A 54,980-nucleotide genomic window follows, 5' to 3' on the forward strand; every position below is an offset into this window, starting at 1 on the left:
GCGCTGACGGCGGCCCGTCACAGCCCGGCGTCGGCGACGGCGTCCAAGGCGTGGCGCAGGTCGGCGATCAGGTCGTCGACGGTCTCGAGGCCGATCGACAGCCGGATGAGGCCGTCGTCGATCCCGAGCCGGTCGCGGTGCTCCTGCGAGAAGCTGACGTGCGTCGTGGCAGACACCGGCAGCGCCATCGATCGCGTGTCGCCGATGTTCGTCATCCGGCTGAAGATGCGCAGCGCGTCGTAGAAGACCTCCGCCGCGGCCCGTCCGCCGGCGAGGCTGAACGCGAAGATCGACCCCGGGCGGCCGCGGTACACGCGCTGCGCCAGCTCATGCAGCGGGTTGTCGGCCAGCCCGGCGTAGTCGACGCGGCCGACCTCCGGCTGCTCGCGCAGCCAGTGGGCGATCGCGTGCGCGCTGTCGACATGCCGCGCCATCCGCAGGGACAGGGTCTCGATGCCCTGCTGCAGCAGGAAGGAGTTCAGCGGCGACAGCGCGGGGCCGATGTCGTTGACGATGCCGAGGCGCAGGTAGGCCTCCAGCGCTGACGCGCCGTGGGTCTCGAGCATCGAGGGCTTGCCCGGCGCGACGGGGTCGGTGATGCCGGGGTACGAGCGCGACGAGCCCGCCCAGTCGAACCGCCCGCCGTCGACGATCACGCCCGACAGGCCCGCGCCGTGGCCCGCGAGGAACTTCGTGGACGAGTGGATGACGATGTCGGCGCCGTCCTCGATCGGCCGGGTCAGGTACGGCGACGCGATCGTGTTGTCGACCACCAGCGGGATGCCGTGCCGACGGGCGACGCGCGCCACCGCGGCGATGTCGACGATGTCGTTCTTCGGGTTCGGGATGGTCTCGGTGAAGATCGCCTTGGTCTCCGGGCGGATCAGCGCGTCCCATTCGGCCTCGTCGGTCCAGTCCCACACGTAGCCGACCGTCACGCCGAGGCGGGCGAAGGTGCGGTTGAACAGGATCTGCGTGCCGCTGTAGATGCTGGCGGTCGAGACGATGTGCTCGCCCGCCCCGGCGAGCCCCAGCAGGGACGTCGTGATCGCCGCCTGCCCGGAGCCGACCACGATCGCGCCCGTGCCGCCCTCGAGCGAGGCGATGCGCCGCTCGGCGACCAGGTGCGTCGGGTTGAGGTTGCGCGAGTAGAGCTGGCCGGGCTCCTCGCCCGTGAAGCGATCCCAGCTCTGCTGATACGAGTCGAACCGGTACCCCGCCGTGAGGTAGATCGGCGCCACGCGTGCGCGGTAGCCGTGCTCGTCGGTGTCGCCGACGTGCACCTGGCGGGTCTCGAAGCCCAGGCCGTCCCACTCGTACAGCGGCGGGCTGACGGCGTGCGAGGGCGCGGCGGCGGGCGACGTGGAGGGGAGGTCCGGATCGGACTGCGGGGACGAGCTCACCAGGTCACGTTATTCCCTTCGCGCGGCGAACGCCTCTCCCCAGAGGCGAGCATTCGCGTCGGGACGTCCGTCGAGGCGACGATCGCCCGACGCGATGATTGCCGGGAGCGGGCCCACGCGTTACGGTGGGTGCGTGCAGACCTGTCGTTGTTGTCGCTGAAGCGCGCCGCTCGCGTTCCGAGCGCCCTTCAACCGACCACCGACAGCTCTCCGCGGCGACGTCCCTTCCGCCGCGGTCCCATCCTGAGGACACTCTCTTGCGCTACGCACACACCGTCTCCGACCTCGTCGGATCCACGCCCCTCGTCCGCCTGAACCACGTCACCGACGGCATCGCCGCCACCGTGCTGGCGAAGGTGGAGTACTTCAACCCCGGCGGGTCGTCCAAGGACCGCATCGCCACGCTCATCATCGACGCGGCCGAGCGGGAGGGCAGGCTGCGGCCCGGCGGGGTCATCGTCGAGCCGACGAGCGGCAACACCGGCGTCGGCCTCGCGCTCGTCGCCCAGCAGCGCGGGTACCGCACGGTGTTCGTGGTGCCCGACAAGGTCTCCGAGGACAAGCGCAACGTGCTGAAGGCCTACGGCGCCGAGGTCGTGGTGACGCCCACCAACGTCGAGCCGGACGACCCCCGGTCGTACTACAGCGTCTCCGACCGCCTGGTGCGCGAGATCCCCGGCGCCTACAAGCCCGACCAGTACTCGAACCAGAACGCGCCCCGCAGCCACTTCGGCTCCACGGGGCCCGAGATCTGGCGCGACACCGACGGGCGCGTCACGCACTTCGTCGCCGGCGTCGGCACCGGCGGCACCATCACCGGCTCGGGACGCTTCCTCAAGCAGGCGTCCGAGGGGCGCGTGCGGATCGTCGGGGCCGACCCCGTGGGATCCATCTACTCCGCGGAGCCCGGCCGCCACGATCAGGTGCACGGCTACCTCGTCGAGGGCGTCGGCGAGGACTTCTGGCCCGGCGCGTACGACCCGACGGTGGTCGACGAGATCCACCGTGTCCCCGACGCCGAGGCGTTCGCCATGACCCGCCGTCTCGCCCGCGAGGAGGGGCTGCTCGTGGGCGGATCCAGCGGCATGGCCGTCGTGGCCGCGCTGCGCGCCGCCCGCGACCTGCCCGCCGAGGCCGTCGTCGTGGTGCTGCTGCCCGACCACGGGCGCGGCTACCTCGGCAAGGTGTTCGACGACGACTGGATGCGCGCCCACGGCTTCCCCGTCGACGCCCCCGAGCCCCTCGTCCCCGCCGGCCTGCAGGCAGAGCTCGACCGACCGGAGGCCGCCGTCGCCTCCTCCACCGCGACCCCCACGGAGATCCACGCATGAGCACCGACGCCCGTTCCGACGCCCCCGGCATCGACGGCCCCCGTTTCGACACCGCCGCCGTGCACGCGGGCCAGGCCCCCGACGAGGCGACCGGCGCCGTGATCCCGCCCGTCCACTTCTCGACGACGTACGCGCAGGACGGCATCGGCGGCCTGCGCGGAGGGTACGAGTACGGGCGCGCCGGCAACCCGACCCGCACGGCGCTCGAGACCCAGCTCGCCGCCATCGAGGGCGGAGCGGCCGCGCTGTCGTTCGCGTCCGGCCTGGCGGCGGAGGACGCGCTGCTGCGCGCGCTGCTGCAGCCCGGCGACGAGGTGCTCCTCGGCAACGACGTCTACGGCGGCACCTACCGCCTCATCGCCCGCGTGCTCGGGCCCTGGGGCGTGAAGCTGCGCGTGATCGACCTGAGCGACCCCGAGGCCGTCGACGCCGCCCTCGCCGAGCGCGCCCCGCGGATCGTGTGGGTGGAGACGCCCAGCAACCCGCTGCTGCGCATCACCGACATCCGGGCGCTCGCCGCGAAGGCCCACGCCGCCGGCTCGGTCGTCGTCGTGGACAACACGTTCGCCTCCCCGGCGCTGCAGCGGCCCCTCGACCTCGGCGCCGATGTGGTCGTCCACTCGACGACCAAGTACCTCGGCGGGCACTCCGACGTCGTCGGCGGCGCCCTCGTGTTCGCCGACGACGCGCTGGCGGAGCAGGCGCGGTTCCTGCAGTTCGCCGCGGGCGCCGTCTCGGGTCCGCTCGACGCGTGGCTCACGACGCGCGGCATCAAGACCCTCGCGGTGCGGATGGAGCGCCACAGCGCCAACGGGCAGGCGGTGGCCGACTTCCTCGCGTCGCACGATCGGGTGGCGCGGGTGTACTACCCCGGTCTCGCCTCGCACCCCGGGCACGAGATCGCGGCGGCCCAGATGTCCGGCTTCGGCGGCATCGTCTCGCTGGCGTTGGCCGACGCCGCCTCCGCCCGGCGCTTCGCGGAGTCGACCCGGCTGTTCACGCTGGCCGAGTCGCTCGGCGGGGTCGAGTCGCTCGTCAACTATCCCGACGCGATGACCCACGCCTCCGTGCGGGGCACCGAGCTGGCGGTCCCGGACGACGTGGTGCGCCTCTCGGTGGGCATCGAGCACGCCGACGACCTGCTCGCCGACCTCGACGCCGCCCTGCGCGCGCTCTAGCGACGGGGCCGGGCGGCGGGCCCCGGGCGGTCGCACAGGCGGCGACGCCTAGACTGGACCCGTCCCGCTCGGCCGACCCTGGATCCACCATGCCCGCTGCCTCCGCGCCCCTGCGCGTGACCCCACGTCACATCCAACTGCTGCGTGCCGTGTTCGCGGCGGTCGCGGCGCTGATGATCACGTTCTCGCCCGATCACTCGCACGCGGTGGGGCTGGCGGTGTTCGGCGGCTTCGGCATCGCGACCGGTCTCGTGTTCGCCATCGCGGCGTGGCTCGTCGCTCCGGCCGGCCGTCGCGGCGGCCCCGCCCTGCTCGCCGCGATCCACCTGGTCGCCGGCATGGCGGCGAGCATCGTGACGCTGCGGTCCGACGTGCTGTTCTTCGTGGTCGTGATCGTGTGGGCGCTGCTGACGGGCCTGATCGAGCTGCTCCTCGGCGTCACCGCGCGCCGCCGGGGAGAGGCGACGAGGGCGGCGCGGACCGCGTCGCGCGATGCGATCGTGGTCGGCGCGCTGGGGCTCGTCCTCGGGGTCGCGCTGCTGTTCGTCTCGCCCGAGTACGCGCTGGACTACGTGATCGAGACCAAGGAGGGCGCCCTGCTGCCCTTCACCCTGACGGGCACGACCATCGGCGTCGGCCTGCTGGGCGGGTACGCCGCGATCGTGGCGGTCTACCTCGGCATCGCGGGGCTCTCGCCCGAGCAGCAGGAGACCGACGAGGCCTCCGTCGCCGAGCCCGCCGCGACGGCCCCGCAGGAGGAGCGACCGTGACCGACAAGCCCACCCGCCGCGAGCTGATGCGCCCCGCGCAGCTGCTGGGCATCGCCTTCGCGGCCGCGCTGTTCGGGGGCCTCATCACGGCGATGTCGATGGGCGCCTTCCAGGCGCTTCCCGGCGACGCGATCGTGCGGGCGTGGACGGTCGCGGCGATCGTCGCGGGCGTCTCGTTCATCGCGGTTCTGCTGGGGCTGTCCATGCTGCTGCTCCTGGTCCCGCCCGCCGAGCAGTCCGAGACCATGGACCGTCCCGTCCTGCTGCCGCGCGAGGACGAGCCGGGCGACTCCCCGCGCTGACGCCGGGCCGGAGCGGGCGGATCTGCCCGTCATCCGGGCGCGGGACGCCGGCTCGTGACACTATGTCGCATGAGGGGGTCCAGTCTTGACAGAGGTGAATCCGTCGACGGAGATGTTCGACGAGGTCGAGGTCAACACGATGCCGAGCCGGATCGCGCCGTTGCGCATCGAGTTCGCCGGCGAGTGGCACGAGATGCCGGTCGACCGGGCGTTCGTGATCGGACGCGAGGGCGACCTCGAGATCGATGACAACCAGTATCTGCACCGGCAGTTCCTCGAGGTGCAGTGCCAGGACGGGCTGTGGTGGATCGCGAACGTCGGGTCGCGTCTGGCGGCCACGATCTCGAGCGCCGGCGGCGCCGTGCAGTCGTGGCTCTCGCCCGGCGCGCGGATGCCCGTCGTCTTCGCGCAGAGCGTGATCGTGTTCACGGCGGGACCGACGACGTACGAGCTCACGCTCTACACGGAGGAGGCTCAGTACGCCGTCTCGAGCCAGATCGAGGCGTCCATGAGCGGCGAGACCACGGTCATGCCCGTGAGCTTCACCCCGCTGCAGAAGCTGCTGATCGTCGCGCTCGCCGAGCCGATGCTGCGCCGCGAGGGCGTCAGCGTGAGCGAGCTGCCCTCCTCGAGCGCCGCCGCGTCACGGCTCGGCTGGACGATGAGCAAGTTCAACCGCAAGCTCGACAACGTGTGCGACAAGCTCGACCGCATGGGGGTCCAGGGCCTGCGCGGCGGACCGGGCAAGCTGGCGACCAACCGTCGCGCGCGCCTGGTCGAGTACGCGGTCACGTCGCAGCTCGTGACCCGCGCCGACCTCGCCCTGCTCGACGACGAGGCCCTGCGCAACCAGAACGACGCCGAAGAGGACTGACCGGTCGCGTCGACCCGCGCGCGTCCGCCTGACCGCGGCCTCACCCGCGGCGAGACGGCGATCGCCGTGTCAGACCGCCGACGTCGGCGAGGGTCTCGCCCGGCCGGATCGGCGTCGCGCGGGCGGTGCGGTCTCGCGCGGGCGGTGCGGCGTCAGAGCTTGGAGCGCGTGAGCTGCTCCGCCAGGCCGCTGTAGGTCGCCGGCGTCAGGGCGAGCAGACGCTGCTTCGCCTCGTCGCCGATCTCGAGCCCCTGCACGAACTCCGCGAGGTCCGCGGCGCCGACGCGACGGCCGCGCGTGAGCTCCTTGAGCAGCGCGTACGGGTCCTGGATCGTCGACCGCCCGGCGGTGACCTCGGCGCGCACGACGGTCTGGATGGCCTCGCCCAGCACCTCCCAGTTCTGGTCGAGGTCGGCCAGCAGCACGTCGCGCGACAGCGAGATCTCGCCCAGCCCGCGCGTGAGATTGTCCAGCGCGAGCAGCGAGTGGCCGAACGCCACCCCGATGTTGCGCTGCGTGGTCGAGTCGGTCAGGTCGCGCTGCAGGCGCGACGTCACCAGCGTCTGGGCGAGCGACGCCAGCAGCGCTCCGGACAGCTCGAGGTTCGCCTCGGCGTTCTCGAAGCGGATGGGGTTGATCTTGTGCGGCATGGTCGACGACCCGGTCGCGCCCGCGACCGGGATCTGGGCGAAGTAGCCGAGCGAGATGTACGTCCACACGTCGGTCGCGAGGTTGTGCAGGATGCCGCCCGCGTGGCGCACGCGGTCGTACAGCTCCACCTGCCAGTCGTGCGACTCGATCTGCGTCGTGAGGGGGTTGAAGGTCAGCCCGAGCGACTCGACGAACTCGCGGGCGAGGTTCGGCCAGGCCACCTGCGGCGCGGCCGCGAGGTGCGCCGACCAGGTGCCCGTCGCGCCCGAGAACTTGCCGAGGTACTCGCCGCCCTCGATCTGCTTCAGCACGCGCTCGAGGCGCCACACGAACACCGCGAGCTCCTTGCCCATGGTCGTGGGCGTCGCCGGCTGCCCGTGCGTGCGCGACAGCATGGGGGCGTCGGCGTGCTCGAGCGCGAGCTCGCGCAGCTTCTGGATCACGCGCCGGTACGCGGGCAGCCAGGCGTCGTTCACGGCGCGCTTCACGGTCAGGGCGTACGAGAGCGAGTTGACGTCCTCGCTCGTGCAGCCGAAGTGGGTGAGCTCAGCGACGCGGTCGAGGCCGAGGGCCGACAGACGGTCGCGCACGAGGTACTCCACGGCCTTCACGTCGTGTCGGGTGACGGCCTCGCGCTCGGCGAGCCAGTCGATCTCGTCCTGGCCGAACGTGAGGTACAGCGCGCGCAGCTGCTGCTTCTCGTCCTGGGACAGCGGCGTCGTGCCGAACAGCGCGTGGTTGGTGAGGGTGATGATCCACTCGACCTCCACCTCGACGCGGGCCCGGTTCAGGCCAGCCTCCGACAGGTATTCGCCCAGGGGCGACACCGTGGCCTGGTAGCGGCCGTCGAGGGGGCTGAGGGGCTGGGTGGGAAGAGCGGTCACGCGGGAGCTCCGAATCTCAGGTCAGTGGCCGGATCGCGCCGGGCGGATCGCCGGTTCGAGCTGGCGGAACAGCGCCCGGCTGGCGCTCTCGATCATACCGAGCACGTCGTCGAACATCCGGGCGTCGGCGTAGTACGGGTCGGGGACATCCGGCCCCGGGGCCGCGGGGTCGAACGACAGCAGCAGCGAGATGCGGTCGCGGTGGCCGTCCTCGGGGGCCCACTGACGCAACACCCTCTCATGGCTGCGGTCGAGCGCCACGATGAGGTCGTTGTCGCGGAAGGCGTCGAGGTCGAACTGGCGGGCCCGATGGGCGGAGCCGTCGTAGCCGCGGCGTTCGAGCGCCGCCAGCGTGCGGTGGTCGGCGCGTTCGCCGACGTGCCAGTCGCCGGTGCCCGCGCTGGTGGACACGACGCGATCGGCGAGGCCGGCCTGCGCGGCGAGCTCGCGGAAGACGACCTCGGCCATGGGGGACCGGCAGATGTTGCCGGTGCACACGAAGACGACGCGGAACGCGTCGGGGACAGACATGCGACCATTCTGCCGCGCCCGGAGCCATGCCTCGTCCCCATGCGGGGCGAGGGGACGGGTTGCTCGCCGCCTCGCGACCAGCCCACCGAGGAGCGCGGGCGCCCGGCATCGTCGACGCATGGAAGTGAACGGATCCGGGTTCCCCGCCGATGCCGCGGCCCGCCTCGAGGCGGCCCGCGCCGAGCTGGAGGCCGCCCGGGCGGAGCTCGCCGCGCTCGTCGACGCGGTCTCGTGGGCGGCGCCGGTCGCCGTCGCGTTCCGCGAGGCGGCGGGCGCGCGGATGTGCGACACGGCCGCCATCGCCGCGACGGCGGACGAGGTCCTTTCTGCTCTGCACCGCCAGGGCGGCCTGCTCGCCGTCGACGGGCGATGAGCATGCCCTCGCCGCCCGACGACGACTTCCTGATCGGCGCGGGCTCGGTGATCCAGGTCTCGACGCCCGAGCTGCGCGACACGGCCGCGAGGTTCGCGCGCGTCTCCGTGCGCCTGAGCACCGCCGGCGACGGCGCGATGAGCGCCTATCTCGGCATCCATGCCCCGTACGACGCCGACGGGGCATGGCAGGTCGCCGCGCGCGCCGGCCAGGCGTCCATCGCGGTGGCGGCGGTCGCGGAGGACCTGCGTCGCACCGCCGACGTCTACGACATCGCCGAGGCGCGGGCGCAGCTGGGGTTCCTCTCCGCCGCGACGGACGTCGGCGCCCGCGAGCGGGACGCGCGCCTGCTCGAGAGCCGCATCGACACCCTCGCCGCGCGCCGTCCCGGAGCGCTCGACGAGGCGACCGAGCTGCTCGAGCGCGCGGGCGACGCCTGGAAGCCCGGCGTGCTGACCGCGTCTCCGCTGCTGCACGGCGCCGTCGACGCGGCGATCGGGGCGGTCGTCGGCACGCTGGAGCGGGCGCGCGACGCGCGAGCCACGGGAGCGGCGCCGAGACCGGGCGACGCGGCGGTCGCGCTCACGCGGCAGCCGGTGTCGCCGGCGCGGGCCCCGGCGACCCTCGCCGAGCGCGCCGCGCGCATTCCGCGGGGAGCGCAGCGGGTGCGCGTCGAGAAGACGCGGATGCCCGACGGCACGTTCCGCTACGGGGTCTACATCGCCGGCACGCGCGACATGACGGGGCAGGATCCGGGTGAGCCCTTCGACATGCGCAGCAACCTCGAGCTCTTCTCCGGCGCCGAGAGCGCGTCCTCCGCCGCGGTCGAGGCCGCGCTCCGGGACGCCGGGGCGCGCCCGGGCGACGTGATCGACATCACGGCCCACTCGCAGGGGGCGATGGTCGGCAACGTCCTCGCGCTCAAGGGCGAGTACGTCGTCGCGACCTTCGTCGCGCTGGGACCGCCGGCAGTCGTGCCGCTCGGCGACGGCACCCTCAGCGTGCACGTCGCGTTCGACGACGACCCCGTCGCGGTCCTGAGCGCGGGCGGGCTTCCGGGCCCCGCCGGGTCGGACGCGAGCATCGTCGTGCACGGCGACGTCGGCGGCGACGGGACGACGGCGATGGTGCCGGATCAGCGGACGCACGCCCTCGACCGCTACGCGGGTCTGCTGGGGCAGGCGGAGAGGAGCGGAGACCCCCGGATGCGCGCGTTCCACGAGGCGCTCGCGGAGGTCGCCGCGGGGCACCCGGTGGCCGCCTCCGACTACGGCGCCCGCAGGGCGGACGGCGTCGTCAGCGCTTCTTCGCCTGAGGACGCAGGATGATGCCGAAGAACCAGTTGATGACGCTGATCAGGAAGGCGGCGACGACCCCCCACCAGAAGTCGCCGACGCTGAGCCCCCAGCCCCAGGACCCGGTGATGGCCGCCGTCAGCCACAGCAGGAAGCCGTTGACGATGAGCGAGATCAGGCCCAGCGTCAGCAGGTACAGCGGGAACGCGACGATGCGGATCACGGTGCCGATGATCGTGTTGCACAGCGCGAAGACCGCGCTCACCGCGAGCAGGGTCAGCACGAGCTGCAGATCGCCGCCGGGCGAGAACGGCGTGACGGTCACCTGCAGCGCGGGGACCAGCGTCACGACCCAGATGGCGAACGCGTTCACGACGACGCGGACGAGGAAGCGCATGGTCCCAGTGTGTCAGGCGCCGACCGCGTCGCGCAGGCGCCGCGGCGTCTCGCCGTACTCGCGCCGGAAGGCCTCGATGAACCCCGTCGGGCTCGCGTACCCGACCCGGGCGGCGATGCCGTGCACGCTGGCGTCGGACGCGAGCAGCCGCCGCGCCGCGCGCAGTCGCAGGCGCGTGCGCCACTCGGGGAAGCGCAGTCCCGTCTCGGTCGCGAAGCAGCGCTGCAGCGTCTTGGCGCTCACGTGGGCGACGCGTCCCCACTCCTCCAGCGTCTCCTGGCGTCCGGGGTCGGCGACGAGGGCGGCCGCGACCTCCCGCGCCCGCGGGTCCGTCGGCATCGGCAGGTCGGCGGGCGCCGGGTCCGCCACCAGGGCGCGAAGCCGGCGCCGCGCCGCGGCGAGCGTGCTCGGGGTCACGAGCCCCGGCTGCGCGATCGTGCGTGCGAGGTGGTCGATCTCGGCGGTGCGCAGCACGGGGCGCGGCGCGCTGTCGGATCCCGGGTCGGTGGCGCCCTCACCGGGGAAGAACACCGGGATCGCGAGCGCGTCCCGGCTCGGCAGCACCACGTGGGGGACACCCGCGGGGATCCACAGCGACCGGGCCGCGTCGACCGTCCACTCCCGCCCGTCGACCCGCATCCGCAGGCTGCCCGCGACCGTCCACGTCAGCTCCGGGACGTCGTGACAGTGGGTCACCGATTCGACGAGCGCGCGTGGGGTCATGGATGTCCGGTATCCGATATCAGGTGTCCCGCTCGAGCGACGGGAGTGGGGTAAGGCGAACCTAAGCTAGCCCGGTCCCCCTCGTTCGGCAAGCCGCCTCGGCGGTGCCGCCCGTCCCGTCGTGCCGCCGAAACGGGGAAGCCGGCATCGCGCGCCCTGCGCGACATCAGGAGGAAGCGCATGATCCGCAGCACCCTTTCCCACCGCTCGCCCGCCCGTCGTCTCGCAGGCGGCGCGCTCGTCGCCGCGCTGGCGCTGACCGCGGTGGGCTGCTCCGCGCCGTCCGAGGCCGAGCCGGCCGGCTCCGCGTCGACCGGCTCCGACACCGGCTCGGAGGGCGCCTGGCCGCGGACGATCCAGCACGAGCTCGGCGAGACCGTGATCGACGCGCAGCCCGAGGACATCGTCGCCACGTCGGTGACGCTCGCGGGCACGCTGCTCGCGATCGACGCGCCCCTCACCGCGACCGCGGCCACCACGCCCTCGTCGATCACCGACGACAAGGGGCTCTTCGCGCAGTGGGCCGACGTGGCCGACGAGCGCGGCGTCGAGGTGCTCTACGACGCGCTCGAGCTCGACCTGGAGTCGGTCATCGCCGCCGATCCCGATCTCATCGTGATCTCGACCACCGGCGCCGACGCGACCGCCGACGCCTACGACCAGCTGAGCGAGATCGCGCCGACGATCGCGATCAACTACGCCGACAAGTCGTGGCAGGACGTCGCCGCCCTGCTCGGCGAGGCCACCGGTCTGGAGGACCAGGCCGCCGCGACCGTCACGGGGTACGACGAGCAGGTGGCCGATGCGGCGGCCGCGATCACGGTGCCGGACGGCGACGTCAACGCGGTCGTCTACAACGGCACCGAGAACGACACGGCGTTCGCCAAGGTGGGCGGGGCGCACGCCGATGTGCTCGAGGCGCTCGGGTTCACCGTCGCCGAGGCGCCGGCCGACCTGGACACGTCGGAGACCGCGCGCGCCGACTTCGCCTTCCTCTCCATCGAGAACGCGGTGGCGGCGCTGACGGCGGACACCGTCTTCCTCGTCAGCGGCGACGAGGAGACGGCGGAGAGCCTCCTGTCGGAGCCGCTGTTCGCCAACGCCCCCGCCGTCGCGGCGGAGGCCGTGTACCCGCTGGGGCAGACGTCGTTCCGCGTCGACTACTACAGCGCCCTGGAGATCGTGGACGCCGTCGTCGCCGACTTCGGCGAGTGACGGCCATCGTCCCCGAGACGGCCCGCTGGCTTCCCCTCTTCCTGCTCGCGCTCGTCCTGCTCGCGGTGCTGAGCGTCGTCGTCGGCTCGCGGGCCATCGACCCCGCTGTCGTCTGGCAGGCGATCGTCGCGCCGGACCTCGCCGACGACCGGCACGTCACGGTGCAGGCGCTGCGCCTGCCGCGCACGGCCCTCGTGGTCGTGGTCGGAGCGGCGCTCGGCGTCGCCGGCGCGGTGATGCAGGCCATGACGCGCAACCCGCTCGCCGAGCCGGGGCTGCTCGGGGTCAACGCCGGGGCCGCGGCGGCGGTCGTCACCGGCGTGCTCGTCACCCGCGTCGTCGACGTCGAGGTCTACCTGTGGTTCGCGTTCGCCGGTGCCGCGCTCGCGGCGGCAGCGGTCTACGCCCTCGGCGGCGCCCTCCAGCACGCCTCGAACCCCGTTCGGCTGGTGCTCGCCGGTGCGGCCCTGAGCGTGGTGCTCGGCGCCTACACGTCGGCGGTGCTCGTGAACTTCCCGTCCGTCTTCGACACCTTCCGGTTCTGGGACACCGGCTCGTTCCAGGGCCGCGGAGGCGACGCCCTGGTGCCGGTCGGCATCGCGGTGGGCGTGGGCCTGCTGATCGCGTTCTCGCTCGCCCGGCCCCTCAACGCCCTCGCGCTCGGCGCCGAGTTCGGTCGCGCGCTCGGCGCCTCGCCGCGCCGCACCTGGCTGCTGGCCGGCGTCGCGGTCGTCCTGCTCGCGGGCGGTGCGACCGCTGCCGCCGGGCCCATCGGCTTCATCGGCCTCACCGCCCCGCTGATCGGTCGCGCGATCGTCGGCCCCGACTACTCGCGGCTGCTGCCGTTCTCCGCTCTCGTCGCCGCGATCGTGCTGCTCGCCGCCGACATCCTGGGCCGTGTCGTCGTCCTGCCGAGCGAGCTGCAGGCATCCATCGTGACGGCCGTGATCGGCGGCCCGGTGTTCATCGCGCTCGTGCGCCGTCGTCGGGTGCCGACGCTGTGAGCGGCGCCGATCCGCGCCCGGCGGCGCCCGCGCTGGTGCCGCGTGCGGAGCGCATCTGGCGGGCGGGCGGGCTGTCCGTCCGCTGGCGGCCGCGCGCCGTCGCGGTCTCGCTCGCGCTCGTCGTCCTCGTCGCCGCCTGCGCCGTCGCCGGGCTGCTCGTCGGCACCCTGCCGATCGGCCTCGCGGATCTCGCGGGCGTGGCGGCGGGCTCGGCGGACGAGCGCATCTCCCGGATCGTGTCCGGCGTGCGCGTCCCGCGCGTCGTCACGGGGATCTTCGTCGGCGCGGCGCTGGGAGCCTCCGGGGCCGCCTTCCAGTCGATCTCGCGCAACGCGCTCGGGTCGCCGGACATCATCGGCTTCGTCACCGGCGCGGCCACCGGCGCCGTCGTCGCGATCACGGTGTTCGGCGCGAGCGGCATCGTCGTCGCGGGCGCCGCCGTGGCCGGCGGCGTGATCACGGCGCTCGCCGTCGTGCTGCTGTCGGGCGGTTCGCGCGGCGACGCCGGGCATCGCCTCATCCTCGTCGGCATCGGCGCCGGAGCGCTGCTCGCCGCGGTGAACGCGGTCATGCTCACCCGCACGGACGCCAACGTCGCGATCGCTGCGCAGATCTGGCTGACGGGCACCCTCAACGCCCGGACCGCGGAGCAGGCGCTGACCGCCGTCGTCGCCGTCGCCGTGCTCCTGCCGCCGCTGGTCGCGCTGTCGCGTCGCCTCGAGGTGATGGAGATGGGCGACGAGTTCGCGGCGGGCGTCGGGGTGCCGATCGCGGCGGTGCGGCGCGCGACGGTGATCGTGGCCGTCGCCCTCGCGGCCGTGGCGACGGCGCTGTGCGGACCCATCAGCTTCGTCGCGCTCGCGGCGCCGCACCTCGCGCGCCGGCTGCTGGGCGGCGCGGGCGTCCCTGTGCTGGGCGCCGCCCTGACGGGATCGGTGCTGCTGGTCGGGGCCGACCTCGCGACCCAGCTGCTGCCCTTCGGGCTGCGGGTTCCCGTGGCGCTGATGACCGGTGTGCTCGGCGGCGTCTATCTCATCTGGCTCCTCACCCGAAGCAGGCGACTATGACCGCAGGACCCTCCTCCGCCACGGACGCCGTGGCCGCCGCGTCCCTCGCCGGATCCCGGCTCGACATCGGATACGACGGGCATCCCGTCGTGACCGGACTGGACATCCGCATCGAGCCGGGCGCGTTCACGGCCATCATCGGCCCGAACGCCTGTGGCAAGTCGACCCTGCTGCGCGCGCTGAGCAGGGTGATCGCCCCCGCCGCGGGCGTGGTGACCCTCGACGACGTGCCGATCGGCGAGCTGGCCGGCAAGCAGGTGGCGCGGCGTCTCGCGCTGCTGCCGCAGTCGGCCTCGGCACCCGACGGCATCACCGTGACCGACCTCGTCGCGCGAGGCCGTTACCCGCACCAGAGCTTCTTCCGGCAGTGGTCGCCGGACGACGAGCGCGCGGTGCACGACGCGATGGCCGCGACGGGCGTGCTCGAGCTGGCCGACCGCGTGGTGGGCGAGCTGTCCGGCGGTCAGCGTCAACGGGTGTGGATCGCGACGGTGCTCGCCCAGCAGACGCCGATCCTGCTGCTGGACGAGCCGACGACGTTCCTCGACATCGCTCACCAGATCGAGGTCCTCGAGCTCTGCCGTCGTCTGAACCGCGAGCGAGGGGTGACGATCGTCGCGGTCCTGCACGAGCTGAACCATGCCGCCCGCTACGCCGACCGGCTCGTGGTCATGCGCGACGGCGCGATCCTCGCGGAGGGGCCGCCGGCGGCGGTCCTCACCGAGGAGGGGGTGGAGGCGGCGTTCGGGCTGCGGTGCCGCGTCGTCGAGGACCCGGTCGCGGGCACGCCGCTGGTGCTGCCGCTCGGCTCGGCGGCGCGGTGAGCGCGCGGCGCGGTCGCCGGCTCGCGGGCCGCGCTCGTCGCCCCGTCCGCCGGGGACGCCGGCCGTGACGCTGCGGATCGGCCTGTCGCTGTCCCCGACGTGGCTCCGCGGCGACGGCTGGCGTCGCGCCGACAGCCGCGTCGAGCAGCTCTACTCCGGTGGATTCTTCGTCGAGGCCGCGCGGATCGCCGAGGCGGCGCACGTCGACTTCCTGCTCAAGCCCGACGCGCTCGTGCTGGACCGGGAGGCGCTGTCCAGCTGGCCGGGCTTCGGCAGCCCCGACCCCACGGTGCTGATGGCGGCGCTCGCGGCGGAGACCGAGCGGATCGGGCTCGTCACGACGGTGTCGACGACGTTCGTCCCGCCCTTCCAGATCGCCCGCCAGGTGCAGTCGCTCCACCAGCTCAGCGCGGGGCGGGCCGGCTGGAACGTCGTCACCTCGCTGGACGGCGACGCGCTGCACGGGACCGCCCCGGACGACGGCGTCCCCGGCGCGGGCGCCGCCGGGTCGGACTCGGCGGCGCGGTACGCCCGCGCGCACGAGGCGATCGACCTCGTCCGTCGGCTGTGGCGCTCGTACCCGGCCGAGGCCGTCCTGGCCGACCGGACGACGGGCCGCTACGTGGACGCCGCGCTGCTGCGGCCGGTGGCCCACCGAGGCGGTCAGCTCGCGGTGGCGGGCATGAACACGCTGCCGCAGCATCCCGCCGGGCCGCCGCCGATCCTGCAGGCGGGCGGCTCCGAGGCGGGCCGTGAGCTCGCCGCCCGCACGGCCGACGCGGTGTTCGCGATGGCCCCCGACGTGGCGTCGGCGGTCTCGCAGCGCGCGGATCTGCACGCGCGTGCCGTGCGAGCGGGACGGCGGCCCGGCGACCTGCGGGTGCTGCCCGGGGTCAGCCTGTTCCTGGCGCGCACCGCCGCCGCCGCGCGGGAGCTGGCCGCGGGGTCGCGCTCCACGGCGGGCGGCGGGCGAGGGGCGTCGCACTGGTCGATCGTCGGCACGCCGGCCGAGGCGGCCCGGGAGATCGCCGACTGGGCCGGCGCGGGCGCCCTCGACGGCTTCATCGCGCTGCCCGGCGGATCGTGGGGGTCGCTGCGGCTGTTCGGCGAGGACCTCATGCCGCGGCTGGTCGACCTCGGCCTGGCTCGCGCCTCCTACACCGGCAGCACCCTCGCGGCCCATCTCGGCCTCCCCGGCCGATGAGCGCCCGGTTTGTCTCGGGAAGGGACCGGCGACGTCCGTAGACTGACGGCCATGACGTCCGCCGAGCCGGTCCTGCCGCGCATCCGTCCCGAGATCGCCGCCCTTCCGCCGTATCGGCAGGGGCGCCCCGCCGATCCGGACGGCTACAAGCTCTCGAGCAACGAGAACCCGTTCGAGCCGCTGCCGGGCGTCGTCGAGGCGGCGCGGGCCGCGGTCGACTTCAACCGCTATCCGGACGCGACCGCCGCGAGCCTGCGCGAGGCGCTGGGCGCGAGGCACGGCGTCTCGCCCGAGGCCGTGCTCATCGGTGCGGGCAGCGTGTCCCTGCTGCAGGCGTTCATCCAGGCGGCCGCCACGGTCGGCGACGAGGTCGTGTACTCGTGGCGCTCCTTCGAGGCCTACCCGAGCCTGGTGCTCGTCGCCGGCGCGAGCGGGGTGCAGGTTCCCGGCCTCCCGGACGGACGCCACGACCTCGACGCGATGGCCGCGGCGGTCACGCCCCGCACCCGGGTCGTCCTGCTGTGCACGCCCAACAACCCCACCGGTCCCGTCATCACGAGGGCGGAGTTCGCCGACTTCGTCGCGAAGGTGCCGGCGGACGTGCTGATCCTGCTCGACGAGGCGTACGCCGAGTTCGTCCGCAGCACCGCGACGGGCACGGCGGCCCCCGTGAACGGTCTCGCCGACCGGGTGTACGAGGCCCACCCCAACGTGGTGGTCCTCCGCACGTTCTCGAAGGCGTACGGCCTCGCGGCGCTCCGCGTCGGCTACGCGATCGGCCACCCGCGCGTGCTCGACGGCGGCCGCAGCACGGTGACCCCGCTGTCGGTCACCGCGTCGGCGGTGGCGGCCGCGGTGGCGAGCCTCGCCCACCAGGCCGAGCTCGACGAGCGCGTGGACGAGATCGTCGCCCGGCGCACCACGCTCGTCGCGGGACTGCGCGAGATCGGCTGGGACGTGCCGGACGCGCAGGGCAACTTCGTCTGGCTGCCGGCGTCGCCGCACGTCGACTCGACGTCGGTGGCGGAGGCCTTCGACGCCGCCGGGATCATCGTGCGACCGTTCCCCGAAGGCGTGCGCATATCGATCGGCGAGCATGAGTCTGTGGAGAAGGTCCTAGGGATCGCTCGATCCGTTGTCCCGAGTCTTCCGTCGGTGTGAGGCCGAGACGCGGATAGCGTGGGACGGTGACTTCCCCAGGCGCTTCTCCCCAAGAACCTGAGATCGACCGCACCGTCCGTATCCTGTCGGCCGACGGTGCCATCTCCCCCTCGGCGTCGGCCGAGCGGTACCTGCCGCTCGTCGAGGCGCTGGGCGATGCCGAGCTCGAGCAGTTCTATCGCGACATGGCGGTGATCCGCGCGTTCGACCGGCAGGCGACGCTGCTGCAGCGCCAGGGACAGCTCGCGCTGTGGCCGCCGTCCCAGGGGCAGGAGGCCGCGCAGGTCGGCTCGGCCCGCGCCGCGCGTGCGCAGGACCACCTGTTCCCGTCGTATCGCGAGCACGTGGTCGCGACCATCCGCGGCGTCGACCCGGTCGACATCATCAAGCTGATGCGCGGCACCAGCCACGGCGGGTGGGACCCGACCGACCCGAAGAACGGCAACACGCACCTCTACACGCTGGTGCTCGGATCGCAGACGCTGCACGCCACCGGCTACGCGATGGGCATCGCGTTCGACGGGCGGCACGCGACGGGCGACGCCGACAGCGACGAGGCCGTCATCGTCTACTACGGGGACGGGGCCTCGAGCCAGGGTGACGTGCACGAGGCGATGGTGTTCGCCGCGAGCTACCGCACGCCCCAGGTGTTCTTCCTGCAGAACAACCACTGGGCCATCTCGGTGCCGGTGGCGACCCAGTCGCGCGTGCCGCTCGCGGGCCGCGCGCCGGGCTACGGCATGGAGGCGATCCGGGTGGACGGCAACGACGTCCTCGCCAGCTACGCCGTGACGAGGCTCGCGCTCGACGAGGCGCGCGCCGGTCATGGTCCCCGCGCGATCGAGGCGGTGACGTACCGCATGGGGGCGCACACCACCAGCGACGACCCGACGAAGTACCGCACGAGCGACGAGGAGCAGTCGTGGATCGCGCGCGACCCGATCGCCCGCATGCGCGCGTACCTCGAGGCCCGCGGCGCATCGAGCGCGTTCTTCGCCGACGTCGAGGCCGAGGCCGCGGACGTGGCGGCCGACGCGCGCACCCGCACGACCCAGCTCGAGGCGCCCTCGCGCGACTCGATGTTCGCGAACGTGTACTCCGAGCCGCATCCGCTCCTCGACGAGCAGCGGCAGTGGCTGGCCGACTACGAGGCCTCGTTCGAGGAGGGCGGCGCATGAGCGACCTGCAGACGATGACGTTCGGCAAGGCGCTCAACGCGGGGCTGCGCAAGGCGATGGCCGACAGCGACCGCGTGCTGCTGATGGGCGAGGACATCGGCCGTCTCGGCGGGGTGTTCCGCGTGACCGAGGGACTGCAGGCCGAGTTCGGCGAGCGTCGGGTGCTCGACACGCCGCTCGCCGAGTCGGGCATCGTCGGCACCGCGATCGGCCTGGCGATGACCGGCTTCCGGCCCGTGGTCGAGATCCAGTTCGACGGCTTCGTCTTCCCGGCCTTCGACCAGATCACCACGCAGCTGGCGAAGCTGACGAACCGGCACGAGGGTGCGCTGTCGCTGCCCGTCGTGATCCGGATCCCCTACGGCGGGCACATCGGCGCCGTCGAGCACCACCAGGAGAGCCCGGAGGCGTACTTCGCGCACACCCCCGGCCTGCGCGTGGTCAGCCCGTCGACGCCGAACGACGCGTACTGGATGATCCAGGACGCGATCGCGTCGAAAGACCCCGTGATCTTCATGGAGCCGAAGTCGCGCTACTGGCCGAAGGGCGAGGTCGACCTGTCCGACCGGGCGCTGCCGCTGCATGCCAGCCGCGTCGTCCGCCGGGGCACGGACGTGACGCTCGTCGGCCACGGCGCCATGGTCACCACGCTGCTGCAGGCGGCCGTGCTCGCCGAGGCCGAGGGGACCAGCTGCGAGGTCGTCGACCTGCGGTCGCTGTCGCCCGTCGACTACGGCCCCATCCTCGACTCGGCACGCTCCACGGGGCGCGTCGTCGTCGCCCAGGAGGCGCCGGGGCACGCGAGCGTCGGCAGCGAGATCGCCGCCACGGTCGCCGAGCGGGCGTTCTACTCGCTCGAGGCGCCGGTGCTGCGCGTGTCGGGCTTCGACGTCCCCTTCCCGCCCGCGAAGCTCGAGGGCGTGTACCTGCCCGACGCCGACCGGGTGCTCGAGGCCGTGGACAGGGCTCTCGCCTACTGAGCGAGGGCAGGACTTTCCGGCAGAAGACGACAGACGTAAGGATCTTCCGATGCAGACCTTCCATCTCCCCGACGTCGGCGAGGGGCTCACCGAGGCCGAGCTCGTGTCGTGGCACGTGGCGCCCGGTGACACGATCGCCGTCGACGACGTGATCGCCGAGATCGAGACCGCCAAGTCGCTCGTCGAGCTGCCCTCGCCGTTCGCGGGCACGGTCGGCGAGCTGCTCGTCGCCGAGGGCGACACGGTCGACGTCGGCGCGCCGATCATCACCGTGGCCGCGGCCGACGCCGACGCCGCCGCGGCGAAGGACGCGCACGAGCCGACGGGTCCGGGCCAGCACGCCGAGGGCGAGGGCGGCGGATCCGTGCTGGTGGGATACGGCTCGGTGGGGGAGGCGCAGACGCGTCGGCGCAAGAAGCCGGAGAAGCCCGTCGCCTCGGCGGTGGGCGTGATCGCCAAGCCGCCGATCCGCAAGCTCGCGCGCGACCTGGGCGTCGAGCTGTCCGAGGTGCGGCCGTCCGGACCCGCGGGCGAGGTGACCCGCGAGGACGTCGTCAAGCAGGCCGAGCAGGCCAGCGTCTTCCGCAACATCTCGACGCCCGAGCGGCCGGCGGTCCGCGAGGAGGAGATCCCCGTGAGCCCCGCGCCCGCGGCGCCGCCTGCGGCCGATTCGCGGGTCGAGGCGATCCCGGTCAAGGGCGTGCGCAAGGCGACCGCGCGCGCGATGGTCGGCTCGGCGCAGACCGCTCCGCACGTGTCGGTGTGGACCGACGTCGACGCGACCCGGACCATGGAGTTCGTGAAGCGGCTCAAGGCGTCGCCCGACTTCGCCGACGTGAAGATCTCGCCGCTGCTCATCGTCGCCCGCGCCGTCCTCTGGGCCGTGCGTCGCACCCCGATGATCAACTCCGCGTGGATCGACGGCGAGGACGGCGCGAAGATCCACGTGCGCCACTACGTCAACCTGGGCATCGCCGCCGCCACCCCGCGCGGGCTGCTCGTGCCGAACATCAAGGACGCGCAGGACCTCAGCATGCGCGACCTCGCGCGGGCGCTCGAGAAGCTCACGCTCACGGCCCGCGAGGGCAAGACCACGCCGGCGGACCAGCAGGGCGGAACGATCACGATCACGAACATCGGCGTGTTCGGCATGGACGCGGGCACGCCGATCATCAATCCGGGCGAGTCGGCGATCGTCGCGATGGGCGCGATCCGGCAGAAGCCGTGGGTCGTCGACGGAGAGGTGCGCCCGCGCTGGGTCACGACGGTCTCCGGGTCCTTCGACCACCGGGTGATCGACGGCGACGGCATCAGCCGCTTCCTCGCGGACGTCGCCTCGGTCCTCGAGGAGCCCGCGCTGCTGCTGGACTGACCGGCGGGCCCGTCGGACGCAGACGGGGTCGTTTCGACCAGGCGATAACGATTCTCATTTGCGGGTATGCTGTCCGCATGATGTCTCGCCGCGCGCTTCCCGTGTCCGTCCTCGCCCTGTCGGCCGTCGTCCTGGCCGGCTGCGCGTCGCCCGCCGAGAGCTCGGGTGACGCGACCTCGGACGGGGCCGCTCCGATCGTCGCCTCGACCAACGTCTACGCCTCGCTCGCCCAGGCGCTCGTCGGGGACGACGTCGAGGTCGCCGCGGTGATCGACGACGCGACGCAGGACCCGCACGCGTACGAGGCCAGCGCCCGCGACCGGCTGACGGTCGAGGGCGCGACCCTCGTGCTGCAGAACGGCGGGGGGTACGACCCCTTCATGGAGGAGCTGACCGGCGACGACGCGGTCGTCCTCAGCGCCGTCGAGTACTCGCACGACTTCCCCGGCGCCGAGGAGCACGCGGACGAGCACGCGGACGACGAGCACGCAGACGAGGACGCCGAGGCGGAGGAGGAGCACGACCACGAGCACTCCGACGAGGAGGGCCACGAGGGGCACGACCACATCGAGGGCTTCAACGAGCACGTCTGGTACGACGTGCACGCCATGACGCACTTCGTCGAGGCGATCGCGGAGGAGATCGAGCACGAGCTGCCCGACCTCGTCGACGCGGCGACGCTCGAGGCGAACCGTGACGCGCTGATCGCCGAGCTGGGCGAGCTCGAGAGCCGTCTCGAGGCCGTGGGCGGGTCGCACGGCGGCGAGGGCGTGTTCCTCACCGAGCCCATCGGCGGCTACCTGGCGTCGTCTGCCGGCCTCGAGGACGTCACGCCCGACGGGTTCGCGGAGTCGGTCGAGGAGGGTCAGGACGTCGCACCCGCGACGCTGCTCGCCGCGATCGAGGTCGTGGAGTCCGGCGACGTCGCCGTGGTGCTCGCCAACTCGCAGACCGGCGGCGCGGAGACCGACCGCATCGTCGAGACGGCCGAGGCCCAGGGGGTGCCGGTCGTCGAGCTCGGCGAGCTGCTCGCGGGCGACGAGACCTACGTCGACTGGATGACCGCGAACGTCGACGCGCTCGAGTCCGCGCTCGCCGGCTGAGCGCGCGGCGCTTCCGCCGCCGCGTCGGAGATGTCCGCGCCGTAGGACGGAATCGGACGAGCCGGTCCGAATCCGTGCAGATCTCCGATTCGGTGGCTGGACCGGGCTCTCAGCCGCCCGAGAATGATTATCACTAGACTGGATGCCATGACGACCGCCGCGCCCGTGCTCGAGATCTCGGGCGCCGCGCTCCGCCTGCGGGGCCGCGAGCTCTGGTCCGGCCTCGACCTCACCGTCCGCCCGGGCGAGTTCATCGCCGTGCTCGGACCGAGCGGCTCGGGCAAGACCACGCTGATGCGGGCGATCCTCGGCCTGCAGGACCTGAGCGCGGGGAGCATCCGCGTGGGCGGCGCGCCGGCGCGTCGAGGGGACCGCCGCATCGGGTACATCCCGCAGCAGCGTCCGCTGCCCGCCGGCACGAGCCTGCGGGCCCGCGACCTGGTGGCGCTCGGCATCCAGGGCCCCCGCTTCGGGCTCCCCGTGCCGCGCCGCGGCGACCGTGCGCGCGTCGACGCGCTGCTCGACGGAGTCGGGGCGGCCGGCTACGCCGACCGGCCCGTCGGGCTGCTCAGCGGCGGCGAGCAGCAGCGGCTGCGCGTCGCGCAGGCGCTGGCGGACGCGCCCGCCCTGCTGCTGTGCGACGAGCCGCTGTCGAGCCTCGACCTGGCCAACCAGCAGGCGGTGACGTCGATCATCGACCGGGAGCGACGCGAGCGCTCGGCGGCCGTGCTGTTCGTCACGCACGACGTGAACCCGATCCTGGACCGCGTGGATCGCATCCTCTACATCGCGGGCGGGCGCTTCACGCTCGGCACCGCCGACGAGGTGCTGCGATCGGACGTGCTGACGGATCTCTACGGTGCCCCGGTCCACGTGCTGCGCGCGGGCGGACGCCTCGTGGTGGTCGGCATCCCGGACGCGGACGACCACTGCGACGTGCCGGCGGTCGAGACCGAGGCGGGCGTCGCGTGAGCGTCCCCGCCCTCTCCGTGCCCGGGATGGCCGTCCCCGCGCTCGACTGGGGCGACGTCTTCTCGTTCGAGGACTACGGCGCGCTGCTGCAGCTGGTCGCCAACTCGGTGATCGCGGGCGCGGTGCTCGGCATCGTCGGCGGGCTCATCGGCGTGTTCATCATGCAGCGCGACATGGCGTTCGCCGTGCACGGCGTGAGCGAGCTGTCGTTCGCCGGCGCCGCCGCAGCGCTCCTCTTCGGCGGCAGCGTGGTGATGGGATCGCTCGTCGGCGCCGTCGCGGCGGCCGCGCTCATCGGGGTGCTGGGATCGCGCGCTCGCGACCGCAACTCGATCGTGGGCGTGCTGATGCCGTTCGGCCTGGGCCTCGGCATCCTGTTCCTGTCGCTGTACGAGGGGCGCAGCGCCAACCGGTTCAGCCTGCTGACCGGGCAGATCGTGTCGGTCTCGAGCCCCGACCTCGGTTGGCTGATCGGGATCTCGGTGGTCGTCCTGATCGGGCTGCTGGTGGTCTGGAACCCCCTGCGGTTCGACTCGCTGGACGGGCAGTCCGCCGCCGCGCGAGGGGTGCCGACCGCGGCCGTGAGCCTGGTGTTCATGCTGCTGATGGGCCTGATCGTCGCCGTCGCGGTGCACATCATCGGAGCCCTGCTGGTGTTGGCGCTGCTCGTCACGCCCGCGGCGGCGGCCATGCGCGTCAGCCACGGGCCGCTCGCCGTGCCGCTGCTGGCAGCGGCGTTCGGCTTCGTGTCGGCGGTGGGCGGCATCCTGCTCGCGATCGCCGGGACGCTGCCGGTCAGCCCGTACATCACGACGATCTCGTTCGGCATCTACGTCGTCTGCCGCCTCGTGGCGTGGCGTCGCGATCGCGCGCTGCGTCTCGCCGTCGCCACCCAGGAATCCCGCGCGGTGGCGGCCTAGACTCGGTGCCATGGTGACCCAGCGGAACACGTGGCAGCGCGAGCGGGTGCGCGACGCGCTCGCCGGCGCACGCGGCTTCGTGAGCGCGCAGAGCCTGCACGCGGCGCTGCGCGACGACAACACGGGCATCGGCCTGGCGACGGTCTACCGCGCGCTCGCCGGCCTGGCGGCGTCGGGCGAGGCCGACTCCCTGCAGAGCCCCGAGGGCGAGGCGCTCTACCGGGCGTGCTCGATGACGGGTCATCACCACCACCTGATCTGCCGCTCGTGCGGCCTCACGATCGAGATCGAGGCGACGGCCGTCGAGCAGTGGGCGCGAGAGACCGCCGCACGGCACGGCTTCCGCGACGCCGAGCACGTGGTGGACATCTTCGGCCTGTGCGAGTCGTGTGCGGCGAAGCAGTCCTGACGCCCGCGCGATGAGCGCCGCCCCGCCTCGGGACGCCGCGTCCCCGGTCGCCTCGGCCGTGGGCGGCGGCTCGCCGACGCCGCAGCGCGGACGGGGTCGTCTCGTCGCCGCACTCGTGATCGGCCTCGTCGCGGTGGGTGTGCTGGCGCTCCTCGACGCGTTCGCCCCGGCGCTGTTCCCGCAGGCGCTCCCGACGCGGCTGCAGGACGGTCTGACGCTGTCGCTCAGCGTGCTCATCGAGTCGCTGCCGTTCGTGATGCTCGGCGTGCTGCTCTCGATCGCGGTCCAGGTCTGGCTGCCGGCGGGTGTGATCGAGCGGTTCATGCCGCGCCGGGCATGGGCGCGGCGGGCGGTCCTGTCTCTGCTCGGCATGCTGATCCCCGTCTGCGAGTGCGGCAACGTGCCCTTCGCGCGCGGACTGCTGATGCGCGGCATCTCGCCCGCCGAGACGCTGACCTTCCTGATCGCCGCGCCGATCGTCAACCCGATCGTGATCATCACGACGCACGCCGCGTTCGGGTGGGACGGCGGCATCCTCGTCGCCCGGATCGTGGGCGGATGGGTGATCGCGAACCTGATCGGCTGGATCTACAGCCGCCACCCCGACCCCGTCTCCCTGCTGACCGGGCGGTTCCTCGACACGTGCGAGGTCGTCGCCCACGAGACCGGCGGGCGCGGGCGCCGCAGCCTCGCGCAGTTCGTGGTCGAGCTGCGCGCCGTGATGCCCGCCCTGGTGCTCGGTTCGGCGGTGGCGGGCGCCGTGCAGGTGGTGATCCCGCGCGACGCCCTGCTGGCGATCGGCTCCAACCCGGTGCTGTCGATCGTCGCGATGACGGCGCTCGCCATCACCGTGGCGATCTGCTCGAACGTGGACGCGTTCTTCGCGCTGTCGTTCGCGTCGACGTTCTCGCCCGGGTCGATCGTCGTGTTCCTGCTGGTCGGCCCGCTGATCGACGTGAAGATGCTGGCGCTGATGCGCACCACGTTCACGACCCGCACGCTGGCCGGCATCGTCGCGATCGTCCTGCTGGCCGCCTTCGCGATCGGGATCGGGGTGAACCTCGTTGCGTAGCGCATGGGAGTCCGCCGGCACCCGCTGGCTCGGCGCGGGCCTGGCGGCCGTGCTCGCCGTGGTGACGCTCGGGCTGGCCGTGACGGATCGGCTCGCGCTCTACATCAATCCCGATCAGACCTGGTTCGCGGTCGGGATGGCCGTGCTCGCGCTGGTCGGCGCGGTGCTGTCGTTCGTGCTGCCGGCGGGCGCCGAGTCGGACCACGGCCACGACCACGGCGCGGACGGGGAAGCCGCCGTGCCGTCCCGCGCGCCCCGTGAGGCGGGCGGCGCGTCGGACGGAGCCTCGCGGCCCCGCCCCGCTGCGGTCCGCGGTGTGACCCTCGGCGCGGTCGCGACGGCGACCGGCGGCGTCGCGGCGTCGGCGGTCGCCGTGGCCGCGCTCCTGCTGCCGCCGGCATCGCTGTCGGTCGACCTTGCGATGTCCCGCGACACCGGATCGCCGCCGCTGTTCGCGGGCGCCGACGAGGTGATGCTCGCCGCCGCCGACACGAGCGAGTTCGGCGTGGGGGACTGGGCCTCGGTGTTCCACACCGCCACCAGCCCGGACGCGTTCGAGGGCACCCACGTCAGCCTGACCGGCTTCGTGACGCCCGACGAGGCGAACGCCGAGCTGCTGCGCCTGGGGCGCCTGGTGATCACGCACTGCGTGATCGACGCCCAGCCCGCATCGGTCCCCGTGGTCTCGCCCGCCTGGCAGGACGACCTCGAGGTGGGCGGCTGGATCCGCGTCGACGGCGTGGTCACGACGGACGCGTCGGGGGCCCTGGTCGTGGAGCCGCGGGACATCTCCTCCATCCCCGCCCCGGACGACCCGTATGAGTACTGAGACCCGCGGCCGCGATCGGCGTGCGCGCCGCCGCGCCGCCGCCCGGCGCTTCGCGCTGACTCTGGCGACGGTGCTCGGCGCCCTCGCGGTGCTGGGCGGCGCGGGGGCCGCGGTGAGCCTGGCGCAAGGGCCCCGCCTGTCGGGCGTGCAGGCCGACCCGTCGTCGGCGACCGAGGTGTCGGGTTCGCGGGTGATCCTCACCGCCAACCAGGCGCTCGCCGGCATCGACCCGTCCCAGGTCACCGTCAGCCCGTCGGCCCCCTTCACCGTCGACGCCTCCGGGCGCAGCGTCGGCGTGCGCTTCACCGTCCCCCTCGACGACGACACCGAGTACACCGTGACGGTCGCGGGGGCGCAGGCCGTGGGCGGCGGCCCGGTCACCGACCTGCAGACCACGTTCCGCACGCCGGCGGCCGAGGTCTTCGTGCTGCAGCGCGACCCCGACGGCGACGACACGATCTTCCGCACCGCGCTGCACGGCCGGGAGGCGGTGCCGGTGTACACGCACCCGTCGATCGACGACTTCCGGGCGACCTCGACCCGGCTGGTCGTCGCGACCGTCGACGACGGCGTCTCCTCGCTGCACGTGATGGACCGGGCCGGCGGCGGCGAGTCGGAGGTCCGTCTGCCGGGCGACGGCATCGTGCAGGGGCTGCAGGTGTCGCAACGCGGCGACCTCGCCGGCTTCACCTACTCCGACCCGCAGGGCGACGGCTACGCGAGCGTGCTGTTCACGGCGGAGCTCGCCGATCCGTCCGCCGACCCCCGGCCCATCGAGGTGGGCGGCGAGACGGTGAGCGTCGATCGCTGGCGGTTCGTGCCCGACGCGTCCTCGCTGCTGCTGATCGACTTCGAGGGGCGGCTCGTGCTCACCGATCCCGAGAGCGACGCCGACCCGACCATGCTCGGCACGGCGCTCACGATCGACGCGATCAACCGTGGGGACTACACCGCGACCGTGGAGCGCATCTCCGAGGGCACGGAGACGGACATCGTGCAGCTCGACCTGACCACGGGCGAGGAGACGGCGCTGGTCGAGCCCGACGAGGACTTCGGGCTGCTGGGCGCCGTGTCGCCGGTCCCGCCCGAGCGCGGCGGGACCGTCCGCGTGTATCAGCGGATGCTCGACGAGAGCCGGCCCGAGTCGCAGCTGCTGGTGCACGTCGCCGACGACGGATCGTCGCGGACGCTGTTCCAGGTGGGGTCGGAGGACGCGATGCTGCAGGCGTGCGTGTCGCCCAGTGGGCGGTACGTGGCGGCGCTGGTCGCCCCCGACATCATCTCCAACGCGTACGACGTCGGCACGCAGCCGCTGCCGGGCCGCCTCGAGACCCACATCGTCGACCTCGACACCGCCGAGACCGTCTCCGTGCTCAGCGGGTTCGACATCAGCTGGTGCACGACGGGCCCGTGGTGACCTCGGGCCCGTTCGGCGCAGCCGGTCGGGCCGGTCGGAGCGCCTCCCGCCCTGCGCGACGCGACGACCTCGCGGGGCTCGCCGTGGAGGTCGCGCCCCGGCTGCTCGGCGGTCTGCTCGAGACCGCCCTGCCGGACGGCATGGTCTCGGTGCGGATCACCGAGGTCGAGGCCTATCACGGCCGCGGATCGGGGGACGTGCCCGATCCGGGCTCGCACGCCCGCATGGGACCGACCATGCGCAACGCCACGATGTGGGGCGAGGCGGGACACCTGTACGTGTACCTCAGTCACGGCATCCACTCGTGCGTGAACGTGGTGTGCGGCCCGGTCGGCCGCGGCGACGGCATCCTGCTGCGCGCGGGAGAGATCGTGGACGGCGCCGACGTCGCGCGCCGGAGACGTGAGGCCAGGGGCGTCGCCCGCACCGACCGCGACCTCGCGCGAGGGCCGGGCCGGCTCGGCGATGCCGTCGGGCTGCGGCACCCGGTGCACGACGGCATCGACGCGATCGACGGCGCTCCGCGCGCGGGCGCGACCGCGCGCCTCAGCCTGCTCGACGTGCCGCTGGCCGAGATCTCCACCGGGCCGAGGGTCGGCGTCGCGGGGATCGCGGGGACGTCCGCGTACCCCTGGCGCTTCTGGATCCCCGGCGACCCGACGGTCTCGCCGTTCCGTCCCGGACGCGGAGCGTGATCCTGGGGTCACCTGACCGCGATCCGGGCTCCGTGCCCGTTCGGTAGGTCCCCTTGGGTGTGCTAGTCTGGGCGATTGTCTGCGTGCACTCCTGTGCGCAGTTCGTACATCCTCTCCCGAACACAGCCCGCAAGGGTCGGGTGGGGCGTGTGCAGACAAGAGACCTTGGGTGGGGCCGTCCGGCTCCACGGTATTGAAGGAGAATCATCATGGCTGCTGTGTGCCAGGTGACCGGTGCCGTTCCCGGCTTCGGTCACAACATCTCGCACTCGCACCGTCGGACGAAGCGTCGCTTCGACCCGAACGTGCAGAAGAAGACCTACTACGTTCCCTCGCTCGGTCGGAAGATCACGCTGAACGTGTCGGCCAAGGGCATCAAGGTCATCGACGCCCGTGGCATCGAGTCGGTCGTCAAGGACCTGATCGCGAAGGGTGTGAAGCTCTAATGGCCAAGAAGGCACAGGACATCCGTCCGATCATCAAGCTGCGCTCGACGGCGGGCACCGGTTACACCTACGTGACCAAGAAGAACCGCCGCAACACCCCCGACCGCCTCGTGCTGAAGAAGTACGACCCGGTGGTCCGCAAGCACGTCGACTTCCGCGAGGAGCGTTAATCATGGCCAAGAAGAGCAAGATCGCTCGCAACGAGCAGCGCAAGGAGATCGTCGCCCGCTACGCCGAGAAGCGCGCGACCCTCAAGAAGCAGCTCATCGACCCGAACTCGACCGACGAGCAGCGCGAGGAGGCCCGGGTGGGCCTGCAGAAGCTGCCGCGCAACGCGTCGCCGATCCGCGTCCGCTCGCGCGACGTCATCGACGGCCGCCCGCGCGGTGTCCTCACGAAGTTCGGCATCTCGCGTGTCCGTTTCCGTGACATGGCGCACCGCGGCGAGCTGCCCGGCGTGACCAAGTCGAGCTGGTGACAGCGAGACGTCGAGAGGCATCGTCCGGCTGCTGAGCCGAGACATCGCACCGAGAGGGGCGGGGATCTTCGGATCCCCGCCCCTCTCGTCATGCCACGCCGGGCTGGTACCTATGACAAGAGGCTATGTACATAGGTATATGCTGACGCTCTGCGCGATGACGCGCTCCTCCGAGTGACCGATGAAGGCTGCAACGATGACGAAGACCGACTCCACGGCTCCCGCGCTCGACCTGCGCGACCACCTCGAACAGGCCCCGATGTCCCCGTACCAATGGGCGATCGTGGCCGCGGCGGTGCTGCTCAACGCGCTCGACGGCTTCGACGTCGCCGCGATGTCCTTCGTCTCGGCGCGCGTCGAGCAGGAGTTCGGGCTCTCGGGCACGGTGCTCGGCGTGGTCATCAGCGCCACGCTGGTCGGCATGGCGCTCGGGTCCGTGCTGATCGGGCGCGTGGCCGACGTCATCGGTCGGCGGATCACGGTGCTCGGCTCGGTCGCCCTCGCCACCGCCGGCATGTACCTGGCGGCGACGGCGCAGGACGTCGTGCAGCTCGGCGTCTGGCGCGTGCTCACCGGCCTCGGCGTGGGCGGCATCCTCACCAGCATCACGGTGATCACGGCCGAGTTCTCCTCACGGCGCTGGCGCGGCCTCGCGATCGGCATCTACACGGCCGGCTACGGCGTGGGCGCCACCCTCGGCGGCATCGCCGCTGTCGGCCTGCAGGAGGGGCTCGGCTGGCGGGGCGTCTTCCTCGCCGGCGCGGTCGCGAGCACGGTGCTGCTCGCCGCGCTCCTGTTCGTGCTGCCCGAGTCCGTGCACTTCCTCCGGCTGCGCGGCGGGCGCCGGGCCGGTGCCGCGCTGCGTCGCATCGCCCGGCTGGTCGGGTTCGACCCCGAGCGCGCCGAGCCGGCGGCCGCCGTCGCCGGCGAGAAGCCCGCGTCCGCCCGCCCCGGTCTCGGCGGCCTGCTGAGCCGCGAGGTGCTGGCGTCCACGCTGCTGCTGTGGGCGTCGTTCTTCACGGTGATGTTCGCGTTCTACTTCGTCAACTCCTGGACGCCGCGGCTCATGGTCGAGGCGGGGATGACCGTCGATCAGGGCGTCGTGGTCGGCATGGCGCTCGCGATCGGCGGGGCCGTGGGGTCGGTTCTCTACGGCGCCCTGGCAGCGCGTCTCCCGCGCGAGCGCCTGCTGCTCGTCTTCCTGCTGCTGAGCGCCGCCGCCATCGTCGTGTTCGTGCTGTCCACGGCGGTGCTGGCGCTGGCGTTCGGGCTCGGTGTGGTCGTCGGCCTGCTGGTCAACGGCTGCATCGCGGGCCTCTACACCGTCGCCCCCACCCGCTACGGCACCGACGTGCGGGCGACCGGCGTGGGCGCCGCCCTCGGCGTGGGCCGTGCGGGCGCCATCCTCGCTCCGATCGCCGCGGGGGCGCTGCTCGAGGCGGGCTGGACGAACGTCGCCCTGTACTCGTCCACGGCCGCGCTGCTCGTGGTCGGCGCGGCGGCGATCCTGCTGCTCGCGCGGCGCCCCGCGCCGGAGGCGCGCTGACGGCAGCGGGCCGCCGGCAGTGGAGGTGCCGAGGCGCGTCCCACGGCAACACGGCATCCCACCGGTGTCCACCGTTCCGGAGATCTGCACGGATCAGGGGCCTTTCTCGTGATCGGCTCCTGATCGCTGCAGATCTCCGGGGGCCGACGGGGCCGGGCGGATGCGCGACGCGCCCGGGCGGCGCCCCGGGCGTCCCTAGGATCGGGACCATGCCGCTCGACCCGTTCTTCGCCGACCGCCTGCAGCGCCAGCGCAGGCACATGATCGCCCAGGCGCTGGAGGGGCTGAAGCGTCGCTTCGGCTGGCCGTGGTTCATGCGCCCCGCCGAGGAGGCGGCCGTCAGGTCCGCGCCGGCCGCCGAGAAGGGACGTGCCCGCGCCGCCGCGCGGGTGGAGGTCCGCAGCAAGGCGGAGGCCGACCGTCCGCGACCGAGCACCAGGCGGGCCGAGCATCGCCGGATCGCCCTGTCGTGGGACCGCGCCGAACTGGGGAAGGTCGGCACTCCGGGCCCGGACGTCCACACGATCGAGCGCGTCGTCCCGGTCCCCGGGCACCCGGACGTGCGCGTGCGCGTCTACTACCCGACGGTCGGCGGGCGGCCGGAAGCCCCCGTCCCCGCGACCCTGACCTTCTTCGGCGGCGCGTTCCGGATCGGCGGGATCGACTACCCGACGACCGACGCCGCCAACCGTCGACGAGCGGCGGACGCGGGGGTGGCGATGGTCGCGGTCGACTATGCGCTCGCGCCCGAGCACCGCTTCCCGACACCCGTCGAGCAGGGGCACGCGGCGCTCGAGTGGCTGTTCGCCCACGCCGACGAGCTCGGTCTCGATGCCGCGCGGGTGGGGGTCGCGGGCATGTCGGCTGGTGGCAACATCGCGGCCGCGGTGGCGCTGATGAACCGCGACCGCGGGCGGCTGCCCCTTCGGCTGCAGCTGCTCGAGGTGCCCGTCGTCGACCTCACCGGCCGCCACATCGATCTCGGCGCGACGCGGGGGCTGGGGATCCCGAGCCTGATCATGGTGCGAGAGCTGCGCTCCGTCGCGAGCACCTACCTGGGGCGCCGAGCCGACGCCCGCCACGCCTATGCGTCGCCGGTGCGGGCGGAGTCGCTCGCGGAGCTGCCGCCCGCCGTCATCCTGACGGCGCAGTACGACCCGCTGCGCGGCGACGGGGCCGCGTACGCCGCGGCGCTGCACGAGGCGGGGGTCGACGCGACCGCGGTGCAGTACCTCGGCGTGACGCATGACACGGCCATCTTCACCGGTGTCCTGGCCTCCGCGCGCCGCTGGCACGCCGACGTGGTCGCCGCTCTCCGCACCCTCCATGACGCCTGAAATCGCGTCACATCCGTCACATTCGTCACATCCGGGGGCGACACGCCGGGCGAATCGCCCGAAGAACCGCGAGAATCCGCGGATTTCCGGGCCTCGTTGATACATTCGAGGCGCGGTCGAACGACCGCCCGGTGACAATCCGTCGCCGGTCCATTGATCACGTTGCGGCGTCCCCGGACGCCGCTGGAGGATGACATGGCCGACAAGTCCATCACCAAGACCGAGCTCGTCGCGAGCATCGCCAGCGCCACCGGTCAGAGCCAGGCCGCCGTCTCCGGCGTTCTCGACGCCCTGTTCACCACGGTTTCCGAGTCCGTCGCCAAGGGCGCGAAGGTCTCGATCCCCGGCTGGATCGCCTTCGAGCAGGTCGAGACGGCCGCTCGCACGGGCCGCAACCCGCAGACCGGCGCCGAGATCAAGATCCCGGCCGGCAAGCGCGTCAAGGTGACCGCGGGCTCGAAGCTCAAGGCCGCCGCCAAGTAAGCAGCGCAGCTGACACGAAGGGGCTGCCTCCCCAGCGGGAGGCAGCCCCTTCGTCGTTCCCGACGGCCGGCGCCGCGGACGCGGGGTCAGTACGGGTCGACGTCGGTGCGGCGCTCGGTCACCTGCTCGCCCGCCACGCCGCGCTCGTCGACCGTGCGCGTGCGCTCCACGGCCGAGCGACGCCGCGTGAGCAGCACCAGCCCGATGACGAAGACGACGGCGCCCGTGCCCATCAGCAGGTAGCCGATGAAGTCGTCGTCCACGCCGGGGATGTCGACCTCCAGGCCGAACGCCAGCACGGCGCCGATCACGAACAGCACTACTCCGGTTCCGATGCTCATGCCGACAAGGTAGGGGCCGGCCCCCTCCCGGTCACCGGGGTTGACAACGGGCCCGAGGGCGTCCCGCTCCCAGGCGGCACGGTGGTCGCGGCGCATAGGCTGGGCGGGTGAATCCGCGCGCGCTGCGGGCCGCAGGGCCCGCCATCCTCCTGGTCGCGGCGACGCTCACGGTGTTCGCCGCCCTGGCCTACGGCGGCGCCGCCGATCCCCTCGCCACCGGCGACCCCGGCCCCTTCGTGCGTTGGGGGCTGCCGGTCGCCAAGCTCGTCGTCAACCTGTCGGCCGCCGTGATGGTCGGCTCTCTGGTGCTCGCGCTGTTCGCCCTGAGGGCGGGGGAGAAGGAGTTCGACGCCGCGCTCGACGTCGCCTCGATCGGCGCCGCGGTGTTCACGGTGTCCGCCGGCACGGTGGGCTTCCTCACGTTCCTCGAGGCCTTCAACCCGCAGCTCTCGGCGGGTCCCGAGTTCGGCGCCCAGCTCGGCTCCTTCCTCACGTCGGTCGAGCTCGGGCGCACCTGGCTGATCACGACGATCGCCGCCGCGGTCGTGACCATCCTGGCGTTCGCGATCAGGTCATGGACCGCCTCGCTGTTCACCGCGATCCTCGCGATCGTCTCGGTGATCCCCATGGCGACGCAGGGCCACTCGGGCGACCTCGCCAGCCATGACGCGACCGTGACGGCGCTCAGCCTGCACGTCGTCGGCGCCGCGGCCTGGCTGGGAGGCCTGGTGCTGCTCGTCGTGCTGCGCCCCGTGCTCACCGATCGCGCGCTGCCCGCCGTGCTGGCGCGCTACTCGTCGATCGCCCTCGTCTCGTTCGTGGTCGTCACGCTGTCGGGGTTCGCGCGCACGCTGTCCTCGATCGGCGCGTGGGATCAGCTCGGCACGCCCTACGGCGGCATTCTCGCGATCAAGGTCGCGGCGCTCGTGTCCATGGGGCTGCTCGGCGCCTGGTACCGCCAGCGCCTGATCGGCAGGGTCGCGACCGCGGCGCGGGCGGCGCGGTCGTTCTGGACGCTGATCGCCGTCGAGCTCGGCTTCATGGGCATCGCGTCCGGCGCCGCCGCCGCGCTCGCGCGCACGTCGCCGCCGTTCACCGAGACGCCGTACTCGACCACCCCGGCCGAGATCCTGACGGAGGAGCCGCTGCCGCCCGAGCTGACGCTCGACCGGTGGCTGACGTCGTGGAACGTCGACCTGCTGTGGGCGTTCGTGGCGGGCTTCGGCATCTTCTTCTACGTGGCGGCCGTCGTGCGCCTGCGTCGTCGCGGCGACCGCTGGCCCGTCTATCGCACGGTGTTCTGGGTGCTCGGGATGCTCCTGCTCGTGTGGGTGACCTCCGGTCCGATCAACGCGTACCAGGAGTACCTCTTCAGCGTGCACATGCTCGGGCACATGCTGCTGACCATGGCGATCCCGCTGCTCCTCGTGCCCGGAGCGCCGATCACCCTGGCGTTGCGCGCGATCGCGAAGCGCGACGACGGCAGTCGCGGCGGGCGCGAGTGGATCATGTGGGCCGTGCACAGCCCCTTCGCCCGCGTCGTCACGCATCCGCTCGTCGCGGCGGCGATCTTCGTGGGGTCGCTCTGGGTCTTCTACTACACCGACCTCTTCCGCTGGTCGATGTACGACCACCTCGGGCACGTGTGGATGGTCACGCACTTCCTCCTCTCCGGTTTCCTGTTCGTGATGTCGATGATCGGGATCGACCCCGTGCCGTACCGCATGCCGTACCCGGGGCGCCTGGTCACGCTCATCGCCGCGGCCGCCATCCACGCCTTCTTCGGCGTCTCGCTGATGATGCAGTCGGGGCTGATGATGGCGGAGTGGTTCGGCGCGATGGGCCGCACATGGGGCCCCACGCCGCTCGAGGATCAGTACATCGGCGCCGGCATCGCGTGGTCGATCGGAGAGATCCCGACGCTCATCACCGCGATCACCGTGGCGATCCAGTGGAGTCGCAGCGACGAGCGGCAGCAGAAACGGGCCGACCGTCACGCCGACCGCACCGACGACGCCGAGCTGCACGCGTACAACGCCCGCCTCGCCCGCATCGCCGAGCGCGACGCCGCCGGCCGCTGACCCCGCAGGCGGACGCGTCCCTCGGCGGGAGTCAGCGCAGCGCGGGGCTGCCGACGAGGATCGAGGCGGTGCCGTCGGGCAGGATCTCGACGGTGCCGTCGATCACGAACGGCACGTCCTCGCTCAGGTGGTAGATCGACCCGTCGAAGATCGACTGCACGTCGACCTCGACGTGCGCTGCGCCGGTGGCCGGCGAGATGGCCCAGTAAGCGCCGTCGGGCACGATCTCGACCTGGGGGTCCGACGGGATGGACCAGGACAGCGTGTCGGGCAGCACCCGGTCGCCGCCGAGCGACTCGGGCTGGATGCCGAAGGGACACCCGGTCGGCTGCAGCACCTGCTGCGTCGCGCAGTCGCCCAGGAACGTGGTGACCTGCTCCTGCACGACCTTCGTGAACGCCTCGGTCGGCTGGGCCTGGATGTCGAGCTCCACGCTGTGCAGCGCGGCGTCGGCGAGCACCCTCGTCGGCTCGGCCTCGGCCGTGGCGGTGTCGACCGAGACCGCGTACAGGCCGGGCGAGAGCACCAGCAGCGGCACCGGGTCGAGCGGGTCGGCCTCGGCGCCGTCGGCCGACACCTGGCGCTTGTCGATCTCGAAGCCGTTCACGGAGAACTGCATGGACCCGCGCACGGCCACCTCGATCACCGCGAGCGGGCTGGTCTCGAAGCCCCACCTCGGCACGAGCCCGTCCATGCCCGTCTGATGCACGCGGAACGTGGTCTCGCCCTTCGTGCCGTCGAGCGTGTACGCGGCGGTGACCTCGACGATGTCGTCGACGACGCGCTCCTCGACGATCTCGACCTCTTCGACGTCGAAGGTGAGGGCGGCGCTGCGCAGCAGCGCCTCGGACGCCGTGGCGGGCAGGCCGGCCGCCTCGAGGTCGCTCGTGTCGAGGGCGACGCCCGGGATGGCGAGGGCATCGGCAGCGCTGCCGGAGGCGAGGGTGCCCACGTAGCGCTCCACGAACGCGCTCGGTCCCCAGAACTGGCGGTGCAGAGAGGAGAAGCCGGCCCAGATCGCCGCTGCCAGGAGCGCCCCGACCAGCCCCATCAGCACCAGGTCTCGCGCGAGCTGCCCGCCTGCGGCGCGTGCCGGCGGCGTCGCGTCCGCGGCCGCGCCGCGGGGGTCGGCCGCGGTGGGCGCCCCGCTCGCCGTGGCCTGATCCATTGCGCCAGTCTACGAAAGGGGCGCCCCGATCATCCTGTGCGCGGGTCCGCGGGTCGCGTCTGCCGGGCCGAGGGCCGGTGCGTGGGAGGATGGATCCCATGCCCGCACTGTCCGATGAGCAGGAGGCCCTGTTCCGCCTCATCGAGGACACCAGGGAGCACGTCTTCGTCACCGGGCGGGCCGGCACCGGCAAGTCGACCCTGCTGAACCACCTCGCCTGGCACACACGGAAGCAGATCGCGGTCTGCGCGCCGACCGGCGTCGCGGCTCTCAACGTCGAGGGCCAGACCATCCACTCCCTCTTCAAGCTGCCGATCGGCCTGATCGCCGACGGCGACATCGAGCAGAACGACGCGACGCGCAAGCTGCTCAACGCCATCGACACGCTCGTGATCGACGAGATCTCGATGGTCAACGCCGACCTGATGGACGCGATCGACCGCTCGCTCCGCCAGGCCAGGGGGCGCCGTGGCGAGGCGTTCGGCGGTGTGCAGGTCGTGATGTTCGGCGACCCGTATCAGCTCGCGCCCGTGCCGCCGCGCGGCGACGAGGCCCGGTACATCGCCGACCACTACCGCTCGTTCTGGTTCTTCGACGCGCACGTGTGGGCCGGTCGCGAGCCCGAGGGCGACGGGCTGATCGAGCTCGGTCGGCACGGCGCCGAGCTGCACATCCGCGAACTGACCCACATCCACCGGCAGGACGACGACGCGTTCAAGGCGATGCTGAACGCCGTGCGCTACGGACGCGTCACGAAGGACATCGCCGACGTGCTCAACGCCACCGGCGCCCGCACCCCGCCGGAGGATCCCGAGCATCCGCTCATCACGCTCGCCACCCGGAACGACCGCGTGAACGCGATCAACGCCCGGCACCTGGCGCAGCTGCCGGGACGCGAGCAGACGGCGAAGGCAGAGGTGAGCGGCGACTTCGGCCGCGGCGACGTGTACCCCGCCGACGAGGACCTGAAGCTGAAGGTGGGGGCGCAGGTGATGTTTCTGCGCAACGACATCGGGTCGGGCGGAGAGCCGCCGCGGTGGGTGAACGGCACGATCGGCACCGTCACGCGCATCGTGGGAGAGACCGTGCGCGTCGAGGTCGACGACGAGGAGTTCGAGGTCGAGCCCGCCGTGTGGGAGAAGTACCGGTACGCGTACGACCCGATCGGGCGCAAGCTCACGCGCGAGGTCGTCGCGGAGTTCACCCAGTTCCCGCTGCGCCTGGCGTGGGCGGTGACGATCCACAAGTCGCAGGGCAAGACCTACGACCGTGCGATCGTCGACCTCGGCGCGGGAGCGTTCGCGCCCGGGCAGACCTACGTCGCGCTCAGCCGGCTCACCTCGCTCGAGGGGCTGTACCTGTCGCGGCCCCTGCGCCCGAGCGACATCCGGGTCGACCAGGACGTGCGCCGCTTCATGAAGGCCGTCTGGGAGCAGCGGCAGGCGGGCGCGCCCGCGGGCGCCTCCTGAGGGATCCCGCGCACCGGCGGGGCGCGGGCGGCGCCCGCGACGCAACGTAGACTGCTGGGAAGTGCCGTCGGGAGGCGGCGATCCGGGGGAGTCATGCGGATGTTCAGTCGTTGGCGTCGCACAGCCACGGCGGTCGCGGGGGCGGCGGCCGTCATCTTGGCCTTGAGCGGGTGCACGGGCGGCTCCTCGCCGCAGGCGCGCACGCCGCAGCAGGTCTCGGGAGACCTGCCCGCCGAGACGGTCGACGAGCTGCAGGCGGCTGTCGAGCACGCGATGGCGGCGACCGGGTCGTCCGGCGCGATCGTCGGCGTCTGGGTGCCATGGGCGGGTGCCTGGGTGACGGGCCTTGGCACGACGTCGCCCGACTCCGACGAGGCCGTGACGACCGACATGGCGTTCCGGATCTCGAACATGACGCGTCCGATGACGTGCGACGTGCTGTACGGACTCGCCGAGGACGGCGTGGTCGGCCTCGACGACCCCGTGTCCGAGCACGTCGCGAGCTCTCCCGACCTCGACGACGTCACGCTGCGCCAGCTCTGCGACAACACGTCGGGGCTCGCCGGCTCCCGAGACACCACCCTCCCGGAGGCCCTGCGCACGCCCGAGCGCGAGTGGCATCCCCGCGAGGTCGCCGCAGCGGGGCTGGGCCAGGACCGCACCGAGGCGGGCGTCGCCTTCACGGACTCCGACACCGGCTACCTGATGCTCGGCACGGCGCTGCAGAACGCCTCCACCGAGACGGCGGCGGCGCTGTTCCGCGAGTACGTGACGGGCCCCCTGGGGCTGCGGGCGACGACGCTGCCCGGCCGCCAGGCCGCCGAGCCCGGCGACCCCGCGCTGCCGGGGTTCTTCTCCGACGGCGCGGACCGCAACGAGGGCTGCGTCGACCCGCGCGAGTACACGGAGCTGTCGGCGAGCTACGGCTTCACCGACTCGGGCGCCGTGTCGACGATCGAGGAGCTCGGGGTGTACACCGAGGCGCTCGCGGCCCGCGTGAAGGACGGCGACAAGCCCTCCGAGCGCTGGAGCTCGCCGAAGCCGATCAGCACCACCAGCGACTCCTGGTACCAGTACGCGGGCGGCACGTACATCGCCGGCTCGATGGTCGGTCAGCAGGGATCGATCCCCGGCTACCTCACGAGCGCCTACTCCGACACCGACAACGGCCTGACGGTCGCCGTCGTGCTGAACAACTCGGCGGCGTCCGACGCCGTCGTCGGCTACCTGGCGAAGGAGCTCGCGGCGATCGTGTCGAAGGTGCCGGCCCGCGAGGGCGAGACGGCTCCCGAGTTCGGGCTGCCGTGGACCGCGGAGGACTACCACCAGCGCATCGCCGACGGCGCCGTGTGCCCCCTGCCGGAGGGCGACGGCGAATGAGCGCCCGCGGGTGACGGGGCGCACGGCCCCGCTGTCCGCGCCGGGCGTCGCGGTCGGGCTCGTCGCGCTCGGGCTGGCTTGCCAGGAGGTGGGCGCGGCGATCGCCGTGATGCTGTTCCCGCATACGGGACCGCTCGGCATGGTGATGCTGCGGCTGGTCTTCTCGGCGGTCATCCTGATGGCCATCGCCCGGCCGCGACTGCGCGGGCGCACTCGCGGCGCGTGGTGGTCGGTCGCCCGGCTGGGGATCGCGCTGGCGGTGATGAACGGGTTCTTCTACCTCGCGCTCGAGCGCCTCGCGCTCGGGGTGACCGTGACCATCGAGGTGCTGGGGCCGCTGACCCTGTCGATCCTGATCGCCCGCACCCGCGCGTCCTGGGTGTGGGCGGGGACGGCCCTGCTGGGCGTGGTCGCGCTCGGCGGCGGCGGGTGGGAACGGCTCGACCCGGTCGGCGTCGCGTGCGCGCTCGGGGCCGCCGTCAGCTGGGCGTTCTACATCCGCGGGCAGGCGCGTGTCGGGCGAGACTTCCCGAAGCTGGAGGGCCTCGCGCTGGCCATGGCGATCGGCGCGCTCCTCTCCCTTCCGTTCGGGGTGGTCGCGGCGGGACCGGTGCTGCTGCGCCCCGACTTCCTGGCGCTGGGCGCCGCCGTCGCGATCCTGTCGTCGACGATCCCCTACGCCCTCGAGCTGGTGGCCCTGCGCCGGCTGACCGAGGCGACGTTCGGCGTGCTGATGAGCCTGGCGCCGGCGACCGCCGCCCTCGCCGGCCTCGTGCTGCTGGGCCAGGCGCTGTCCTGGCTCGAGGTGGTGGGCCTCGCCCTCGTGATGGTCGCCAGCGCCGGAGCGGTCTGGACCTCTCGCGGACGGCCCGACCGCGATCCGGTCGCCGAGCCGGTGGCCTGAGACCGCGGCACGGGCCGCGGGCGTGGCGCCCCGTCAGCCGGGATGCCGCGCGAGCGGGCGCAGCAGGCGCGCCAGGGTGGCCTGGTCCGCCCTGCTGAGCGCGCCGAGCTCCTCGGCCTCCCGCCACGCGAGCGTCGTCATCGCGGCGTCCGCCCGCTCGATCCCCTCGGCGCGCAGCCGCACCAGCACCGCACGGCCGTCGCGCGGATGCGGTCGGCGGTCGACGAGCTCGCGTGCAACGAGCTTATCGATGCGGTTCGTCATGGCGGCGCTGCCGATCATCGTCGCGCTGACCAGCTGGGCGGGGCTGAGCTCGTGCGGTGGCTCCTCGCGTCGCAGCGCGGCGAGCACGTCGAACTCCCAGGCCTCCAGGCCGGCGCTGCGGAACGCGGCCGACCGGAGCCGTGCGAGCCGGCCGGCGGCGCGCCGCAGCCGGGACATCACGTCCAGCGGGGTCAGATCCACGTCCGGGAGGCGGCGCGACCACGCATCGATCAGCAGGTCCACCTCGTCGTCGCGCTCGCCGAGCGTCATCCCTCCACCGTAGCGGTCGGGCGAGGGGTCGAGGGGCGCGGCAGGGCGCTGCCGGCCCGATCCCGCGGCGTCCTGCGGCCCGACGGAGCGGGCACAGCTGTCAACCCCCTCGGCTGGGCGGCGGCGCTCCCGCAGGCTCGATGGACGAGACACGAGAGGGAGGCCCGGATGAAGGCGCTCACATGGCAGGGCAAGCGCAGGATCGCGGCATCGGAGGTGCCGGACCCGCGGATCGACCAGCCCACGGACGCGATCGTCCGCATCACCTCGACCGCGATCTGCGGATCGGACCTGCACCTCTACGAGCTGCTCGGACCGTTCCTCGACCGCGGGGACGTCCTCGGGCACGAGGCGATGGGGGTGGTGGTCGAGGTGGGGTCCGCCGTCGAGCGGTTGCGCGTCGGGCAGCGGGTCGTCGTCCCCTTCAACATCGCGTGCGGCGAGTGCTTCATGTGCCGCCGCGGGCTGCAGTCGCAGTGCGAGACCACCCAGGTCCGCGAGCACGGCTCGGGGGCCGCCCTGTTCGGCTACACGAAGCTGTACGGGCAGGTGCCGGGCGGGCAGGCCGAGCTTCTTCGGGTGCCGTTCGCCGAGTACAACACGATCCCCGTCGGCGAAGAGCTCGACGACGAGCGCTACCTGTTCCTCAGCGACATCCTTCCCACCGCCTGGCAGGGGGTGAAGTACGCGGACCTCCCCGACGACGGCACGCTGGTCGTGCTGGGGCTCGGCCCGGTGGGGCAGTTCGCCGCCCGCGTCGGACGCCACCTCGGGCACCGCGTGATCGGCATCGACCCGGTCGCCGAGCGGCGCGCGCTCGCCGCGGAGCACGGCATCGAGGCGTGGGACGTGCCGGAGGTCGTCGACCGTGTGCGCGACGAGACGTCGGGTCGCGGTGCCGACGGGGTGGTGGACGCCGTCGGCATGGAGGCGCACGGCAACCCCATCGCGCAGGCGGCGCAGACGGCGGTCGGGCTGCTGCCGGGAGCGGTGGCGCGGCCGATGATGGAGACGGCGGGGCTCGACCGCCTCGCGGCCGTGTACTCGGCGATCGACCTCGTGCGCCGGGGCGGCACGGTGTCGCTGTCGGGCGTCTACGCCGGCGACGCGGACATCCTGCCGATGAAGACGCTCTTCGACAAGCAGATCTCGCTGCGGATGGGGCAGTGCAATGTGAAGCGGTGGATCGACGACCTGATGCCGCTGGTCGAGGACCCGAACGACCCGCTCGGCACGCAGAACCTGGTGACCCACCGGGGCGGTCTGGACGAGGGCCCGGACCTCTACTCGACGTTCCAGCGCAAGGCCGACGGCTGCGTCAAGGTCGTCCTGAAGCCGTAACCCCACCCCGCCCGTCCGCCGACACGAGAATCGGTGCCGTTCGGCCCCGACGAGACGTCAGAAGGGCCGAACGGCACCGATTCGCCGTGCGGGTGGGTCAGTCGTCCGTGACGGTGACCTTCACGTCGACGTTTCCGCGGGTCGCGTTCGAGTAGGGGCACACCTGGTGCGCCGCGTCGGCCAGAGCCTGTGCCTGGTCGTGCGGGAGCGACGGGATGACGACCTCCAGCTCGACGGCGAGCTCGAAGCCGCCCTGACCGTTGGGACCGATGTGCACCCGCGCGCCGACGCTCGAGTCGGTGAGCGAGACCTTCTGCTGACGCGCGACGCCGTGCAGCGCGGAGTGGAAGCAGGCCGCGTATCCGGCGGCGAACAGCTGCTCGGGGTTGGCGCCCTCGCCCGAGCCGCCCATCTGCTTGGGCGGGCGCATGTCGAGGTCGAGCGCTCCCTCGGACGTACGGACGTGGCCGTCCCTGCCGCCCCCGGTGGAGAGGGCCTCAGCGGTGTATCCGATCGATTCGAGCATGTCGATTCCTTTCTCGTGGGTCTTGCCTCCGCCCAGAGGTGGGCGGGGAGGTCAGCCGCGTGCGGTCGCGATCGCGTCGCTCACCGCGCGCAGGCGGCCGAGCAGGTCGGCGACGTCCGCGGGGTCTGCCGGGATGCGCTCGCAGAGCAGCTGCTGCACATCGCCGACCTTCGCCTCCAGCTCGGCGCCGTCGTCGGTGAGGGCGACACGCACGATCCGCTCGTCGCCCCCGCCTCCGCGCGCACGTCGGATGAGCCCGCGCGACTCGAGGCGCGCGAGCAGGGGGGAGAGCGTTCCGGAGTCGAGGTCGAGGACCTCGCCGAGCTCGCTCACCGTCAGCGGCATGCCGTCGTTGCCCCAGAGCGCTCGCAGCACGATGTACTGCGTGTAGCTGAGGTTGACGGGCGCGAGCAGGTCTCGGTAGATGCGACCGATCCGGCGATCGAGCGAGTACACCGCGAAGCACAGCATCGGATCGAGGGCGGCGGACGCTCCGGTGTTCGGCATGCCATAAGCATTGCGCACAATTCAATTGTGCGCAACTAGACTGGCGCGGCTAGGCGGGCGGCGCCGGCTGCTCCTCCTCGAGGTCTTCCAGCACCTCGAAAGGCGACTCCACGTCGCCCCGCCAGGCCTCGACGCCCTCGCGGACGGCCAGCGCCGCGACGACGAGGGCGGCCGCCGAGTCGGCCCACTGCCAGCCCAGCAGGCTGTTGAAGAGCAGGCCGACGAGCACGGTCGCCGAGAGATACACGCACAGCAGCAGCTGCTTGGCGTCGGCCTGCACGCTGCGCGAGCCGAGCTCGCGACCCGTGCGATGCTCCACCCAGGCCAGGGCGGGCATCACGATCAGGCTCGTCAGCGCGATGCCGATGCCGAGGGGGCTGTGGTCGGCGTCGCGCAGACCGGTGAGCGCGAGGACGGCGTCGACCGTGACGTATGCCGCGAGGGCGAAGAAGGCGACGCCGATCGCGCGCACCGTCGGCCTCTCCCAGCGCTCGGGGTCTCGGCGCGTGAACTGCCAGGCGACGGCCGCGGCCGACGCGACCTCCACCACCGAGTCCAGGCCGAATCCGATCAGCGCCGCCGACGAGGCGATCGTGCCGGCGGAGAGCGCGACGATCGCCTCGACGACGTTCCAGGCGATCGTGGCGAACACGATGAGCCTCACCCGGCGGTGGAGCGCGGCGCGCCGGGCGTCGGTGATGGCGCTCATCGGGCCGTGCCGTCGCCGATGGATGTCACGTCCGTCGCGTCGCAGCAGCCGGCGACCGCGCATCCCGGATCGAGGCACGGCGCGTTCTCGTCGACCGCGAGCGTCACGTCGACCAGGGCGGTGAGGGCCGCGGCCAGGTGCGGGTCTGCGATCTCGTAGCGGGTCTGGCGGCCCTCCGGCTCTGCCACGACGATGCCGCAGCCGCGCAGGCACGAGAGGTGGTTGGAGACGTTCGTGCGCGTCAGGTCGAGCTCGCGCGCCAGCTTCGCCGGATAGCCGGGACCCTGCAGCAGGGCGAGCAGGATGCGCGAGCGGGTGGCGTCCGCCATCGCCCGGCCCAGGCGGTTCATGACGTCGACACGTGAGGAAATGGTCAGCACACAGTGACCATACAGTGTTGGCTGACCAATCGGAAGGAGGGGCGTCCCCTGCTCTCGGGCGGGAGCCCGCGTCGGCGCCGCCCCGCGGGCCGGTTACCGAGTGTTGCCGATCCCTTGCCCGGCCCGGGCGACGTGCGGTCGGATCGGGGCATGACCTCCATCGCCGTCGTCGTCGGCAACCCGCAGCCCTCGTCCCGCACGCGTCTCGTCGCCGAGGAGGTCGCCGCGCAGCTCGCCGCCCGCTCCGGTGCGACGGTGCTGCCCACGGTCGACCTCGCGGACGTCGCCGGGCGTCTGTTCGTCTTCCCCGAGCCCGCGGTCGACGCGATCCGGGACGAGGTGGCCGACGCCGACGTGCTGGTCGTCGCCAGCCCGACCTACAAGGGCGCCTACACGGGTCTGCTGAAGGCGTTCCTCGATCGCTACGGCAGCGGCGGCCTGCAGCGCGTCGCCGCCGTGCCGATCCTGACGATCGGCTCGCCGGCGCACGCTCTGGCCGTCGAGCACACGCTGCGCCCGCTGCTCGTGGAGCTCGGCGCGAGCGTGCCGACCCGCGGCATCGCCTTCCCCGCCGCGGAGGTCGACGACCGCTTTCGCCTCGTCGGCGAGTGGCTCGAGGGGGAGTGGCCCCGGATCGCACCGGCCCTCACCGCCTGAGTCGTCCGGCCCGAGCCGTCGGCGCCGAGAACGCCGGAGCCCCGCCGAGGGCGGGGCTCCGGCCGGTTCGGTCAGGCGTGCGCGCGCGAGTGCTCGCCGAGGCGGTGCCACGTGCGGTCGACGTAGACCAGGCCCTGGCGGTCGGTGTCCGCGGCGTCGCTCGACTCGAGCGCCTGCCCGACGATGAGCGTCGAGGTGCCGGTCGGGAAGCGGTTCACCACGCGGCAGCGCAGCCATCGCGTGCCGTGGAATGTCGGCTCGCCCGTCTCCAGCGGTGCCCAGATCGACGTGTCGGCGAAGCGGTCGATGCCGCTCGTCGCGCCGAGCTTCGCCAGCTCCAGGTCCTCCGACCCCAGCAGGTGCACCACGACCGTGTCGGCCTCGCGCAGCACGGGCGCGCTGGACGACAGGTCGGACACCGAGAAGACGACGAGGGGCGGCTCGGCGCTGATCGACGCCAGCGAGGTCGCGGTCAGCGCGACGGGCCCGGCGTCGCCGACGGCCGTGATGAGCGAGACGCCGCCGGGGTGGTGGCGGAAGAACGCCTTGAAGTCGTCGGCGGGCAGCCCGGCGTCGAACGCCGCCTGGCTGGAGGCGGCGGACGAGAGGGGGCGGGGCGGCGCGTCCTGAGTGGCCTGTGCGCGTGCGATGCTCATGTGCTGCTCTCCTTCGTTCCTGTCACCGAGCGTCGCGCCCGGCGCCGGGTCGCGGCAAGCGTGGCGACACATGCCGCAACATCGCGGCGGGCGCCGCCGGTGCCCCACGGGCCTGTCGCGCCGAATGTACCTCTTGGTACATTCGGCGCATGCGTACTTCCATCGCCACCGTCTGCCTGTCGGGCGGCCTCGTCGAGAAGCTCCACGCCTGTGCCGCGGCCGGGTTCGACGGAGTCGAGATCATGGACGCCGACCTGGTCGGCGCCTACGAGTCGCCCGAGGAGATCCGGGAGCTCTGCCGCAGGCTCGGCCTGACGGTGGAGATGTTCCAGCCCTTCCGCGACGTCGAGGGCGTCGACGACGCGACGTTCGCGCAGAGCCTCCGGCGCGCCGAGGCCAAGTTCGAGGTCATGGAACGGGTCGGCGCCGACCTCCTGCTGGTGTGCAGCAACGTCGCGACGGCCACCGTCGACGACGACGCGGTCGCCGCGGCGCAGCTCGGGGCGCTCGCGGACGCGGCGGCAGCGCACGGCATCCGGATCGCGTACGAGGCGTTGGCCTGGGGTCGCTACGTCGACGACTACCGCCGCGCCTGGCGGATCGTCGAGCAGGCCGATCGGCCCAATCTCGGCGTATGCCTCGACAGCTTCCACATCCTGTCGCGGGGGCACGACCCGTCCGGCATCGAGGAGATACCCGGCGACCGGATCTTCTTCCTCCAGCTCGCCGACGCGCCGGAGCTCGACATGGACCTCCTCTCGTGGAGCCGCCACCACCGCCTCTTCCCGGGGGAGGGGGCGTTCGACCTCACCGGGTTCCTGTCCCACGTGCTGCGGGCCGGGTACGCGGGCCCCCTCTCCCTCGAGGTCTTCAACGACACGTTCCGGCAGACGGACGTGACCCGGACGGCGGCGCACGCGCGTCGGTCGCTGACCTGGCTGGCCGATCGCACCGCGCACGCCCGGGGCTGGGACGACGGGCGCCTCGGCGACGCCCAGGAGGCGCGTCGCATCGACTTCGTCGAGGTGGGCGGGGCGGACCTGCGAGAGCTCGACGAGCTCCTCGACCAGCTGGGGTTCTCGTTCCGCGGCCGCCACCGCAGCAAGGCGGTCCGGCTCTGGGCCGCCGGAGACGCGCGCGTGATCCTGAACGAGGAGGTGCGCGATGCGACCCCCGTGCTCACCGCGTTCGGCCTCGGCGTGGACGACGCGCGCGCCGCCGCCGACCGCGCGGCGGCGCTGGGCGCGCCCAAGGTCTTCCGGCGCACGTACGCCGGCGAGCGGGAGCTGCCGGCGGTCGCGGCGCCGGATGGCACGCAGGTGTACTGGGACGACGTCGCCGCCGCCGCGTCGTGGGCGGGGGAGTTCGAGGGCGGCGGGCCCGCGGCACCGCTCGTCGCGTCGGTGGACCACATCAACGTCGCGTACGCGTGGCAGGACTTCGACGAGGCCGTGCTCTTCATGTCGAGCGTCGCCGCGCTGCACACGGACTCGACGGCCGAGGTGCCCGGGCCCCACGGGCTGGTGCGCAGCCAGGTGATGCGCTCTCTCGACGGGGTCGTCCGGGTGCCGATGAACCTGGCGCCGCCGACCGCCCCGCTGCCGACGCGGCACGTGGCGTTCCGCGTCGACGACGTGGTGGCCGTGGCGCGCGCGGCGCGCGCACGAGGCCTGCGCTTCCTGCCTGTGCCGGGCAACTACTACGACGACCTCGCCGCGCGGTTCGATCCCGACCCCGGGTGGCTCGAGACGCTCCGCGGGCTCGACCTTCTCTACGATCGCGACGAGGCGGGCGAGTTCGTGCACTTCTACACGCACACGTTCGGGGGCGTCTTCCTCGAGGTCGTCGAGCGTCGCGCGGGGTACGAGGGGTACGGCGCCGCCAACGCGCCGGTCCGCCTGTCGGCGCAGAGGGAGCTCGACCGCCGCGGATGACGCGGCCGGACGGCGCTGTGGAGCAGGGCTTGCGCGCTTAATGTAATAACCAGTACGTTACATACCGCGGCGACGACGACGTGGCCGATGAGCGGACGAGGGAGTCTGGTGAGCGACAGCGACGCAGCACGCGCAGGGCGCGGCGGATGGCGGAGATTCGTCACCGTCATCACGGGCATAGAGATCGGGATCGGCGTGGTCGCCCTCGTGGTGATCCTCGGGGCGGTCTTCCTCCAGGCGGTTCAGCGATACCTGCCCGTCGAGAGCGCGGCGTGGACGGGGGAGATCGCCCGGTTCGCCCTCATCTGGCTCACCTTCGCGACGATGGGCGTGCTCGTCACCACGCGCGGCCACATCGCCCTCGAGATCGTCGACTCCATCCCTCGACGGCAGGTCGTGCGGTGGGTGCAGGTGTTCGCCCTCGTCGTCGTCGCGGCGACCGGCGCCGGGCTGGTGTACGAGGCCGTCGCGCTGCTGCAGAGCCAGCAGATCGTCAAGTCCCCCGTGCTGCGGATGCCGATGTCGCTCGTCTACGTGCCGGTGCTCGTGGGGGTCGTCAGCACGACGGTCCGCTCGACCGTCGCGGCCGTGCTGATCGCCCGGAACGGCCCGCTGATGCCGGACTACGACAACGACGCGGACGCTGCGGGGGTGACGGCAGCATGATGCTCGCGCTCCTCGGCCTGGCGATCGCCGTCCTGCTCGTCCTGCGTGTCCCGGTGGCCTTCGCGTTCCTCGGTCCTTCCCTCGCGTACATGGCCGTGAACGGGCGGTCGCCCGGCAGCGCGCTGCGCGAGGTCGCCAACGCGGCGGACAGCTTCCCCCTGCTCGCCGTGCCGCTGTTCATCTTCGTCGGCGCGCTCGCGAACCACGCCGGGATCGCCGATCGGCTCTTCCGGTTCGCGATGGCCGCGCTCGCCGGCGTCCGCGGCAACCTCGGGTACGTCGCGGTCGGCGTGAGCGTCGGGTTCTCCTGGATGAGCGGCTCCGCCGTCGCCGACGCGGCCGCGACCGGCAAGGTGTCGATCACCGCCATGCTCCGCAACGGCTACAGCCGCCGCTTCGCCACCGGCGTGGTGGCGTCGTCCTCTCTCATCGCTCCGGTGATGCCCCCGAGCATCCCCGCCGTGATCTACGCCGGCCTCGCCGCGGTGTCCACCGGCGCGCTGTTCGCGGCGTCGGTGGTGCCGGCTCTCCTCATGGCGCTCGGGCTGTGCATCGTCGTCTTCTTCCTGGTGCGCAGGCAGCCGAACCTCACCCGGGGCAGACTCGACCGCCGCGAGCTGCTCGATTCCTTGAAGCAGGTCGTGTTCCCGCTGTTCGCCCCGGTGGTCATCCTCGGCGGCATCCTCGGCGGGATCTTCACGCCGACGGAGGCGGCCGCCGTGGGCGTGGTCTACATGCTGCTGCTCGGGCTCGGCCAGCGGTCGCTGTCCTGGGCGGGACTGCTGGCGGCCGTGAAGGAGACGGCGCTCACCACGGCCAGCATCATGCTCATCGTCGCCAGCGCCTCCCTGCTGGGGTACATCCTCGCCCGCGAGCGGCTGCCGCAGATGCTCACCGAGGCGCTGTTCTCGTTCACCGACAGCCCCACCGTGTTCCTGATCGTGTGCGTGCTGCTCTGCCTCGTGCTCGGCACGGTGATCGACGCCACCGCCATCCTCGTGCTGGTCGTGCCCATCCTCATGCCGATCGCGCTGCAGTTCGGCGTCGACCCCATCGCGCTGGGCGTGACGCTGATCATCTCCCTGATGATCGGGCTGCTGACACCACCCGTCGGCACGGTGCTGTTCGTGATCGCCGCCGTCTCGAAGACCCGCATCGGCGAGGTGTTCCGCGGGTGCCTGCCGTTCCTCATCCCGTCGGTCGTCATCGTGATCCTCACGATCGCGTTCCCGGACGCGGTCCTCGCGATCCCGCGAGCGCTGGGGCTGTGATGCCGGACATCGCGAGCGGGTCGCGGGGTCGTGCGACCCTGATCGGCCTGATCGGGCGGGGGATCGCGCCGTCGCTGTCGCCGGCGATGCACGAGCGCGAGGGCGCTCGCCACGGCATGCCCTACGTCTACCGCACCATCGAGATCGGGCAGCGCGAGGCGACGGCGGATCGGCTCGGCGAGCTGCTCGCGTCGACGCGTCGGCTCGGGTTCGACGGGCTGAACATCACGCATCCGGTCAAGCAGCTGGTCGTGCCCCTGCTCGACGAGCTCGCGCCGAGCGCTGCGCTCGTCGGAGCGGTCAACACGATCGTGTTCGAGGGGCGCCGCACGATCGGGCACAACACCGACGTCACCGGATTCGGCGCCGCGTTCGACGAGACCTTCGGCACCGGGGCGCACGGCCGTGTCGTGCTCGTCGGAGCCGGCGGCGCGGGAGCGGCGGTCGCGACGGCCCTCGCGGGGCGGCCGATCGCGGAGCTCGTCATCGTCGACGCCGACCCCGGGCGGGCCGAGCAGCTCGCGAACGAGATCGCGACGGACGTGTGGGACAGCGTGCGCGCCATCGAGCCGGCCGCGTTGCCCGACGCGTTGGCCGAGGCGGCCGGCGTCGTCAACGCGACGCCGTACGGCATGGCCGACCACCCCGGCACGGCCTTCGACCCCGCGCTGCTCACCGACCGGATGTGGGTGGCCGACATCGTCTACCGGCCCGCCGAGACCGCGCTGCTCGTCGCAGCGCGCGAGCGGGGCTGCCGCGTCATGTCCGGGCTGCGGATGGCGATGGGGCAGGCGGCTGACGCATTCGAGATCTTCACCGGCGAGCCCGCCGATCGGCGGGCGATGCTGGCCGACCTTGAGGAACTGGTCGCCGCGGAGGCCGCGGCGACACCCTCCCCGGCGAGTCCGGGGGACCGCCACGGCGACGATGCCGCGGCGGATACCACTGATGAGAGGAAGAAGCGATGAAGGCACGACGAGGCGGACCCGTCGCATGGGTCGCGGCGGCAGCGGTGCCGGCGATGATGCTGACCGGCTGCGCGAACGGCGACGGCGGCTCGGGCGGCACGGGCTCCGGCGGCGAGATCGAGCTCACGCTCGCCCACAGCTACAACGAGAGCCAGCCGCAGCACCGCTGCGGCGCGCAGGTGATCGCCGACGAGGTCGAGGCGGCGGACGTCGGCCTCTCCGTCGAGATCTTCCCGTCGAGCCAGCTCGGCGGGGACGCGGACAGGATCTCCGCCGTCGCCTCCGGCGACATCGATCTCGACATCCAGGGCGCCTCGGCGCTCGGAGCGGTGTACGAGCCCATCAGCGTGCTCGACGCGGCCTACGTGTTCGACGACGCCGACCACCTCGCCGCCTTCATGGCGAGCGACGAGTCGCGCACCGTGATCGACGGGTTCGCCGAGTCGGCCGGGGTGCAGACGCTCGGCGCGTGGTCGGCCGGCGCGCGCCACTTCACCGCCAACGAGCCGATCAGGGAGCCCGACGACCTGCAGGGCCTGCGGATCCGCTTCCCCGGCTCGCCGCAGTTCCTGCTGAACGCCCAGGCTCTCGGTGCCTCCGCGACCGAGGTGGCGTACGAGGAGCTCTACCTGGCGCTGCAGCAGGGCACCGTGGACGGGCAGGAGAACCCGATCACGAACATCGAGGCGCAGAACCTCGCCGAGGTGCAGGACTACCTCAGCCTGACCGCCCACCAGCTGAACACGAACCTCGTGATCGCCGGCCCTGTGTGGAACGACCTCTCGGACGAGCAGCAGGCCGCGCTGACGGCGGCCGTGGAGTCCGCTGTCGCCCAGGTCACCGAGTGCGTGACCGAGGACGAGGAGGCGACGATCGAGGAGTGGCGCGCCGGCGGGGACTGGGAGGTCGTCGACGACGTCGACATCGACGCGTTCCGTGAGGCCGCGCTGGCGTACCTGGAAGGCGCGTACACCGACGACTCGCTCGCGGTGTTCGAGGCGATCCGCGCGACGGCCGGCTGACCGGGGTGGCGCGCCCTCCCGTCGGCGCGGCGCGCGCCGTGCCGACGTTCACCGGCGACGTGCCGGGCGGTGAGCTCGGCACGACGCTGATCCACGAGCACGTGTTCGTCGGGCACCCCGAGCTCGACCTCAACTTCCCTCACCCGGAGTGGGACGAGGAGGAGGCGGTCGAGCGGGCCGTGGCAGGGCTCGAGCGGCTGCACGGCCTCGGCGTGCGCACCGTGGTCGACCTGACGGTGCCCGGCCTCGGCCGGGACGTCGGGCGGGTGCGCCGCGTCGCCGAGCGCAGCCCCGTGCGCCTGGTGGCCTCGACCGGCTACTACACCGCCGACGCCCTGCCGCAGTTCTTCGTCACCCACCGCCCGGGCGGACTCGTCGGAGGCGACGACCCGCTGGTCGAGTTCTTCCTGCGCGACATCCAGGAGGGGATCGCCGGCACCGGCGTGCGCGCCGGGATGCTCAAGGTGTTCTCGGACGCGCGCGGCATCACGCCGGACGCGCGTCGCGTGTTCGAGGCCGCCGCGGTCGCGCACGCCGAGACCGGCGTGCCGATCACGACCCACTCCGACGCGTCGGTGCGCGGCGGCGCGGATCAGCAGCGCCTGCTGTCCGAGCTCGGCGTGCCCGCAGACCGGATCGTGATCGGCCACGCCGGCGACTCGTCCGACCTCGACCACCTGTCGGCGCTCGCGGACGAGGGCTCCTACCTCGGCTTCGATCGCTTCGGCATGGCGCATGTCGGCTCGGACGAGCAGCGGATCGCCACCCTCCTGTCGATGCTCGATCGGGGCTATGCCGACAGCATCCTGCTGTCGCACGACGCCGCGTTCTTCAGCCGGATCACGCCGCCGTCCTGGAGGGCCGCTTCGGCCCCCGAGTGGGAGATGACCCACCTGCACACGCGCGTCCTGCCGGGGCTGCGCGCCCGAGGGGTCGACGATGCGACGATCGACACGCTCATGATCGACAACCCGAGACGGGTGCTCGCGGGTGAGAGGATCGGATGAGCCGACAGTCGGATGAGCCGGCAGAGGGTGGAGATGTGACGGACGCGGCAGCGGCGCGACGGGACACGTCGCGCCAGCGGGACCCGGAGCGGACGCGAGCGGAGCTGCTCGCGGTCGCGACCGAGGTGTTCGCCGAGCACGGCTACTCCGGCGCGCGCGTGGACGAGATCGCCGACCGCACCCGCACCACCAAGCGGATGATCTACTACTACTTCGGCGGCAAGGAACAGCTCTATCTCGCCGTCCTCGAGCAGGCCTATCGCGGCATCCGCGAGGCCGAGAAGGTCATCCACGTCGGAGACCTCGACCCGGCGGAGGCGATCCGGCGGCTCGCCGAGCTCACCTACGACCATCACGTGCGCCACAGCGACTTCATCCGGCTGGTGATGATCGAGAACGTGCACCGCGGCGTCTTCATCCGGCAGATCGAGGCGATCCGCGAGCTCGGCCAGCCGGCCGTCGGACTGCTCGACGAGATCCTCGCCCAGGGGCGTGCGGACGGCGTCTTCCGTTCCGACGTCGACGCGCTGGACGTGCACATGCTGATCAGCTCGTATTGCGTCTTCCAGGTGGCGAACCAGTACACGTTCGGCTACCTCTTCGACCGCGACCTGCACTCGCCGGCGCTGAGCGGGCATCTGCGCGCGATGATCGGCGACGTCGTGGTCTCGTGGCTGACGGCGCCGGCGGCCTGACGCCCTGACACCCGTGGGAGACTGCGGGGGTGACAGAGGCGCAGCATGCCCTCGACCTGCTGGTCGCGGGCATCGAGGAGGAGCGGCTCGGCGCGCACGGCGCCCACGTCCGCATCGGTGACGAGACGGCGCAGCATCGCTGGGTGGCCGATGTGCGGGAGGACATCCACTCGGTGTCGAAGGGGGTATGCGTCCTCGCGGCGGGCATCGCCGCGGACGAGGGTCTGTTCGACGTCGATGCACCGGTCGCCCGGTACCTGCCGGACCTCGTGCGGGGTGCGGGGGCCGGCGACGTGACGGTGCGGCGTCTTCTCACCATGACGAGCGGCATCGACCTGCCGTGGTCGCCGACGATGTTCGACGACTGGCCCGACCTCGCCCGCGAGTTCCTGCGGCGTCCCTCGCGCGGGCACGTGTTCCAGTACTCCAACGCGAGCACCTACACCGCGATGCGTGCGCTGGACGCCGTCGTCGGCGACGTGCGCGACTGGCTGGTGCCGCGCCTGTTCGATCCTCTCGGCATCGACGACCCGACGTGGGAGCGGTGTCCCCGGGGCTGGATCGTCGCGGGCGGCGGGCTCGCGCTGCGCACCGAGGAGCTCGCTCGGATCGGGCGTCTCGTCCGCGACCGGGGCGAGTGGGAGGGGCGACGCCTGGTCTCGGCCTCCTGGATCGACGGCATGCACTCCGACTGGGTCGTGGCGGGCGCGAGCCCGGGATACGACCGGTACGCGCTGGCGGGATGGGGCGGCCCCGGCGACGGCTGGCGGCTGCACGGCGCGTACGGGCAGCTGCTCGTGTTCGCGGGCGACGCGGTGGTGACGATCACGGCCGACGAGCTGCACGGCGGCGACCGCCTGGCACAGCTCGCCTACGACGCGGTCGCGGGCGGGGCCTGACCGACGTCGCCGGGGTCAGCTGCTGAGCGCGGCGTCCTGGGCCTGCGCGTCGGGCCCAGGAGTCGGGGAGGGCGTGGCCGGCGCCGCGGGAACGAGGATGCGCCGCGGGTGGGCCGACGTGCCGCCGATGATGTAGCGGGGCGCCGGCTCGGCGGCAGGCGGAGCGGGATCGGCCGACGGCGGAGCGGGATCGGACGGCGAGCCGGCCTCCGGCCGGCCTGGATCGGTCGCGTCGGCAGCGGACGCCGGCGGTACCGCTCCGCCGCGTTCCTGCGCGAGCGCCTCCTGGATGATGCGGCGCGGGTCGTACCGGCGGGGGTCGAGCTCGCGCCATTCCTCGGCGCTGAGCGGGAGACCGGCCTCCGACTCGGCGCGTGCCCGCGCCGTCTCGGTGAACGACCGGACGGCACGGGCGAACTCGCCGAGGCGCTGCGCGTAGGCGGGCAGGCGAGCCGGGCCGATGATCACCGCCGCGAGGATCGCGACGACGAACAGCTTTTCGACGGTGAGACCGAGCATGGCTCTCCTCAGGTTCGGGCGAGGGCGCGGGCGGCGGCGCGATCGTGGAGGTGGGCGATGAGCAGGGCGGTGAGGAACAGGGCCGTCATCGGGACGGCGATGAGGACCATCGACAGCACGTCGGCGGCCGGCGTCGCCATGGCGCTGAACAGCACGATGCCGACGACGCTGAAGCGCCAGGTCCGGGCGATCGTGCGCGCCGGCAGCACGCCGAGGAAGTTCAGGGCCACGAGGAAGACGGGGAGGACGAAGGCGATGCCGGTGGCGAGCACGATCTTCAGCACGAAGTCGACGTAGTACGAGGCCTGCAGCAGGGTGCTGTCCTCTTCGGACGCGAAGCCGGCGAGCAGCTCGACCATGTGCGGGAACATCGTGAAGCCGACCGCGCAGCCGGCCGCGAAGAGCGGCAGAGCCGCTGCGAGGAAGCCGAAGGTGTAGCGCCTCTCGCGTCGCGTGAGGCCGGGGACGAGGAACGCGAACAGCTGGTACAGCCATACGGGGCTCGAGACGACGACGCCCGCGAAGAGCGCGATCTTCATCCGCAGGTCGAACGCCCCGGTGACGCTGTCGTAGTTGAGGCTCGCGTCGCGCGACTCCGCGAGCGTCGTGATCGGCGTGCGCAGCACGTCGAGGATCGGGTCGGCGAGCAGGAAGCCCGCCACCACCCCGACGATCAGGGCCACCGCCGCGCGCGTCGCGCGCTTGCGGGCCTCCGTGAGATGCGCGCCGAGCGGCATCGTCGACGGCGCGGCGGTGGCGGTGGTCATGGCGTCGCCCGCTGCGGCGCGCCGTCGGCGGCGACGCGGACCGCGGTGGTCTCGGGGGCCGCCACGGCGGGAGCCGCGGCCGGGGCCTGCTCGTCGGACGAGGCTGGCGCGACCTCGTCCTTCAGGATCCGCATCGACTGCCCGAGGCTCTTCGC

General features: G+C 72.8%; 61 protein-coding genes (2 of these 61 only partly in view). 45 read left to right on the plus strand and 16 right to left on the minus strand.

Going from position 1 to position 54,980, the window contains the following annotated elements; translation table 11 throughout:
• Positions 1 to 7 carry the 3' portion of a citryl-CoA lyase gene (locus K5S26_RS11460; RefSeq protein WP_221858121.1) on the plus strand. It extends 827 nt beyond the left edge of the window, so 7 of the gene's 834 nt are visible here — the last part of the coding sequence; its start codon lies beyond the left edge, outside the window; the stop codon is at positions 5 to 7.
• A 10-nt stretch (positions 8 to 17) separates the two neighbouring features.
• Here the strand turns inward: K5S26_RS11460 and K5S26_RS11465 are convergent, their stop codons facing one another.
• Positions 18 to 1,403, minus strand: a complete 1,386-nt coding sequence (locus K5S26_RS11465; RefSeq protein ID WP_308122926.1) for an O-acetylhomoserine aminocarboxypropyltransferase/cysteine synthase family protein — start codon at positions 1,401 to 1,403, stop codon at positions 18 to 20.
• Positions 1,404 to 1,660: 257 nt separating this feature from the next.
• Here K5S26_RS11465 and K5S26_RS11470 point away from each other — a divergent pair, with 257 nt between their 5' ends.
• From K5S26_RS11470 to K5S26_RS11490, 5 genes are all read left to right on the plus strand, one after another.
• A complete protein-coding gene (locus K5S26_RS11470) occupies positions 1,661 to 2,734 on the plus strand; it encodes a pyridoxal-phosphate dependent enzyme (RefSeq protein ID WP_221858122.1) in 1,074 nt (357 codons plus the stop codon).
• Positions 2,731 to 3,912, plus strand: a complete 1,182-nt coding sequence (locus tag K5S26_RS11475) for a cystathionine gamma-synthase (protein WP_221858123.1) — start codon at positions 2,731 to 2,733, stop codon at positions 3,910 to 3,912. Before K5S26_RS11470 ends, K5S26_RS11475 begins: the two co-directional genes overlap by 4 nt.
• An 89-nt stretch (positions 3,913 to 4,001) precedes the next feature.
• Positions 4,002 to 4,682 carry an acyl-CoA synthetase gene (locus K5S26_RS11480; protein WP_221858124.1) on the plus strand — a complete coding sequence of 227 codons (681 nt, stop codon included), beginning with the start codon at positions 4,002 to 4,004 and terminating at the stop codon, positions 4,680 to 4,682.
• Entirely contained in the window at positions 4,679 to 4,984 is a 306-nt protein-coding gene (locus tag K5S26_RS11485; RefSeq protein WP_221858125.1) for an amino acid transporter, read from the plus strand. The genes K5S26_RS11480 and K5S26_RS11485 overlap by 4 nt, the downstream gene beginning before the upstream one ends.
• 151 nt (positions 4,985 to 5,135) lie before the next feature.
• Entirely contained in the window at positions 5,136 to 5,858 is a 723-nt protein-coding gene (locus K5S26_RS11490; protein WP_221858460.1) for an FHA domain-containing protein, read from the plus strand.
• A gap of 152 nt (positions 5,859 to 6,010) precedes the next feature.
• Here the strand turns inward: K5S26_RS11490 and purB are convergent, their stop codons facing one another.
• Complete coding sequence (gene purB / locus K5S26_RS11495) at positions 6,011 to 7,393, minus strand: adenylosuccinate lyase (protein ID WP_221858126.1); 1,383 nt, start codon at positions 7,391 to 7,393, stop codon at positions 6,011 to 6,013.
• A 21-nt stretch (positions 7,394 to 7,414) separates the two neighbouring features.
• Positions 7,415 to 7,924, minus strand: a complete 510-nt coding sequence (locus K5S26_RS11500; RefSeq protein WP_221858127.1) for a low molecular weight protein-tyrosine-phosphatase — start codon at positions 7,922 to 7,924, stop codon at positions 7,415 to 7,417.
• A gap of 118 nt (positions 7,925 to 8,042) precedes the next feature.
• Here K5S26_RS11500 and K5S26_RS11505 point away from each other — a divergent pair, with 118 nt between their 5' ends.
• Together K5S26_RS11505 and K5S26_RS11510 are read left to right on the plus strand one after the other, a co-directional pair.
• On the plus strand, positions 8,043 to 8,297 hold the full coding sequence (locus tag K5S26_RS11505) for a hypothetical protein (protein WP_221858128.1): 255 nt from the start codon (positions 8,043 to 8,045) through the stop codon (positions 8,295 to 8,297).
• A gap of 2 nt (positions 8,298 to 8,299) precedes the next feature.
• Positions 8,300 to 9,625: a hypothetical protein gene (locus K5S26_RS11510; protein WP_221858129.1), complete on the plus strand. Its 1,326-nt coding sequence runs from the start codon at positions 8,300 to 8,302 to the stop codon at positions 9,623 to 9,625.
• Here the strand turns inward: K5S26_RS11510 and K5S26_RS11515 are convergent.
• Together K5S26_RS11515 and K5S26_RS11520 are read right to left on the minus strand one after the other, a co-directional pair.
• Positions 9,594 to 9,989 (minus strand): phage holin family protein, encoded by a 396-nt coding sequence (locus tag K5S26_RS11515; protein ID WP_221858130.1) that lies wholly within the window; start codon positions 9,987 to 9,989, stop codon positions 9,594 to 9,596. The two genes, K5S26_RS11510 and K5S26_RS11515, sit on opposite strands and share 32 nt — an antisense overlap.
• Positions 9,990 to 10,001: 12 nt before the next feature.
• Positions 10,002 to 10,712 (minus strand): AraC family transcriptional regulator, encoded by a 711-nt coding sequence (locus K5S26_RS11520; RefSeq protein ID WP_221858131.1) that lies wholly within the window; start codon positions 10,710 to 10,712, stop codon positions 10,002 to 10,004.
• A 180-nt stretch (positions 10,713 to 10,892) separates the two neighbouring features.
• Between K5S26_RS11520 and fepB the strand changes: the two genes are divergently transcribed.
• From fepB to K5S26_RS11635, 23 genes are all read left to right on the plus strand, one after another.
• Complete coding sequence (fepB, locus tag K5S26_RS11525) at positions 10,893 to 11,927, plus strand: Fe2+-enterobactin ABC transporter substrate-binding protein (protein ID WP_221858132.1); 1,035 nt, start codon at positions 10,893 to 10,895, stop codon at positions 11,925 to 11,927.
• The gene (locus K5S26_RS11530; protein WP_308122927.1) at positions 11,924 to 12,931 is read left to right on the plus strand and encodes a FecCD family ABC transporter permease; all 1,008 of its coding nucleotides are present in this window, start codon (positions 11,924 to 11,926) and stop codon (positions 12,929 to 12,931) included. The genes fepB and K5S26_RS11530 overlap by 4 nt, the downstream gene beginning before the upstream one ends.
• Positions 12,928 to 13,998 carry a FecCD family ABC transporter permease gene (locus tag K5S26_RS11535; protein ID WP_308122928.1) on the plus strand — a complete coding sequence of 357 codons (1,071 nt, stop codon included), beginning with the start codon at positions 12,928 to 12,930 and terminating at the stop codon, positions 13,996 to 13,998. The genes K5S26_RS11530 and K5S26_RS11535 overlap by 4 nt, the downstream gene beginning before the upstream one ends.
• Positions 13,995 to 14,822: an ABC transporter ATP-binding protein gene (locus K5S26_RS11540; RefSeq protein WP_221858133.1), complete on the plus strand. Its 828-nt coding sequence runs from the start codon at positions 13,995 to 13,997 to the stop codon at positions 14,820 to 14,822. Before K5S26_RS11535 ends, K5S26_RS11540 begins: the two co-directional genes overlap by 4 nt.
• A gap of 64 nt (positions 14,823 to 14,886) precedes the next feature.
• On the plus strand, positions 14,887 to 16,026 hold the full coding sequence (locus K5S26_RS11545) for an LLM class flavin-dependent oxidoreductase (RefSeq protein ID WP_221858134.1): 1,140 nt from the start codon (positions 14,887 to 14,889) through the stop codon (positions 16,024 to 16,026).
• A gap of 51 nt (positions 16,027 to 16,077) precedes the next feature.
• Positions 16,078 to 17,187: a histidinol-phosphate transaminase gene (locus K5S26_RS11550; RefSeq protein WP_221858135.1), complete on the plus strand. Its 1,110-nt coding sequence runs from the start codon at positions 16,078 to 16,080 to the stop codon at positions 17,185 to 17,187.
• Between the two features lie 26 nt (positions 17,188 to 17,213).
• Positions 17,214 to 18,365 (plus strand): thiamine pyrophosphate-dependent dehydrogenase E1 component subunit alpha, encoded by a 1,152-nt coding sequence (locus K5S26_RS11555; RefSeq protein WP_308122929.1) that lies wholly within the window; start codon positions 17,214 to 17,216, stop codon positions 18,363 to 18,365.
• Positions 18,362 to 19,345 (plus strand): alpha-ketoacid dehydrogenase subunit beta, encoded by a 984-nt coding sequence (locus tag K5S26_RS11560; protein WP_221858136.1) that lies wholly within the window; start codon positions 18,362 to 18,364, stop codon positions 19,343 to 19,345. The genes K5S26_RS11555 and K5S26_RS11560 overlap by 4 nt, the downstream gene beginning before the upstream one ends.
• Positions 19,346 to 19,394: 49 nt before the next feature.
• On the plus strand, positions 19,395 to 20,717 hold the full coding sequence (locus K5S26_RS11565) for a dihydrolipoamide acetyltransferase family protein (RefSeq protein WP_221858137.1): 1,323 nt from the start codon (positions 19,395 to 19,397) through the stop codon (positions 20,715 to 20,717).
• A gap of 77 nt (positions 20,718 to 20,794) precedes the next feature.
• Positions 20,795 to 21,820, plus strand: coding sequence for a metal ABC transporter solute-binding protein, Zn/Mn family (locus K5S26_RS11570; RefSeq protein ID WP_246603908.1), 1,026 nt, complete (start codon positions 20,795 to 20,797; stop codon positions 21,818 to 21,820).
• Positions 21,821 to 21,967: 147 nt separating this feature from the next.
• Entirely contained in the window at positions 21,968 to 22,792 is an 825-nt protein-coding gene (locus K5S26_RS11575; protein ID WP_221858138.1) for a metal ABC transporter ATP-binding protein, read from the plus strand.
• Between the two features lie 26 nt (positions 22,793 to 22,818).
• Complete coding sequence (locus K5S26_RS11580) at positions 22,819 to 23,712, plus strand: metal ABC transporter permease (protein ID WP_221858474.1); 894 nt, start codon at positions 22,819 to 22,821, stop codon at positions 23,710 to 23,712.
• A gap of 13 nt (positions 23,713 to 23,725) precedes the next feature.
• Positions 23,726 to 24,121, plus strand: a complete 396-nt coding sequence (locus tag K5S26_RS11585) for a Fur family transcriptional regulator (protein ID WP_221858476.1) — start codon at positions 23,726 to 23,728, stop codon at positions 24,119 to 24,121.
• A 10-nt stretch (positions 24,122 to 24,131) separates the two neighbouring features.
• Positions 24,132 to 25,193 carry a permease gene (locus K5S26_RS11590; protein ID WP_221858139.1) on the plus strand — a complete coding sequence of 354 codons (1,062 nt, stop codon included), beginning with the start codon at positions 24,132 to 24,134 and terminating at the stop codon, positions 25,191 to 25,193.
• Positions 25,186 to 26,022, plus strand: coding sequence for a TIGR03943 family putative permease subunit (locus K5S26_RS11595; RefSeq protein ID WP_221858140.1), 837 nt, complete (start codon positions 25,186 to 25,188; stop codon positions 26,020 to 26,022). The genes K5S26_RS11590 and K5S26_RS11595 overlap by 8 nt, the downstream gene beginning before the upstream one ends.
• Positions 26,012 to 27,439 (plus strand): hypothetical protein, encoded by a 1,428-nt coding sequence (locus tag K5S26_RS11600; RefSeq protein ID WP_221858141.1) that lies wholly within the window; start codon positions 26,012 to 26,014, stop codon positions 27,437 to 27,439. The genes K5S26_RS11595 and K5S26_RS11600 overlap by 11 nt, the downstream gene beginning before the upstream one ends.
• Positions 27,436 to 28,134 (plus strand): DNA-3-methyladenine glycosylase, encoded by a 699-nt coding sequence (locus K5S26_RS11605; protein ID WP_221858142.1) that lies wholly within the window; start codon positions 27,436 to 27,438, stop codon positions 28,132 to 28,134. The genes K5S26_RS11600 and K5S26_RS11605 overlap by 4 nt, the downstream gene beginning before the upstream one ends.
• 209 nt (positions 28,135 to 28,343) lie before the next feature.
• Complete coding sequence (gene rpmB / locus K5S26_RS11610; RefSeq protein WP_005051771.1) at positions 28,344 to 28,580, plus strand: 50S ribosomal protein L28; 237 nt, start codon at positions 28,344 to 28,346, stop codon at positions 28,578 to 28,580.
• Entirely contained in the window at positions 28,580 to 28,750 is a 171-nt protein-coding gene (gene rpmG, locus K5S26_RS11615; protein WP_055987916.1) for a 50S ribosomal protein L33, read from the plus strand. The genes rpmB and rpmG overlap by 1 nt, the downstream gene beginning before the upstream one ends.
• A 2-nt stretch (positions 28,751 to 28,752) precedes the next feature.
• Complete coding sequence (gene rpsN / locus K5S26_RS11620; RefSeq protein WP_221858143.1) at positions 28,753 to 29,058, plus strand: 30S ribosomal protein S14; 306 nt, start codon at positions 28,753 to 28,755, stop codon at positions 29,056 to 29,058.
• A gap of 196 nt (positions 29,059 to 29,254) precedes the next feature.
• Positions 29,255 to 30,604: an MFS transporter gene (locus K5S26_RS11625; protein ID WP_221858144.1), complete on the plus strand. Its 1,350-nt coding sequence runs from the start codon at positions 29,255 to 29,257 to the stop codon at positions 30,602 to 30,604.
• 209 nt (positions 30,605 to 30,813) lie between these two features.
• A complete protein-coding gene (locus K5S26_RS11630) occupies positions 30,814 to 31,941 on the plus strand; it encodes an alpha/beta hydrolase (RefSeq protein WP_221858145.1) in 1,128 nt (375 codons plus the stop codon).
• A gap of 195 nt (positions 31,942 to 32,136) precedes the next feature.
• Complete coding sequence (locus K5S26_RS11635; protein ID WP_221858146.1) at positions 32,137 to 32,424, plus strand: HU family DNA-binding protein; 288 nt, start codon at positions 32,137 to 32,139, stop codon at positions 32,422 to 32,424.
• An 86-nt stretch (positions 32,425 to 32,510) separates the two neighbouring features.
• Here K5S26_RS11635 and K5S26_RS11640 read toward each other — a convergent pair whose 3' ends face one another.
• Entirely contained in the window at positions 32,511 to 32,765 is a 255-nt protein-coding gene (locus K5S26_RS11640) for a DUF6458 family protein (RefSeq protein WP_221858147.1), read from the minus strand.
• Between the two features lie 107 nt (positions 32,766 to 32,872).
• Between K5S26_RS11640 and K5S26_RS11645 the strand changes: the two genes are divergently transcribed.
• Positions 32,873 to 34,846, plus strand: a complete 1,974-nt coding sequence (locus K5S26_RS11645) for a bifunctional copper resistance protein CopD/cytochrome c oxidase assembly protein (RefSeq protein ID WP_221858148.1) — start codon at positions 32,873 to 32,875, stop codon at positions 34,844 to 34,846.
• A gap of 31 nt (positions 34,847 to 34,877) precedes the next feature.
• Here the strand turns inward: K5S26_RS11645 and K5S26_RS11650 are convergent, their stop codons facing one another.
• Complete coding sequence (locus K5S26_RS11650; RefSeq protein WP_246603910.1) at positions 34,878 to 36,014, minus strand: hypothetical protein; 1,137 nt, start codon at positions 36,012 to 36,014, stop codon at positions 34,878 to 34,880.
• Between the two features lie 89 nt (positions 36,015 to 36,103).
• Between K5S26_RS11650 and K5S26_RS11655 the strand changes: the two genes are divergently transcribed.
• The 3 genes from K5S26_RS11655 to K5S26_RS11665 all read left to right on the plus strand — a co-directional run bounded on the left by K5S26_RS11655 (position 36,104) and on the right by K5S26_RS11665 (position 39,767).
• Entirely contained in the window at positions 36,104 to 37,483 is a 1,380-nt protein-coding gene (locus tag K5S26_RS11655; RefSeq protein WP_221858149.1) for an ATP-dependent DNA helicase, read from the plus strand.
• 162 nt (positions 37,484 to 37,645) lie between these two features.
• Entirely contained in the window at positions 37,646 to 38,863 is a 1,218-nt protein-coding gene (locus K5S26_RS11660; RefSeq protein ID WP_246603911.1) for a serine hydrolase domain-containing protein, read from the plus strand.
• Between the two features lie 10 nt (positions 38,864 to 38,873).
• A complete protein-coding gene (locus tag K5S26_RS11665) occupies positions 38,874 to 39,767 on the plus strand; it encodes an EamA family transporter (RefSeq protein ID WP_372454401.1) in 894 nt (297 codons plus the stop codon).
• Positions 39,768 to 39,800: 33 nt separating this feature from the next.
• Here the strand turns inward: K5S26_RS11665 and K5S26_RS11670 are convergent, their stop codons facing one another.
• Entirely contained in the window at positions 39,801 to 40,301 is a 501-nt protein-coding gene (locus K5S26_RS11670) for a MarR family winged helix-turn-helix transcriptional regulator (protein WP_221858151.1), read from the minus strand.
• Positions 40,302 to 40,469: 168 nt separating this feature from the next.
• On the opposite strand from K5S26_RS11670, the gene K5S26_RS11675 reads away from it, so the two are divergent.
• On the plus strand, positions 40,470 to 41,642 hold the full coding sequence (locus K5S26_RS11675) for an alcohol dehydrogenase catalytic domain-containing protein (RefSeq protein ID WP_221858152.1): 1,173 nt from the start codon (positions 40,470 to 40,472) through the stop codon (positions 41,640 to 41,642).
• 97 nt (positions 41,643 to 41,739) lie between these two features.
• Here K5S26_RS11675 and K5S26_RS11680 read toward each other — a convergent pair whose 3' ends face one another.
• Genes K5S26_RS11680 through cmtR form a run of 4 tightly spaced genes read right to left on the minus strand, consistent with a single transcriptional unit; the run spans position 41,740 to position 43,764 of the window.
• Complete coding sequence (locus tag K5S26_RS11680) at positions 41,740 to 42,168, minus strand: organic hydroperoxide resistance protein (RefSeq protein WP_221858153.1); 429 nt, start codon at positions 42,166 to 42,168, stop codon at positions 41,740 to 41,742.
• A 51-nt stretch (positions 42,169 to 42,219) separates the two neighbouring features.
• Positions 42,220 to 42,675: a MarR family winged helix-turn-helix transcriptional regulator gene (locus K5S26_RS11685; protein ID WP_221858154.1), complete on the minus strand. Its 456-nt coding sequence runs from the start codon at positions 42,673 to 42,675 to the stop codon at positions 42,220 to 42,222.
• Positions 42,676 to 42,724: 49 nt separating this feature from the next.
• A complete protein-coding gene (locus K5S26_RS11690) occupies positions 42,725 to 43,384 on the minus strand; it encodes a cation efflux transmembrane domain-containing protein (RefSeq protein ID WP_221858155.1) in 660 nt (219 codons plus the stop codon).
• Positions 43,381 to 43,764, minus strand: a complete 384-nt coding sequence (gene cmtR / locus K5S26_RS11695; RefSeq protein ID WP_221858156.1) for a Cd(II)/Pb(II)-sensing metalloregulatory transcriptional regulator CmtR — start codon at positions 43,762 to 43,764, stop codon at positions 43,381 to 43,383. The genes K5S26_RS11690 and cmtR overlap by 4 nt, the downstream gene beginning before the upstream one ends.
• Before the next feature lie 150 nt (positions 43,765 to 43,914).
• Between cmtR and K5S26_RS11700 the strand changes: the two genes are divergently transcribed.
• Positions 43,915 to 44,421 carry an NADPH-dependent FMN reductase gene (locus K5S26_RS11700; RefSeq protein WP_221858157.1) on the plus strand — a complete coding sequence of 169 codons (507 nt, stop codon included), beginning with the start codon at positions 43,915 to 43,917 and terminating at the stop codon, positions 44,419 to 44,421.
• A 71-nt stretch (positions 44,422 to 44,492) separates the two neighbouring features.
• On the opposite strand, the gene K5S26_RS11705 is transcribed toward K5S26_RS11700, so the two are convergent.
• On the minus strand, positions 44,493 to 45,077 hold the full coding sequence (locus K5S26_RS11705) for a flavin reductase family protein (protein WP_221858158.1): 585 nt from the start codon (positions 45,075 to 45,077) through the stop codon (positions 44,493 to 44,495).
• Between the two features lie 149 nt (positions 45,078 to 45,226).
• Here K5S26_RS11705 and K5S26_RS11710 point away from each other — a divergent pair, with 149 nt between their 5' ends.
• From K5S26_RS11710 to K5S26_RS11745, 8 genes are all read left to right on the plus strand, one after another.
• Positions 45,227 to 47,011 carry a sugar phosphate isomerase/epimerase and 4-hydroxyphenylpyruvate domain-containing protein gene (locus K5S26_RS11710; protein WP_221858159.1) on the plus strand — a complete coding sequence of 595 codons (1,785 nt, stop codon included), beginning with the start codon at positions 45,227 to 45,229 and terminating at the stop codon, positions 47,009 to 47,011.
• Positions 47,012 to 47,119: 108 nt separating this feature from the next.
• On the plus strand, positions 47,120 to 47,677 hold the full coding sequence (locus tag K5S26_RS11715; protein WP_221858160.1) for a TRAP transporter small permease: 558 nt from the start codon (positions 47,120 to 47,122) through the stop codon (positions 47,675 to 47,677).
• Positions 47,674 to 48,948 (plus strand): TRAP transporter large permease, encoded by a 1,275-nt coding sequence (locus K5S26_RS11720; RefSeq protein ID WP_221858161.1) that lies wholly within the window; start codon positions 47,674 to 47,676, stop codon positions 48,946 to 48,948. Before K5S26_RS11715 ends, K5S26_RS11720 begins: the two co-directional genes overlap by 4 nt.
• Positions 48,948 to 49,916, plus strand: a complete 969-nt coding sequence (locus tag K5S26_RS11725; protein WP_221858162.1) for a shikimate dehydrogenase — start codon at positions 48,948 to 48,950, stop codon at positions 49,914 to 49,916. The genes K5S26_RS11720 and K5S26_RS11725 overlap by 1 nt, the downstream gene beginning before the upstream one ends.
• Positions 49,913 to 50,938, plus strand: coding sequence for a DctP family TRAP transporter solute-binding subunit (locus tag K5S26_RS11730; RefSeq protein WP_221858163.1), 1,026 nt, complete (start codon positions 49,913 to 49,915; stop codon positions 50,936 to 50,938). Before K5S26_RS11725 ends, K5S26_RS11730 begins: the two co-directional genes overlap by 4 nt.
• A 5-nt stretch (positions 50,939 to 50,943) precedes the next feature.
• Positions 50,944 to 51,945: a phosphotriesterase family protein gene (locus K5S26_RS11735; protein ID WP_221858164.1), complete on the plus strand. Its 1,002-nt coding sequence runs from the start codon at positions 50,944 to 50,946 to the stop codon at positions 51,943 to 51,945.
• 35 nt (positions 51,946 to 51,980) lie between these two features.
• The gene (locus K5S26_RS11740) at positions 51,981 to 52,640 is read left to right on the plus strand and encodes a TetR/AcrR family transcriptional regulator (protein WP_308122932.1); all 660 of its coding nucleotides are present in this window, start codon (positions 51,981 to 51,983) and stop codon (positions 52,638 to 52,640) included.
• Positions 52,641 to 52,669: 29 nt separating this feature from the next.
• Positions 52,670 to 53,539, plus strand: coding sequence for a serine hydrolase domain-containing protein (locus K5S26_RS11745; protein ID WP_221858166.1), 870 nt, complete (start codon positions 52,670 to 52,672; stop codon positions 53,537 to 53,539).
• Positions 53,540 to 53,554: 15 nt separating this feature from the next.
• On the opposite strand, the gene K5S26_RS11750 is transcribed toward K5S26_RS11745, so the two are convergent.
• The 3 genes in view from K5S26_RS11750 to K5S26_RS11760 are tightly spaced (at most 8 nt apart) and all read right to left on the minus strand, a layout consistent with a single transcriptional unit that may run on beyond the window.
• Complete coding sequence (locus K5S26_RS11750) at positions 53,555 to 54,058, minus strand: Sec-independent protein translocase subunit TatA/TatB (protein WP_221858167.1); 504 nt, start codon at positions 54,056 to 54,058, stop codon at positions 53,555 to 53,557.
• A gap of 8 nt (positions 54,059 to 54,066) precedes the next feature.
• On the minus strand, positions 54,067 to 54,825 hold the full coding sequence (gene tatC, locus K5S26_RS11755; protein ID WP_246603913.1) for a twin-arginine translocase subunit TatC: 759 nt from the start codon (positions 54,823 to 54,825) through the stop codon (positions 54,067 to 54,069).
• A protein-coding gene (locus tag K5S26_RS11760) for a twin-arginine translocase TatA/TatE family subunit (RefSeq protein WP_221858168.1) crosses the window boundary here: on the minus strand, positions 54,822 to 54,980 show its 3' portion. It continues 87 nt past the right edge of the window; 159 of the gene's 246 nt are visible here — the last part of the coding sequence; the start codon falls outside the window, past its right edge — the gene reads right to left on this strand; it ends in the stop codon at positions 54,822 to 54,824. Before K5S26_RS11760 ends, tatC begins: the two co-directional genes overlap by 4 nt.

It is taken from the genome of Microbacterium marinilacus, from assembly GCF_019753765.1.
Taxonomy (GTDB): Bacteria; Actinomycetota; Actinomycetes; order Actinomycetales; family Microbacteriaceae; genus Microbacterium; species Microbacterium marinilacus.

Coding starts and splice junctions, on each gene's coding strand:
- K5S26_RS11550 (WP_221858135.1), top strand. CDS start 16,078: ATGACGTCCGCCGAGCCGGTCCTGCCGCGCATCCGTCCCGAGATCGCC.
- K5S26_RS11575 (WP_221858138.1), top strand. CDS start 21,968: ATGACGACCGCCGCGCCCGTGCTCGAGATCTCGGGCGCCGCGCTCCGC.
- K5S26_RS11700 (WP_221858157.1), top strand. CDS start 43,915: ATGACCTCCATCGCCGTCGTCGTCGGCAACCCGCAGCCCTCGTCCCGC.
- K5S26_RS11750 (WP_221858167.1), bottom strand. CDS start 54,058: ATGCTCGGTCTCACCGTCGAAAAGCTGTTCGTCGTCGCGATCCTCGCG.
- K5S26_RS11625 (WP_221858144.1), top strand. CDS start 29,255: ATGACGAAGACCGACTCCACGGCTCCCGCGCTCGACCTGCGCGACCAC.
- K5S26_RS11730 (WP_221858163.1), top strand. CDS start 49,913: ATGAAGGCACGACGAGGCGGACCCGTCGCATGGGTCGCGGCGGCAGCG.
- K5S26_RS11685 (WP_221858154.1), bottom strand. CDS start 42,675: ATGCCGAACACCGGAGCGTCCGCCGCCCTCGATCCGATGCTGTGCTTC.
- K5S26_RS11690 (WP_221858155.1), bottom strand. CDS start 43,384: ATGAGCGCCATCACCGACGCCCGGCGCGCCGCGCTCCACCGCCGGGTG.
- K5S26_RS11720 (WP_221858161.1), top strand. CDS start 47,674: ATGATGCTCGCGCTCCTCGGCCTGGCGATCGCCGTCCTGCTCGTCCTG.
- K5S26_RS11600 (WP_221858141.1), top strand. CDS start 26,012: ATGAGTACTGAGACCCGCGGCCGCGATCGGCGTGCGCGCCGCCGCGCC.
- rpmB (WP_005051771.1), top strand. CDS start 28,344: ATGGCTGCTGTGTGCCAGGTGACCGGTGCCGTTCCCGGCTTCGGTCAC.
- K5S26_RS11710 (WP_221858159.1), top strand. CDS start 45,227: ATGCGTACTTCCATCGCCACCGTCTGCCTGTCGGGCGGCCTCGTCGAG.
- K5S26_RS11680 (WP_221858153.1), bottom strand. CDS start 42,168: ATGCTCGAATCGATCGGATACACCGCTGAGGCCCTCTCCACCGGGGGC.
- K5S26_RS11520 (WP_221858131.1), bottom strand. CDS start 10,712: ATGACCCCACGCGCGCTCGTCGAATCGGTGACCCACTGTCACGACGTC.
- K5S26_RS11705 (WP_221858158.1), bottom strand. CDS start 45,077: ATGAGCATCGCACGCGCACAGGCCACTCAGGACGCGCCGCCCCGCCCC.
- K5S26_RS11565 (WP_221858137.1), top strand. CDS start 19,395: ATGCAGACCTTCCATCTCCCCGACGTCGGCGAGGGGCTCACCGAGGCC.
- K5S26_RS11510 (WP_221858129.1), top strand. CDS start 8,300: ATGCCCTCGCCGCCCGACGACGACTTCCTGATCGGCGCGGGCTCGGTG.
- K5S26_RS11675 (WP_221858152.1), top strand. CDS start 40,470: ATGAAGGCGCTCACATGGCAGGGCAAGCGCAGGATCGCGGCATCGGAG.
- rpsN (WP_221858143.1), top strand. CDS start 28,753: ATGGCCAAGAAGAGCAAGATCGCTCGCAACGAGCAGCGCAAGGAGATC.
- rpmG (WP_055987916.1), top strand. CDS start 28,580: ATGGCCAAGAAGGCACAGGACATCCGTCCGATCATCAAGCTGCGCTCG.
- K5S26_RS11480 (WP_221858124.1), top strand. CDS start 4,002: ATGCCCGCTGCCTCCGCGCCCCTGCGCGTGACCCCACGTCACATCCAA.
- tatC (WP_246603913.1), bottom strand. CDS start 54,825: ATGACCACCGCCACCGCCGCGCCGTCGACGATGCCGCTCGGCGCGCAT.
- K5S26_RS11670 (WP_221858151.1), bottom strand. CDS start 40,301: ATGACGCTCGGCGAGCGCGACGACGAGGTGGACCTGCTGATCGATGCG.
- fepB (WP_221858132.1), top strand. CDS start 10,893: ATGATCCGCAGCACCCTTTCCCACCGCTCGCCCGCCCGTCGTCTCGCA.
- K5S26_RS11580 (WP_221858474.1), top strand. CDS start 22,819: ATGGCCGTCCCCGCGCTCGACTGGGGCGACGTCTTCTCGTTCGAGGAC.
- K5S26_RS11475 (WP_221858123.1), top strand. CDS start 2,731: ATGAGCACCGACGCCCGTTCCGACGCCCCCGGCATCGACGGCCCCCGT.
- K5S26_RS11500 (WP_221858127.1), bottom strand. CDS start 7,924: ATGTCTGTCCCCGACGCGTTCCGCGTCGTCTTCGTGTGCACCGGCAAC.
- K5S26_RS11515 (WP_221858130.1), bottom strand. CDS start 9,989: ATGCGCTTCCTCGTCCGCGTCGTCGTGAACGCGTTCGCCATCTGGGTC.
- K5S26_RS11650 (WP_246603910.1), bottom strand. CDS start 36,014: ATGGATCAGGCCACGGCGAGCGGGGCGCCCACCGCGGCCGACCCCCGC.
- K5S26_RS11590 (WP_221858139.1), top strand. CDS start 24,132: ATGAGCGCCGCCCCGCCTCGGGACGCCGCGTCCCCGGTCGCCTCGGCC.
- K5S26_RS11630 (WP_221858145.1), top strand. CDS start 30,814: ATGCCGCTCGACCCGTTCTTCGCCGACCGCCTGCAGCGCCAGCGCAGG.
- K5S26_RS11655 (WP_221858149.1), top strand. CDS start 36,104: ATGGATCCCATGCCCGCACTGTCCGATGAGCAGGAGGCCCTGTTCCGC.
- K5S26_RS11725 (WP_221858162.1), top strand. CDS start 48,948: ATGCCGGACATCGCGAGCGGGTCGCGGGGTCGTGCGACCCTGATCGGC.
- K5S26_RS11540 (WP_221858133.1), top strand. CDS start 13,995: ATGACCGCAGGACCCTCCTCCGCCACGGACGCCGTGGCCGCCGCGTCC.
- K5S26_RS11505 (WP_221858128.1), top strand. CDS start 8,043: ATGGAAGTGAACGGATCCGGGTTCCCCGCCGATGCCGCGGCCCGCCTC.
- K5S26_RS11640 (WP_221858147.1), bottom strand. CDS start 32,765: ATGAGCATCGGAACCGGAGTAGTGCTGTTCGTGATCGGCGCCGTGCTG.
- K5S26_RS11635 (WP_221858146.1), top strand. CDS start 32,137: ATGGCCGACAAGTCCATCACCAAGACCGAGCTCGTCGCGAGCATCGCC.
- K5S26_RS11570 (WP_246603908.1), top strand. CDS start 20,795: ATGATGTCTCGCCGCGCGCTTCCCGTGTCCGTCCTCGCCCTGTCGGCC.
- K5S26_RS11560 (WP_221858136.1), top strand. CDS start 18,362: ATGAGCGACCTGCAGACGATGACGTTCGGCAAGGCGCTCAACGCGGGG.